Consider the following 54,589-nt stretch of genomic DNA (forward strand, 5'->3'; position numbering starts at 1 on the left):
GTCGACGTCCATTCGGTGCAAGCACTAAATGCCGTTTCCCCTCGACTTGCATGTGTTAAGCCTGTAGCTAGCGTTCATCCTGAGCCAGGATCAAACTCTCCATTGTAAAATATGTTTGGGTGATTAGTAATAGGTAAGAATGGTAATAAATATCAACTTAACCCAAGACTTCACCGAGTAATCTCTGTTTCAGAATGCTTATCCTTTAGTATCAAGTTTTAAAAGCACCTATTCCTATACAAGGAATTCAATTGAATTGATCGGTTCGTTTCTTTTACCCATCTATTTGATTCTTAACCAAACAGACGCTTCTTGTACTACTTCTCTGTTTATGTAAATCTCTTCAAAGAACGCTTTCTTTATTGCTTTAAACAACTCATAAGCACATAGCTTATTTCGTAAAAGCGAGTGCAAAGGTATATACTTTGCTAGAAACTGCCAAATGTTTTGAGAGAAAAAATCAATAAAAAGTGGTTTTTATTGCGCCTGAGAGGAAATAAAGGGCGTTACACCTTATTTATATATAGGCTTGGGGAAGTTTGTATATAGGCATAGGGAAGATGAAAAAGAAGCGTGAAGATATTGATGAGAGAGGCAAACGAATATTAGTATTCGTAGTTGGGAGTATTGGTGATGGGGTGTGAGAATACTGCTAAAGGCATATTGGAAAATGCTGAAAGAGGGTTAATAGTAGTGCTAAAAGCAACCATCAACTGCAAAGAAAATTGTTTTCTAAAGAAAAGGCGCCTACCTTTAACAACACAAAACAGCATTATTCCCCTATGCTCTCTACTGTTGGTTTCTTAATTTCAGGCTTCGGAACCTTAACAGAAGGCGCCGACCCCGCCTGTCCTTCAGGCACACTCGGAACGATAACAGGCTCCTCTGGCTCATCTGCCGACTCTTCCTTCTTCGACTCAACAGGCTTAGGAGTCTCCTTTTTAATCTCCTCTTTCACTTCTTCCTTGACCTCTTCTTTCGTCAAAACAGGCGTCTTCGGACCATTATCAATACCAATAACATCACCCGACATATCCACCTCATACTTTCGAGGCGGCGCCATCTCGCGTGTCTCCATGAGTACCCCCAATGTAATAGCCCCTACTGCCAAAACGATGGCGCAGGTGGCTACTGGAACCTTATAAGTTGGTTTTTTCTTCATTTGTTCACGTATATCTTACATCCTCGTGCACGTAATCTGTACGTTACAAAATTATTAAATAGTTCAGAGAGAAGCGTTATTCAACAAATGATTTTAGTTTTTTTAAGACAGAAGAGCAGCCTTACACAATCTTACTACCGCATATTTCCAAGACAAAATAACATTCATCAAGGCTATTCAACACTAACACATGAACATTAAAATAGCCTATTTCAAAGACATTATAACCTAGTAAATGTTCACTTGGAAACCAAAGAAACCACGCAAAGAGAAACCTGCAAAAACATCAATCGACGGTCTTTCAGGACAGAAAAAAGGACTCTATCAAATCATCGCTCCCCCACTCTCACTCGCAGATAGGTATGATTTGATACAGTCCTAAAGAACTAACAACCTTATAAACAGGCGTTTATTGTTTATATTTTGCTAGCAGTTCGCCCAACACTTCACCATGATGAACCTCCTGCCGTATATACTCTTCAATCTGTTCGGCGACGTCATCTCGCCCCAACTCACGCAACTTGTCGGCCAAAGGTTGTAGGAACTTTCCTACTCCCAACTCGCCCTTCTGCATGTTTTCCATCATCTGAAACACATCCGAAGGATACTTTGCATTCAGCGTCGCATAGTACCCTGCATGCACAGACTCCTGATCGGCTAACTCACGAAGACGCTCTGCCAACTCCTTCGGAAGCCCCTGTTCTTCAGCCATCAACGCCAACGAATAATGATTCATCACGCCCATTGCCTTGCCCATAGCGGCAGCCTCGATGAGTTTCTCCAGTCCCGTCCCTTTCGTCAGACCATATATACTCCTCTTTTCCATGCTTTATTCAAATCTTTTCTATAGCCCCGATTACAATATATAACGACACTCTTTGTCCTTCGCAGCCGCTTTATCCTGTGCTCGTTGTTCAGAGAGAGTATTGATCAGAGCGTCTAATTCAGCAGATAACAAATGAATATCATCAACACTTGTACGGTCACTTAGCACCTTTCCTAACATACAAGCAGGTATGCTTGCAGCCTGTCTTTCAAGTTCTTTTGCCTTGTCCGTGAGATAAACGTAGGTCTCTCGTGCATCCAACTTACCCTTCACTCTCGTCACCAGACCCTCGCTTGCCATGCGTTTAACAAGCGGTGTCATCGTGTTTGAATCGAGGTAGAGTCGATGCGCCAATTCCATCACCTTCTGTCCATCCTCCTCCCACAAAGCCATCAAAACGAGGTATTGTGGATAGGTAAGTCCTAACTTCTCGAGCATTGGAAAGTAAGTCTGGGTAATCAATCGACTAGCTGTATACAATCTAAAACAAAGTTGATTCTGCAATTTCAGTTGGTCGTAAGCCATACGTATAAGTCTTTTTTAAATTTGTGTTAGCCTGTATCAAACATCCTTACAAGCTGATGTATATATAATGTTATCCCTCTTAAAAGATTTTACAAAGGTACTATAATGTTCTAACTAACGCCTCCGCGTATCAAACATTTAACACTTTTTGACCACAAAAGGGCTGTTTCAGAGGTCTATTTTACTATTATTCATAAGTTATATAAGCTCATATACCTTATAATAATAGCATTGCGTGTACACGTCTCATGCACCCCAACCTTTGAAACAACCCTTTCGGTTATCGTTACAAATTATGCTTATTCAAAATAGTAAAGGAAGGTTGCGATCCCTTCGAGGGCTGGTTTGCGTTCGCCCTCAATCTCGATTTGGAACTTGATACCCGCCTTGCAAATACCACGGAGGTTCTCAATGCTATCGAGGTTGGCTACCAAACGAATGCGCGAACCTGTCAATACAGGCTTACCAAAGCGCATCTTGTCCATGCCATAATTGACCATCATCTTCAGATTATGCACCTCGATAATCTCCTGCCACATGTGTGGAAGTAGCGAAAGTGTCAAGTAACCATGTGCGATAGTACTCTTATAAGGGCTCTCCACCTTGGCACGCTCCTGGTCAACATGAATCCATTGATGATCGAGGGTGGCGTCAGCAAAAAGATTGACACGCTCTTGGTCAACTGCTAACCACTCACTTTCTCCTAGCTTCTCACCCAATCGGGCAGCTAGCTCTTCGTAGTTATTTACAATTAATTTTGCCATTGTCTTAATTTATTATGATGTTTATTTCAATTCTAAAAGATAATCTGTTTTAGTCGACGAGTGGACAAGTTCACACGTCAATGAGTTGTTTCTTCCATCGGAGAGCCTTGTCACACAATAGGAGAAAGCTCATTCAACCGAATTTCCCTGAGGTTTTCTTTCTCACCGAAAAGGTTGGGCAGGATTTCAACAAAGGCTCTTCTCTATTCGAAGAAGGCGTTTCCTTCATGCCAAGAGAGGCTCTCTTCATAACGAGGAAACGCCCTCTTGATTTGTCAACAAGCCCATTCATGTCGCTTACCATTCGGAGAGCGACTGACAATGAGCCGCTTTGTAGAGCCTATGACGCAGTGCAAATATACGAAAAAGAATCCGAACTGCAAAGTAATCAATCGATTGTCTCGAACGCACCATGATGTGAACGGAAGAATTGCAACTGCTCTTCTCTCACCTCCAAATCGGCTTTCCACAATGATTCCTCACCTTTCTGATGGCGTTCCAAACGCTTCAAACAACGGGCAATCTTGCGTTTGTTGTTACGCATCTGTAGTGCATCAGCCTGCACGGGACCAGCCTCATCAAGTGAAGCACGGCGCAGTTTCTGCATGAAACGATCGAACTGATTATATTGTAAAGCCAGTTGCATCATCTTCTCTTGATTCTGTTCTATGTCGTTAAGTCCCATTAGTTGCGCCAGATGTTCATGACTCCAATCATCCGTCTTGAGCCAGAACCACTGGAAGAAGTGGTGCTCCTCCATTTCAATCAGCTCTCTCATCAGCGCATCTTCCGCCTCATCTGCCGTCTGAAAGCGGGTGAATACCATTCGAGCAAGTGCCACAGGATCCAGTTCCAAAGCCTCATCAGTCTTCATGGCTTTCGTCACGACGATACGCCAACGCGTGTCCTTATGTTTCACAAGGGCGTTGCGCGACCCCTGCAACAGCTCTGACAGCTTACCTTGTGCAGCCTGTTCACGCACCTTCTCCATCTTTTTTCTTAGGTTGCGAACCGACAATGTACCATCCTCATACCATATATATTGAAAGCTTTGAGCCAAGTCGTCAAGGCTAACAGCAAATCTATCGTCATCGTCACTGCCCACGAAACTATAGTTATAATGGTCTAACTCGGTGGAAGGAATCGTCAGATCGCCCACAACCATCGCCCCATCTTCAGTCGTGATATTAAATCCGACAAAGGGTAATTGCAGTTCCAAACTGAACGACTCGCCCCCCTTATCAGGCGTGAGAATGCACTTCAGCATCTTACCATCTGCACAATCAGCCTTCCTCACAACGTATCCTTCATCAATTTTCGTTGCTCCCTCGACCCTTACCTCACCATGATACCAATCAATCTGAAAGGTTGTTGAGTCGGCATCCTGGCGCACCATGGTCAGAAATTCGGCTGGTTCTACACCCAAATTAATTACTTCGGCAGGGCGCACCTCCTCGTCATCATCAGCTAAGACCATCGCCTCAATGCGTCCCAAAGGGGCATCATCTTCCCACTCTTCCGCACCTTTCTCACGGAAAACAACGAAACTCTGGCGCACCTGTTGGGCTTCTTCTCCCGTGCGACAGAGGCTGAATCGTGTGGCACGACTTAGTAGCGCTGCCTTCACAAAAGGGTTATAATCATCGGGTTGGTGATTCACTTCAGTCCATGCCAGTAGACTTTCTGTTTCGTTATCCTTTGCAGTTTCCATTGTAGAATATTAATGTTTATGTTGTTGCCAAAGGGCAAAAAGTGGCGCAAAAGTACGAAAATTATCTGATAAAACGGGCACTTCAATGGCAAAAGGTGCTATAAAAAAAGAGTTGCATCAGCATTGACACAACTCTTATAGTTTGTTCTCTCACTCGTGACAAAGCCTGTGGAATTACAAAGACAGACGATTATGTCTTGTCGGCGTCACGATGAATGAGGATTTAGTAATTGCTTTCCTCAACCTGGAAGAAGCTCTGTGGGTGGTTGCAAACAGGGCAAACAGCAGGTGCTTTCTTGCCTACAACGATGTGACCACAGTTGCGGCACTGCCAAATGCAATCGCCATCACGTGAGAAGACAACCTTATCCTCGATGTTTTTCAACAACTTGCGATAACGCTCCTCGTGGTGCTTTTCAACCCGACCAACGCCACGGAACTTAACAGCCAACTCTGGGAAGCCTTCCTCCATAGCCTCTTTTGCCATCTGATCATACATGTCTGTCCACTCGTAGTTCTCGCCTGCAGCAGCATCAGCAAGGTTCTGTGTTGTTGTTGGGATATCGCCCTCATGCAAGAACTTGAACCATAGTTTAGCATGCTCCTTCTCGTTACGTGCGGTCTCTTCAAAGAACCCTGCAATCTGCTCGTAACCATCTTTCTTAGCCTTAGAAGCGTAATAGAGGTACTTAGTGTGAGCCTGACTCTCACCTGCAAAAGCATTCATAAGGTTCTGCTCTGTCTTTGTTCCCTTCAAAGCTGCTGGGTTGAACTCCTTGAACTTGTCGACCTTTGCGTGGCAAACTGGGCACTCTGCTGGTGCTTCAGCACCCTCATACATGTAACCACATACTGTGCAAATAAATTTCTTCTTCATAATGTTTTTGTATTTAAATAATGTATTTCTTCATCATGCCGCATTGATAGCTCCACTCCTTCTGATGGTCTTCTCGCTATCAAGTGTTATCCTTTTGGCATATTGTAATTATTCCAAATCACACTGCAAAGGTATGAATTATATCCGAAACAAGCAATACTTTCAAATCAATTTTTGCTTTTAACGACTCTATTTAGACGATGAAAAATTAACAAAAACGATGTTGCGTGGGGGCTTATATATAAATAAGGTGAGACAGAAGAACAGGCTTTTTCAGACAGAGGTACATAGTTTTTTAGACAGAAGGATATAGTTTTTTAGACAAAATGACATAAAGACATATTGTTTTAATGACATATTATTAAGACAGAGGAACATAGGAACAAGAGTCATGATAACGAAAGGGTAAAAAGAAAGAAACGCCCTTCTCCATTTGAGAAGGGCGTTTCGTCTTATCCAAGAGAGCCTTTCCTTGCATCAAAGAGACGCCCCCTTCATTTGCAAACAATGGTTTTCACTCCCCTCTCCATTACTTCCCTTCGGTCAGTTACCGTTGGTTCGGAGAGGGTGTGAGGCTGTAGATGGATTGGTGTGAGGCTTTTACTTTACTTCAAACAGATCTTTGAAGCCTTATTGCCTACACGTACAATGTATGTACCAGGAGCCAATGAGATGTGCATGTCAGCTGTAGCTGCCTTTGCACGATAGATAGTCTTACCATCAATAGAGTAAACAGCTACAGGGCTGTTCTCGCCTCCTACGATGTTAATACCACCTGCCACGAACTGAATCTTGACGTCTTCATTGGTCTTCACAGCGTCAATACCTGTTGGAACATACTTAACGTAATCAGTGTGAAGAACGGCACTTGGGAAGGCAAGATTGGTCATTACACAAACGAGATTGTTGATTGGATTATCCAGTTTCAATGTAGTGACACCATTCTCAAGTGTGTATGACTCATTAAGTTCTAGCTCTTCGCCTTGCAATTCACCATCAATAACTTGAACCTTACCAACGAACCAACGGAAGGTAGTTGACTTCCCACCAGCTGTTACCTCAGAGCTGAGATCAACCTTACCATCGACACATTCAACCTTAATTGGGTCCTGAAGGTTGTATGAGTACTTGTTAAAACGCTGCACTCTAGTCCCCGCTTTCAACACTCTCTCATTAGCAGGAGGCATGGTAGAGAAGCGTAGACGATTGCCAACAAGGTTGAGAATAGTTAGCTCAGGGTTCTTCTTATAAGGTACAGAAACGGCTGTCAATCTATTAGAAGCTAAGAACAACTGTTGCAACTTAGGCAACTTTGACACGTCGATAGACTCTAGTTTGTTCACACTCAAGTCTAAGTTCCACAAGATTGGGTTATCAAGTACAATACTTGTCAAGCTGTTGTTTGAAATCATCGCAAGCTCTAACTTCTTTGCAGAAGAGAGGTCGATAGAGGAAATCTTATTGTCTGCTAATGACAAGAAAGACAAGTTTGGATACTTAGACACATCAAAACTAGCGAGCTTATTACCGCTTAGGTTGAGCTGAGTAATGTACTGTGCATCAGCTGGGAGCTTAACACTTTCCAAGCCTGTATTCGATAGCGTGATAGCGTGTGTGCGTCCCAGTTTAGAGAGATCAGCGTTCTCCATCTGTACATTTGATACACTGAAGACAGAAAGCTCATCGGTTGGATTAGCAACAAGTACGCGTACTCTAGCTCCTGCCTTAGACTTAGCACGGAAGCGAGTGTAGGTGTCCTTTAGTGTATACTGGTAGACATTGTTGTCGCCACTCCACTCGAAATAAACCGAAGTACCTACTACTGGACTAGCCAAAGAGAGCTCTACACTATCGGTCTGGTTGACTGTTGTGAACTCTGCCAATACGTTTGTTGGCATTGGGATAGGTGTAGTATAGGTTGTTCGGAACACATTAACACCCTTGAAATCAGGGTATGCCTCATGGGTCATCTCACAATAGATACGACCCGTATTGGTGTTCTTAAACTTAGAAGAACCATTGTTGATGGTATAGTCAGTGCCCTCAGCAAGAACTTGGTTATTCGACTTCTTCCATTTGTACTGAGTAACTTTTCCGTTCTTGGTTATATACTGTTCAGATAGGTCGATACCAGGAGAAGCAGTAGAGATCTCCAATGGGTTCTGTGGAGCATATAGGAACTTACCCTGTCCGAGAGCAAGGTAATCAGGCATATTAGCCAATGTAAAGAAGTTACCACGGATGTCCAAAGTCTTCAATGGAGCATTAGCAGGAACGTAGAACTTCGACAGTTGGTTATAAGAAATATTCAGATTCTCAAGCAACTCACTATGGTTCAGCAGCATGGTGTTGAACTGGTTGTGTGAAGCATCAAATGAGCGGAGGTTATCGGCATTGTTTACTCCGAGCTTAACGAGGTTGTTGTAACTTACATCAAGATGACGAACAACAGTGATGTTGTTATACTCGATTGTCTCCAAATTGTTGTGACTAAGGTTGATGTCAGTCAATATACTCTTATCGAAGTAAGTAGAAGGTCCCTTCAAGCTCACCTTTCTCATGTTGTTATTTGAGAGGTCTAACTTCTCGAGCTTGTTGTTATAACCGAGGTCAACAGAGTCTATTGCGGCATGAGTCAAAGCGAGTTCACGAAGCTGAGGGAGGTTAGAGAGGTCGATCTTAGACAACTGTACACCGTCCATCTTCAATGATGTAATCTGCTTATCCTGTGGTACATAAACCGTAACAACGTTTGATCCATTAAGAGCTCCTGTAACATTAACAGCGGTAGGAAGCTCATCTACAACAGTTTTCTCTACCTTCGTGCCATTACCAAAGTCGATCTTCACCTTTACAGGAACAGCTGCCGTAGCACCCTTCACACCAATCGCCATCTTGATGGCAGAGCCTTGTGCGTTGCCAGTAACAAATGAGAAAGCCTTGTCGTCTTGCCCAAATTCAGCTGTAGTCTTTATTCTGAAGTTCTCAGTACGTAGTGAGTAATCCTTCAAAACAGAGTTATCATACTGGATGAAGACTTCATCGTCCAGTGCACGTTTCAGTGTTAACTTACCATTGTTATAGTCGTAATAATCGTCAGAGAGCTTCTCTGGCTTCGTTGGATCATCCTTTGGTACACGATAGAGCACACCATTTGTGGTTGAGCTAGGGCGATTAACACGACTAGAAAGGTCGACAACAGACCCTACACTATAGGTTGGATTCACCTCAAGATTGTTCTGTTCGTGATAATACTCGAACCAGTTACCAGGCTGAGGAAGCGTTACGAAGTCAAGATAGTTGTAACGAACATTCACGCTATAAAGCTTTGTATTCTTGGTTAAATCAAGGTTTCTTAGCTTATTGCGAGCACATGAGAAAGTGAAGAGTTCAGGGTTTCTTGAGAGATCAAGATTGGTTAAGTTGTTACCATCACAATAGAAGATAGTAAGTAGCGGACAGTTTCTTACATTGATATCATCAAACTTGACGTCTGTATTAATACTACCTGATGAGTGAGAGGCATACAACTGTTTGATCTTTGGACTACGGCTCAGATCAAGGGTCTTAATGCGTGAGTCGCTGACATTCAACACCTCCAAAAGAGGGTTCTGACTAAGATTTACAGAAGAGACAGAAGTCATATCCAAGCTCAAACGGCGTAGATTAGGACAACCTGTAGGGTCACAAGAAGTAAGACTTACCGTGTGGTAAGCATCGAAAGACACAAGATTAGGGAAGTTCTTCAATGTGAAACTTGGTGAGATATGGCCTATCTGCGTTACTTCCAACACCTGGAGGTTAGGCAAACGACCAATCATCAACGGCGTTGCAGCTGTGAAGGGGTTATCTTCCAAATAGATTACTTGTAACTTCTGGAGCTTATTAATGTTCAAAGCCTGCAATGAGTTATGCTCAAGATTGAGAATCTTTAAACCTAACTGATCGCTGAACTGGATTTGATCAATCTCTTGACCAGAGGCATTGAAATAGTCGATCTTGCTGGCATCACCATAGATCTTCACCCAGCCGTTAGCATCTACTTGCACAGAAACAGGCGATCCCTTCACAGCGACTTCGCCCTGTTCAGTGGTCGTCAAGTCGGCTTTTCCGACCTCAGCCTCTTCTCCGCCGTTACCGCCATCGACGCTAAGTGTGGTCGAATCGGTGGCTCCGAGAGATAGATAAACCATTGGTGTGGTTCCAGCACTGGTAGCCTTCGCATAGATATTAGTATGGAAGGAGATAATAGGATCGCCCTCTTGTGCATGCACAACAAGCGGACATAAAAGCATCGCCACTATCCCTATGAGGAAAGATGACAGATAGGTAAACTTTTTATTCATATCCATTGAATAGATTAATAAATGATAATTCGTTTTGAAACTCCGCCTGCTACTTGTACAAGGTACACACCCTTGCCCCATGAAGCGGCGTTAACATCAGCCTCATCGCCCACACACTGCTGTGCATGAACAAGCTGTCCAGAGACGGTATAGACGCGCAAACCAAACTGCTTAGCACCTGCGAGGAATACACGGAATGAACGATCGCCAGTCATGGTGATAACAGGTTCTGTCTTCTCAGCCACTGTCTTCACACCATCAATACCTGCTGCCATCTCACGCAACACCTCTTTCAATCCATCATAAGCATTGAACTTGCCCGCACCCCACTGTACAGGATCGCCTGTATGGAGCACTTTATCATCCTTAACAGCAGTCTTCTGGATAATACGGAACACATCCTCGTACTTCAATCTAGGATTAGCTTGAAGCCAAAGAGCAATGGAACCTGCTACAACAGGCGTTGCCATGGATGTACCTAACGTCTGCGCCCAGTAATAAGTCTTGTTCCCTTTCTTCAACTTACCCTGTAGTCCAGCATCAGTAACACCATTGGCAGGGTCGTCAACAAAGTAGCCATTATAAGAAGAAATGATAGCTGCTGCACCAGGAGCACATATATTAGGTAAGCTTCTGCCGTCAGCAATAGTGCCATAAGATGAGAATCGAGTGGCTTCTCCATCTGGATACTCATCGATACCATTCTTTACATTATAGCCATAGACCCATCCGTCGAGACAAGGCCAGTGTTTGCGAACATTGTAACTGCCCACGCTAATAACATTCTTGGCACATGCCATATCACTAATTGAGCCATTGCGCGAACCTTTATCGAACCTAGGTAGACCATAGTTATCGAAGTAAACAAACTGTGCATCACCATAGGCATCAATGCGCTGACCGGCTTTCTTGCTCTTAAACAAGAGTCCGAGCTTATAATTCCCATCCTTATTTGTGACTTGATTGTCGCTGGTCAGGAACTGAACAAGGGCATAGTAACGACCTGTTTCAGGGTCTTTCATTGATGCAAGACCGATATATCCGTCGAAAGCCTTTGCGAAGCCAGCATCTGTGGAAGCTCCACTAATAGCATAGTCACCACCTGATGAGATGGTAACGGGCTGACCATTAGTATTGTTCTTAACGGTGTATCGCTTAGCAATAGCCTTTGTTAAACCATTGTAAATGATGACTTGCATCTCGAACTCAGTGGAGTCCTGACTATAAACAGCTACCTGCCCATTACGCAAGTTATAGTAGGTTTTGCTCGTCATCTTAAACTCTCCCTCTGACATTGGGCGTATGAGAGTTTGCTTAATCTGCTCTGGTTGATCGAACTTAGCCGTATATGCCACAGGATAACTAGCCTCATTACCTGCTGCCACACAGATGATTACATCCTTACCACACTCTGCAAGGAACTTATTCATCACGCTTGTAGAGTCATGAGCACCAACGTTACTACCTAAAGAAAGGTTGATAACGCAAGGTTTAGGCTCTTTGCCAGATAGCTTCGCATAGTTGACAATGTCGTCAACACCCATTGCGATAAACATATCTTGCAAGTCGCCGCATGAAGCAACAAGCTCGGATTCGGGCGCACAGCCGTAGAATGGATTCGGACCAACCACTTGCTTGGCTGTTTGGTCAGTCACTCTCTGGGCATAAGTGATGTTTCCTCTATAGCCACCAGCCATGATTCCAGTAGTATGAGTGCCATGGAAGCTCTTTTCAGAGTCAGTTGTAAAGTCCTTCTCTATCGAATAAGTCTCATCCTTGTGCGCCATAGTGTCCATCACAGCCTGTGGATAATAATTCTGATAAAGGTAGCCTTCCTTTGTGGCTGTTGACTTCGTTATCTTACTGATGTAGCCGAAACGTGTGGTGCCATCAGACTTGAGAAAGTTGATATGGTTAGCCTCAATACTACCATCAACGATACCCGTCACAACACCTTTACCAGTGTAAGCCTGTGGGAGGTCGAGCCCTTGATGAATCTTGTCGACACCTATCTCCTTACGTACCACATCCATCTTCTGATACACACGACGTGGGAGTTCCATGCGAGAAACGCACTTCAGACTTGCAACACGCTCTACATCAGCAACAGGCAAAGAGACAATTGCGATGTTACCACGCACACGGAGCACCTTTACACCTTCTTCTTCGAGTTTTTGCAAGGCATCATTTCCCTTAAACTCAACCATTGCCATAGTTCCTTTTGGCAACGATGTTTGGGGCTCATAAGCACGTGTCCGACTATTGTAAGTAGGTATAGAGGTATTGCGCATACGTAATAACTCCATCTGACTCTGTAGGTCTAACTTGGACTGACCATGTGCAGTCCAAGCCAAACCAAGGCTTAAAATGGTTAATAAAAACTTTTTCATCAATTATTTGATTATAACTTTCTTACCATTGATAATATATATTCCACGTGGCAACTTGGTCTCATTTACACGTGTTCCATCCAAACGATAAACTTCATTCTTGCCGTTTGCTGATTGGCGAACAGCCTCAATTCCAGTTGGATCTCCCTTAATATTAATCTCTAAGCGATCGCCATCCTGCAATGTTACCTCATATGAAGTACTATTAGGATAAATACTTGCAACCTTCTGACCATTGAGTTTTACAACCATCGTATTGGCGTCTGCTCCATAGGCAGAGAAGCGGAATGGATTGTCATCAGATGTGAACATGAGAGTGTTATCACCTGTATTCATGGTGATTGTGGAGTGATCAGCTCGTTCGAAGTTGAAGCCATAAGGACTTGCAGAAAGGTCATCAATAACAATGGTTGCCTTCTTATCTCTTACAATCTTAGAGGTCTTGATCTCAACATTTGCACCATCGGTCAGATTCAACTGATAAGATCCGTCATAGCTAGCAGATTGTGGAATGCCATCAATCTTGACACTATTAATCTTACAACCAGAAACTGGTTTTAACTCAAAATACTTATTGCGCTCACCAAACTCGATGTTGTTTTCGCCTGCAACAAGGCTGACTACCTTATTTTGATAGCTTTGTCCACGATAGAGAGTGATATTCGCAGGAGTATCAACAGATACTTTGGCGTGAAGCATAGCATACTTATGTGCCTTCACATCAATAGTGGTCTCGTCTGCAACAAGGTAATCATAAGAGATTCCATAGATGGTGATTTTCTTACCATTAATCTTTAGTTCGTCTAATGCATAGTCGTTAGTATTGAAGTTCAAACTGATCTTCTTACCTGCTTTCACTGTGAAGTTGCTAGCGAGGTAATTATTAACTTCTTGTCCATCGACCATCACCTTGGATATAACTCCCTTAATTGCTTCATCGGAGAAGTTGAACTTGACAGGGCAATCAACATCTGGGTAATTAGCTTGAACACTGACAACTGTGTTAGGAGTGAGCGTCACACGATATTCACCATCATTACTTGGAATATCCTTACCATCTTGTGTCACCTTATATATAGGTGCCCCGCCATAGCTAGCAGAACCTATCATAAGTGTGTTTTCAAGTTGATCTACGAATTTAATAGAGTTATCACCATTCTGCAAAGAGAGGCTTGTTTGGGTTTCAGCCAAGCTAGCACGAACCTTTGAGGCATCATCCACTTTCAATGTAAAGGATACATCACGATACTCTTCAAAAGTACCTGACTCTACATCTACAGATATACCAGCATCAAGGTTGGCAACATAGATTGAGCAGCTCTTATGATAGCTGATAGGCTGGTCAACAGGGTCTTCTCCAAGCTTACTTCTCGTCACTCCTAAAAGGAAGCAACCTGTTTTTGCCTCAATCTGAATCGATCCATACTGTGGTACCTTCACAGTATTCTCACCATTTTGTAAGTCTAGTGGCTGACCATAATTGACACGTACTGCCACGCGACTAACGTCATCCACGTTAACTGTTATGGCTGTCTCCTTATTGTCTTCACCTTGTGCAAAGGTGTTAACAGACAGGAGTAACATGACAGCCAATAGCATAATAGAGTATAATTTCCTCATACTATTTATTTTTATTGATTATTAATTAGTTCATCTCTTGTATATTTCCTCTTATGTTATTAAGCGGCATTTAGACTGCTATTTACTGATTAGGAATAGGTAAGGATAGTAGCAAGAAGAGGCACGCCGCATCTAGCAACGTACCTCCTCTCTGCTTATTTATCTATGAATAATCCTATTAATTCCATCTCAATTCGTTCTTAATTAAAGTTGACAAGACTAATTCCCTTATTAAAGACTAGCTTGTAGGTAGGATCCAAAACAGATGTTAATGTTATCTTCGTTGGGTTCTTTGGATCATTGAGCGATACCTCATAAGCTGTTTCCAAACCATTCAGTTTGAAACGAACAAGTACATCTTCAAAACGGAATAACCGCTTAAAGGCACTATAGTTATTGTTTTGTGCTCCATTCAACTTGGCTGTTGCTGGCTCATTAGTGCCTATGAACGTAATGTGATTATCGTCATTTATCTCGTAATCATATACTACTCGACCTCCAGCTTGACCAAACACAGCACCAATAGTGAATACTTCATCACCATCATAAGTACCGATGAACAAACTTCGGAATGGGTACTTATTACTAGAAATAGCACTTGCATAAGCATTTACAGTCTTCCATACATCTACAGTCTGGGAGTTTGTTTCAGTCAAGTTGACTGTCCATTGACCAGAGATAAGCGCTTCCACTGGTGAAGGATAGTATGGCATGAGCATAACGGTATTGTCGTTTCTGTCCGCCCACTTGTCATCTTCAGAGTAAGTGAAGTTCCTTACGATCTTATCATGTACTTTCTTTGGTGTAAGTAAGTCCATTCCTTTATTGGTATAGATGAATGGGAGGTCGATAACAACACCATTTGTATCTGTTACCGCAATGACATTATAATCCGTCTTAATGGCTTTTAAAGTGTCATTTCCTAGAACAAGACGATAGCGATCAGAGGCCATCAACGTCTTCATATAGTGTGCATCGGCGATGTAATCACTCCATGTTTGATTCTCAGGCACAGGTGTCATGACTATACGAGCCTCTCCCTTCTTACCTTGAAGAACAATACTATCCTTTGAGCAAGACAACACACGGAATTCAAAGTCGCCTTCGAAACCTTTACCAGCCTGCCCTACTTGATAGCCATCGAGCTTTCCAACAGGATCAGAGAATTTGTGGAAGGCTTTATTGAAAGTGTCAAATGAGATCTGAACACCCTGAGACTGACTTACAGTATAATGTGACTCAGCTTCCGACATATCGGTTTCTTCCATCACTTTCACATTCTCCGCCGTATCGAACTTACAGAATATGTTGTATCCACCATACTGCTCAGCACCATAATAAGCCATTCTCCATCCATTAGGAGCAGAGGCCAAAATCGCCTTTGTATTACTGATTGATTCAGCTATACGATTCGCAGAAGACTTGTCAAAGACACTATCTACTTCAGGTGTACAAGCGCCTAGCAGCAGTATTGATGTCAGTGCAAATAATAAACTATATAACTTCTTCATAATCTAAATCTCTTAATTTAATGTTTCAAGATCCAAGCTACTTATCTCGCCCTCACGCCTTAATACAATCTTACGTAACTTATCAATATCAACGCCCCAAGAGTCCATTAGGTAACTGCGAATCAATGATAACTTAGCGAGAATAGCATTCTTTCCATCTTCTTTTCCACCTGCTGCGGTTACAGCCTGTGCCAATCTCTTCTGCCACATCTCGTCTGTATCGGTCACATAACATGCGAATACCTCAGCAAAGTCCTCGTTATATTCACCACTGGCATAGCCTGTAACGAATCCTTCTGCACCTGATTTCAGATTGCTGACATTGACCCAGTCAGATGAATGATACTTGCCCTGAGAGATTGTACGGAAGTCTGTTGAATAGTTCTTGAGCTGCGTTAGGATATGAGCAAACTCATGGTGCATTGTGTGGAAGTATGAGAAATTCAAATCAAAGACGCCCGATGTGTTATAAGGGTCATGCTCCTCAATATAGAGGTTATTGAAGTCAAGGTTGTTAACCTGGAACAAGTTCACACGTACACCACCCTCTGCAAAACCCAAGGTAATTGATCCTTGACCATTGTACTGAGCGGATCCAATGAGCTGAAACTCACGGAAACAATGCTCTTTCAAGAACGTTGGTCCCATTAACTCGGTATATGCGTCCAACCAAACATGCTTGATGATCTTTGCCAAAGCGATAGAACGTTTCAGCTCAGCAGGCGTCACATTATAGCTAAGATTGGAGTTCTGGTCAACGTACTTGTAATTAAATCTAATATTGTAAGGCTCGGTGTAATTTTTATACAACCACTTATCAAATTCGTTCTGATGCTCCGCTGTCTTTGTAGGGAATATTGAATTCCCCTTATCAACGTCATCGTTTGAACAAGCGACAGCCGTTAGCACGAGTACAGCTGCTATAAGCATTAACTTTATATTCTTCATATTATATTACCTCCTTCATCGTTTAGTTACGTGGATTAGCTTGTAGTCCACTATTGATAACATCGGATGGCAACTGTATAGCACCACGTAAATCTCCAGCCACGAAATAGATTGGATCTTCACCATCTATGCGGTGCGTAATCTCAATACCATAGCGTTTAATATCCTGGAAACGCAATCCCTGCTGCCAAGTCTCTATACGACGCATCTGCAAGAGGGCGTAAAGCATATTGGTCTGTGTGCCATCTTCTACGCTAAAGCCTTGTGGATGTAATGGTTTCTTAACACCCATCTGTGCATCCATCATCACCTTTGCAGGAACTGTTGAAAGCCCATTAAAGAAGCTGTTGATTGATGCCTCGGTCAGAGTAGGACGTGTTGCAGAACCCACAGTCTCCTCTGTGTGTGATACAACCCACGCATTCATATCAGCCAAAGCTGCTGTGTAATTCTTCAACAAGATCTCTGCCTCTGCACGTACCAATAGTGTTTCATCAGCCGTCAACACTGCATCCAAACTATGGACATAGCCTGTCGTCTTTGCTGCATTGGTGTACTGTATCTCGGACATAATCTTTGGGAAGAACGTAAGCTGTGTATTACCATAGAGCATACGAGACTGATACAGCGTGTTATTCTGTGAACCTCTACCCCATGGCATAGGTGCCCAGAAGAGTTCTTTCTCTACCAATAACTGTGCAAAGTTGAAGCGGAGAGCACCCGAGCTGATCAACCGTCCCAATGAAGAGTAAGCTGTTTGAAGCATGTAATTAGCCTTCTCACTCGAACTAATGTAGGCATTGTGGATATCTATCGAACCACTGAGTGTCTTATAATGTGCCCAATTACGCAAATCAGCTGATGGTGTTGAACCCAACGCCTTAGTAGCATAATCGATTGCTTTCTGCCACTGTCCATAATAGAGATTGAAGCGAGCTGCGAAGGCATAAGCCGCACGACTGTTGAAGTGATACTTAGGAGCTGTCAAGTAACTATCGTCCAGTAACGGCAGAGCTTCTTCAATGTCTGCATTGATATTCTCGTATAGTTGCTTCAAAGTTCCGCGTTCGTTAACAGATACTCCAGGCTCCTTTGGATAAGGAAGACCTAAGTATTGGTCGGCTTTCGTACCATCGTATGCCATACAGAAGATGTTTGAAAGGCGGAACATTGTCCATGCTCTGCACAGCAAGGCTTCAGCACGTACTGGTGAAGGATCGCGATCTTTCACCTTACTAAGGCTTGCTAACACCTCGTTGGCATGCCCTACTGCGAGGTAAGAATTATTCCACACGCTGCGTGGATCATCATTTTCTGTGGTCGTAACAGGCTTCCAGCGATAGACTTCACTTTGGTTCGTTTGATACAAGAAAGTCTTACCATTGTCCATGACGTTATCGCTACTCCATTCCATTAGAAAGGCTGGAGAACCCTCTGCATAGGCTGAAGCTACGAGCTTCTTTGCTTTCTCAAAGGTATTAACCTCTGCTCGATCATCAGGCAACTTATCTAGGAAGTCGTTGCAAGAGGATAGGGCAATAAGCCCTAATCCAGCAAGCAGTATATTTAAATTCTTCATGTTCTTGTCTATATATAATAATGTGTTAGATGCCAAGACGCAATGTCAAGGTGAACTGACGAGGTGTTGGAAGAGCCACACCACCTGCATTCATAAACTCTGGGTCTTGTCCGTTGAGCTTCTTATCAGTGTAGATAAGGAAGAGATTGGTTGCTTGGAGCTTCAAACTGAGCGCACTCAATGACAAGTGACGAATCAGTTGTGCAGGGAAATCATACGATAGTGAAATCTCTTTCATACGGATGAAGTCACCCTTTGCAATACGCTCGTTCGAATAGTTATAAGCGTTATAAGCACGATTGAGGTAACCATCCTGCTGCAGAGTACGTAGGTCGGCAATAGCAGGGATAGTGGTTTTCTCTTCATCACCAGCCTTTGTCCAACGGTTGCGGAACTCCTTAGGCATAGCCAACATATCGCTATAGCTTGTGCTAAAGAACGGATCCAAACGAACCTTATTACCAAAGGCATAGGTCATAAAGAAGCTCAAGTGCCATCCCTTATAACTAAAGGTATTGTTCAAAGAACCTGTAACGGTTGGGTCAGTCGGACCTTCATACTTCAAGTGAGTGAGGTCATAACTCTGGAAGTCAACGTCACTTGTAGTCAATTTACCATCTTGATTGATTACCTGTGGGATACCATCTTTATTCAAACCTTTGAAGTCGAAAGAGAAAAGAGCACGATAAGGATAACCCACCATGGTAAATCCTGTACCTGAAACCATCGACATAATACGTGAACGACTATCGAGTGATGTAACCTCAGTCTTTACGTGTGAGAAGATGAAGTCGGTGCTCCATTGGAAGTTCTTCTTCAATATGTTCTTGCTTGAAATAGATAGTTCTTCACCATGAGACTTCATAGATGCAACGTTAGCATACTCTGTGATTGAACCCTTTGTACCATTGGTTGTACGTGGACCAATGAGGTCGTAGTTGTTACGAGTGTACCAATCGAAGACTACATTCAAGCGGTTATTGAAGAAACCAAGGTCTGCACCAATGTTAAACTCATGTTTCTTCTCATAGGTCAAATCCTTATTTGCGAACTGACTGATATATAAACCTGACTCCTGATCGACTGCGAATGGACGCCAGATGTTGGTACTACGGATAATTACCTGTGAGTTGGTAATAGCTGGCTTATCACCTGTCAATGAGTAAGATGCACGAAGAGTAGCGTGAGTCAAAGAGTTCTTGAATGTCTGTTGGAACCATGGCTCCTCATGTACATTCCATACTCCTGATACGTTCCAAGTAGGTAACCAACGTGCAGAACGTGCCTTACCCAATCGGTTACTACCCTCGTAACGGGTGGTGAAGTTAGCTGCATAGCGTCCTTTCCACGAGTAGTTAGCTGTACCGAAGAATGAAACGTCACGCATATAGCTGTTGCTCAACTGGTAATAAAGGTTACCATCTTCCACTGCCTGCTTGAAGTAGTGGTAGTCGTAACTAGGAAGGTAACCCATATCATACTGCATGCCGACACCATCGTAAGCACTTTGTTTACGAACAATGTTGTTGACTTCCATACCACCATATAGGTTTACAATGTGACGATCATTAAAGACATCATTGTAACTAGCCGTTGCACGGAAGTCCCAACTGTTCATCTTATACTTTGTCTCATTGTAGAAACCACCCTGAGGAAGCACTGAGTACTTCAGAGAGTTAGGTAGGTCTGGGTCTTGATAGAGCCATGGATTGTTGTCACGAATAGTGGCATCATCCATTGCACGATAAGCCATTGCCATGTTAGAACGCTCGCGAACCTGTGAAGCCTGCGTCGTTGTAGAGAACTTATAAGCACCGAGTACGGCAAGTGTAAGTTTAGTGATAGGCTTATACTTCAACTCTGCTTGCACCTTCATATCGAGCACATCAAAATCGAGGAAGTTGTTGTTAAGCTCGTTATGGATGTTGAATGGAGCATAATTACGTACGTAATATGCCTCTGGATCCAATGCTCGTGAAGCATTCATTGCGTATGAGAACGGGTTGATATCGAAGTTTCGACTCACTGCACCAGACGTTGGATCAACCTCTTGATTGAATGATCCTGGGGCGCGTTGCTTACGATATGAGGTGTTACCAATTAGGTTCAACGACACCTTCTTATTGATATTGTAGTTCGCATTAATTGAATATGTCATACGTCTAACCTTGCTCTGCTCGGTCCATCCTGGGTCATCCATGAATGAGAAAGAGGTGTAGTATTGAGCCTTGTCAGTACCTGAAGACATAGAGACAGAGTGGTTCATTGAAATGGAGTTAGTAAACAACTCGTCAAACCAGTTAGTGTTTCTCATCTCCGCCTCACGCAGGTAAGCATTCATAGCGTCCTCTGTGTTGGCAAGACCAAACTTGCCTGTACTTGCGTTGTAGCTGTTGATGAGATTGTACATCTTACCATAGATACCACTTGTGGCAGCACGAAGTGTACGAGAGAAGGAGAACAATCCGTCTGCAGCCATCTCTTTGTAAACACCCATCTGCTCCTGTGAGTTCATTATATTAAACTGTGAGTAACTAGGACGAAGACGCATAGTATACTCGCCAGTGTAGCTTATTCGGTTACTTCCTGCTTTACCTTTTTTGGTCGTAACTACGATGACGCCACCCATTGCACGTGCACCATATATAGAGGTGGCAGAACCATCCTTCAATATCTGGAAGCTCTCGATGTCATCTGCATTGAGTCCTGCAATAGCCGAAGAAATCAATGTTGCAGCATCACCTGATGATAGATTGTCGGCATTCACCTCGGCTACATCGTCCATGATGACGCCATCTACAACCCAAAGTGGTTTAGAAGATCCATAGATAGAAGTGGCACCACGCACACGAATCTTTGGTGCCGTACCAAAGGTACCAGACACGTTTTGAACGCTGACACCTGCTGCACGACCCTCCAAAGAGCGACTCACATCAGCCACACCATCGAGTTTTGCCTTCGAAGCATCAATCTTTGTAGCTGCACCAGAGAATAATCTCTTGTCCTGTTGGGTCATACCTGTAACGACAACCTCCGTGAGTTGGTGGTTATCATTGGTCAGGGTGACCTTCATACCATCCTTAGGTGTGACGGTCTGAGTGGTCATTCCAATGTAACTAACTACGAGTTTCTTACCTGCAGGAACGTCAAGTGAGAACTTACCGTCTATATCGGTAACAGTTCCAGTCGTCGTGCCCTGTACCATGACAGAGGCTCCGATGACCCCTTGACCATCGTCCTGAGAAACTACGATACCATTGATTCTTGTCTGACCAAACGCTGTGCCGATGGACAGCAATAGCCCGAACAAAAATAAAGCGAATCTTTTTTCCATAGATCTCTTTTACTTAACTGAATTTTATATAGTGATACTTTCTTTCATTACGTCAACTCTGTACACTGACAGAAAATAGTCTTCTCGAACACTTCTTTGTGTCATCTGTCTTTGTGCAGAACACCTTATTATATATATAACAAGTAACAATTTGTTATGTAATCGTGCCTTTTAAACATTGACAGAACCTATGACCACAAATTTAGGGAATGTTTAGATTAAATGCAAGAGATTCACATAAAAAATTACAATCAGCACTTACTTTTGTTTAAAACATTAATATTTATAATCTAATAATGCGTTTTTACTGCAACTATATGCACTTTTTTTAAACGAAGAGTGTACACAATACAAGTTTCAATTCGTAACTATCTCCACCCTTAGAAGTGCGTGTGTACATAAATCGGAGGCGTTATTTTTATTCAAGAAAAAGCCTCCCCAAGCCCCTCCGAAAGGAGGGGATGTTTTCCAACAAAAGCCTTGCTTTAATTCAAAACGCAATGGTCAAAATTCAAAAATATGATTAGTTCAGTTGTTGAAAGGCATTAATAAATTCTTTGCTAGGACATTTTTAACACGGAATGCACAAATGGCACAGAGCCTAAAAGGGACACAGAGTTCCTAAAGGAACATGAGAATACACAGAAGCTAACGCCCATGTGTAATTCAACTAAACGCCTCACCCCCGTCCCCTCTCCGAATGGAGAGGGGAGTGAAAACCATTGTTTGCAAATAAAGGGGGCGTTTCGTTGGTGTGAAGAAAGGCTCTCTTCATAACGAAGAAACGCCCTTTTCACATGAAAGAGAGGCTCTTTTAGATAGAAAGGAGTACTTTGGGGGAATACATCCCCTCCTTCGGAGGGGCTTGGGGAGGCTTTCCTTCACTTGCAAACAGCAGTGTTCACTCCCCTCTCCATTCGGAGAGGGGTTGGGGGAGAGGCTGTTTCCTTAATTCCAAAACAAACTTAGGAACCCTCGAATGAGGATTCCTAAGCGATGAAAAGTTGCGGGTGCAGGACTCGAACATGCGACCTCCAGGTTATGAGCCTGGCGAGCTACCAACTGCTCCAACCCGCGATATTAACCAGAGAAACTCACTAACTATGTTAGTATCTATCCTGAATTGCTTGTGCAAAGGTACTACTTTTTATCCGAACTACCAAATAATATTGGAAAAAATATCACTTTTCTCTTATCTTTCCAGGCTTTTAAAGCTGTTTTGAATGCCGTTTCATCCCAGAAAGACAAGGGTTTCGCTGACTGCAGACAATAGTTTTCTACCTAATCTCCAGTACTATTTAGGGCCACCACTGGGAGCAAATTGTTCGCCATGAGATACCGCTCAAGCCGCTTGATATCGCTTATCACTCGTTCAGCACCTGCCTTTTCGAGACTCTCACGACTACCATTTCCATAACTAACACCGATGGTATGCACACCAGCATTGCACCCCATAAGGATGTCAAACTCGGTATCGCCCACGACAACTGTCGCCTCGGGACGAACATCGAAATGCTCCAAAGTAACTAAAACGGACTCTGCATTGGGTTTATGATGTTGCACATCATCCGAACCAACAACGTACTGGATGTAAGGACTAAGCCCTAGGTCGTCCACCAAACTAGACAATGTTCGATGGCAACGACTACTGGCAATCGACATAAGGAAACCCTTTTCATGCAATCGTTCGAGCGTTTCCTTCACCCCAGGGAAGAGCGTCACAGCCCCCTTAACATTCTTCTCGTCGAAGATACGGCGGTAGGTTTCCTCACACTTGTCAGCCTCTTCATCGGTCAAGGTCATTATACTCGTGAAGCACTCACGGAGCGGAAGTCCGATGGTACTAGCGAATTGCTCACGTGTTGGAGAGGGCAGTCCGAGTTCGTCAACAGTGGCAAGCATGGTGTCAGTAATGAGTTTCTGCGAGTCGCCAAGCGTACCATCAAAGTCGAAAATCACCAACTTTATCCTTCCTCCCTTGACGTTCTTGCGTCTCAGTCTGCGCTTCAGTCGCTTGTAGCCCTCCACTCCTAAGATGGTAATTCCACTATATTGAAACAGCTTCGCAATGCCGAAGAACACTGCCCATAACACACCCTTTACACTCGTTGAGAGGGGTAAAAGCATTTGAGCAAAGGAGATAATATAAAACGGAATACACATCAGAAGAACGATAGTACCCGTTCTGAAGGATAGTCCTTGTAGCTTCGTTTTTATAGACATAATACTGAATTGATTTCTAATTGAGGCTACAAAGGTACACATAAAATTGTGTTTCTATCATGTAAAAGGAATATTTCAATATGGAAAGAAACAGCCTCCCCAAGCCCCTCCGAAGGAGGGGATGTGTTCCCCCAAACGCTTCTTTCTATCGAAAAGAAGCCTCTCCACCAGCCCATCTACAGCCTCACCCCCAACCCCTCTCCGAATGGAGAGGGGAGTGAAGACCATTGTTTGCAAATAAAGGGGGCGTCTCTTTGATGCAAGGAGAGGCTCTTCTCGACATAAGGAAACGCCCTTCTGCAATCGAGAAGGGCGTTTCCTTTAATTCTAGAATATGATTACCTCTATTCCCACTAACCATCCTCTCACATCCTACTAATAGTATTCACGCCCCTCTCCATTCGGAGAGGGGTTGGGGGTGAGGCTGTAGTTGGGGTTGTGGGAGGCTTTTAGTTGAATTTCACATGGGCGTTAGCTTCTGTGTATTCCCATGTTCCTTTAGGAACTCTGTGTACCTTTCAGGCTCTGTGCCATTCGTGCATTCCGTGTTAAAAATGCCCTAGCAAAGAATTTATTAATGCTTTTCAACAACAGAAGTAATCACATCTTTGAATTGTGAACATTGCATTTTAAATCAAAGAAGAGCTTCGGGAAAAAGACATCCCCTCCTTCGGAGGGGCTTGGGGAGGCGTTTTCACACCGCTTTAAACAGCGTGAAATTAACGCTGCCATAGCTTCGGTGCTCCAGAAAATGGGGGTGTGACGAGAAGTCGTTATGCTTTCCATGCTCGAAAACGAAGAGTCCATCGGGCGCAAGAAGGTCCTGCGAGAAGATGAGATCAGGGATGGTTGGCAGCTCTGGGAGGGCATAAGGAGGGTCAGCAAAGATGAAATCGAACTGCTGATGACAGCTCTTTATGAATCGGAAGACGTCGCCCTTGATCAATACATGTTCATCGGCACCTATCTTCTCCATGCACTGTGCGATGAAACGAGCATGGTCTCTGTCCTTTTCCACACTAACCACTTCCTTGCAGCCACGCGATAGTAATTCCAGAGAAATGCTCCCCGTACCCGCAAAGAGATCGAGTGCCACCGTCTCATCCCAGTCCAGATAACCATTGACAACATTAAATATATTCTCTTTAGCAAAGTCCGTTGTGGGTCGTGCCTTGAATGTGCGAGGGATATCAAAGTGCCTTCCCTTATATTTTCCTGTTATGATTCTCATTCGTAATGCAGTATTGTTATCTTGTGAAGTCGTTGTTTTGATTAATCCAGATAGATGGCTTTGATATCGTAAGGAATATCCTTCCTTTCTGCCAAGGCATGATGTTGTGCGAAGTCATCCGCCTGCTCCACCACGCGAGAGAAGCGCAGATACTTAGCCAGTTCCTCGGTGAGCAGCTCCGCTTGTGGCATATCTCCAATCAACAAGAGTTCGTCTTGTTGGGTATCCAAACCCGTCAACTTCCATATATATAATAGGTAGTAGAGGGCATCTTGGGCGTTTTCTGTTTCGTAAGTATTGGCAAAACGAAATCTATTCTGCTGAAAGCTAAACACTTCCATACGCTTTTCATGGAAATAGGCATATAACTTTCGGCGTGCTCCAGCGTATGTTCTACGATAGAGATGCGTCCAGACAGGACACATCAAAGGCTGTATGCGTATGTCTTCGAAGTGATCCTCGATAACGAGCCTCAAGTCTTTATTCATTGAGAACACCGTTACCACATTCAGTTCCTTTAGTTGGTAAGCAAGCACCTCATCGTTCCCCTTGTGATGAAAGGTGTGATAATAAAGCGTATCCACATCCTGCGTTTCATACTCCTCAATGGGCATGAGCATAACAGGAGAGTCCATCTGAACAAGCACCCGTTTGTATCCACTCTGCAAGAGTTCCGATGTTCTAAATGCGTCCCGAAGGTTAGCAGCCACCGAGATACCCGTATTCATTTCATAAGGCTCGTATGCCAAGACACCATTCTCTTGTGGGTCTCCAACGGAGAAGGTCATGTTATTACGACCAATCCTTATGGTTAATCGAAGTTTCTTATCGGATATCTTGTTATCAATCTCAGTCATTCTGATGGGGACATAAACGTTTTTAAAATATCTGCAAACTTACTAAAAATCGCTGTAATATTTGCAGGAAATCGGAAGTTTAACGCAATTCGGCTTGATTATTAGGGCTATACGGTGTAAATCGCAGCAAATCCGCCACCTGCCACGAGGCAGGAAAATGCGGATTATTGAAACAGAAATGTTTTCAAATCGTTACCCGAAAGCAGGATAATTACCTCCGCTAAAGAGGAGAAAAACAGCGGTTTTCCGTGCATCCGTTGCTGTTGCTCTATTGCTCTATATTTTGCATAGCAGGGTTAGGCTCTTTCATGTTTAATTTTGCAACCAAAAAGAAAAGACAATGGCAAGAAGCACATTCAAGGTGCTGTTCTATGTGAACGGCAGCAAGGAGAAAGACGGCATCGTCCCCATCATGGGACGGGTTACAATCAACGGCACGGTGGCTCAGTTCAGCTGCAAGCGCACCATCCCAAAGGAGTTGTGGGATGTGAAAGGCAACAGGGCGAAAGGCAAGAGCAGGGAAGCCATCGCCACCAACCTCTCGCTCGACAACATCAAGGCGCAAATCATCAAGCACTATCAGCGTCTTTCCGACCGTGAGGCGTTCGTCACGGCGGAGATGGTGCGCAACGCCTATCAGGGGCTGGGCAGCGAGTACGACACCCTGATGAAAGCGTTCGACAGGGACTGCGCCTCTCTGTTCAAGCGTGTGGGTAAGGACAGGAGCATGGGAACATACAAGGTGATGCTCAGGGCGAGGAACAACACGGCGAGGTTTATCCGCCACAAGTACAACCGCAGCGACATGTCGATGCTGGAACTCACCCCCGACTTCATCAGGGACTTCGCCGTGTACCTCAGCACGGTGAAAGGAAACAGGAACGCCACGATATGGATAAACTGCATGTGGCTCAAAGGCGTGGTGATGCGTGCGCACTTCAACGGCAAGATACCGAGAAACCCGTTCGCGCAGTTTCATATCAGCCCGAACACGAAGGAGCGTGCGTTCCTCACGGAGGACGAGTTGAAGACACTGGTTTCGCACGAGTTCAAGGACAGCCATTCCGCCTTCGTGCGTGATTTGTTTGTCTTCGCCTCCTTCACCGCCCTTTCCTTCGTGGACTTGAAGGAACTCACCACCGATGAGATTGTGGAGGTGAACGGCGAGAAGTGGATACTTGCAAAAAGGCACAAGACACAGGTGCCGTACCAAGTGAAACTGCTCGATATACCCTTGCAAATCATCGACAGATACCGACCGTTCCAGAAGGACAACTCCATATTCGGGGACATCAACTACTGGACGGTCTGCAAGAAGCTCAAAAAAGTCATCAGCGAGTGCGGGATAACAAAGGACATCTCCTTCCATTGCGCAAGGCACGGCTTTGCGACATTGGCTCTGAGCAAGGGCATGCCGATTGAGAGCGTGAGCCGTGTACTCGGACACACGAACATCGTAACCACACAACTCTATGCGAAGATAACCACCGAGAAACTCGACACCGACCTCTCCATGCTCGGCAGCAAGCTCAACGCCTCATTTGGCAATATTAAGATGGCATGACAATGAAAGGGAAAGACATAAGCAGCAATGCCCGTCGAATAATCACGATAGACGAGCACGGGAACATCGTCATACCCAACGGCGAAATATGGATGGGCGAGTTTGAGATTGCCGACCTGTTTGGCGTGTTCGGACATACCATCCACACGCTGGTCAAGAAGATATACAGGGATGGACTGCTGCACCCCTGCACGGCAGAGAGGAACATCAGGGTGGCGGAGGGTCGCTGGCTTGATGCGTACAGCCTTGAAATGGTCATAGCCCTTGCGTTCCGTATCAGGTCGCAAAGGGCAAAAAGGCTTTGGGAGCATGTCATCGCAATGCTGAACGAACGGCACGAAAGGTTTGTCATGCTCCTTCCTGCACGGGCAGGCAGTCCCTGCTGAAACGCCTTGACAGAGGTTTATAGAGGTTTATCCCCTTGTGTCGATGGGGGAAATAAACCTTTTTCTTTTTGGGTGGTTGAAGGGCAGGGATAACAGTTAGGGACGAGTCGTATAGGACTGCCGAGAAAAGAAAAACATACCGAACACAACTTCTTTTATTTTGATGAATTGATGAATATTGATATAATATGATTGAATATCAAGCGATTGCAAGTTCATCAACATATCATCAGACGCTTGCGAACGATGAAAGAAAAAGGCATTTTCCCTTTTTCAGCAACCCTCGACAAATCCTGCAAAATTATCCTCCTGTTCCCCTCAATTATTGCTCCGCACCTCCCTGCTTTCCCCTGTTTTTATTCCATTCCGTTTTTCTTTCACCGTTCCGCGCCATTCTTCACAAGTAGTTTTCCGAACGATGTCCGTAACTTTGCACGATGCTATATATCAACCATTTAAGCAAGAAAGAAATGGATAAGAAAAACAATGACGGGCTGCTGGAAGATATGCCCGAAAAAAGAAAAAAGGACGGGGCTTTCGTCCGTGTGGGCACAACGCTCTACAAACTTGCAGACATGCCTCTTGTCGGAGGCGGTTTTGTAAGGAAGCGCATCGTGTGGAACAACGAGACGCTCCGTCAGGACTACGGCAGGGACTATCTGGCGACCGTCCCGAAGTATGACGGTTTTTGCACCGTCCCCGACCATGTGAACTATCAGCCCGTAGTAGGCAGTTTCCTCAACCTCTACGAGCCGACGGGGCATCATCCGAAGCAAGGTGTGTTTCCCCATATCGAGGCATTGGCAAGGCACATCTTCGGGGAGCAGTACGAACTTGGCATGGACTACCTGCAACTACTCTACCTGCAGCCCATAGAGAAACTGCCCATCCTGCTGCTCGTATCAGAGGAGCGCAACACGGGCAAGAGCACGTTCCTCAACTTCCTCAAAGCCCTCTTCGGGGGCAATGTAACCTTCAACACCAACGAGGACTTCCGAAGTCAGTTCAACTCGGACTGGGCAGGGAAACTGCTCATCCTCGTGGACGAGGTGCTTCTCGACCGCAGGGAGGACAGCGAGCGGCTCAAGAACCTCAGCACCACCCTTTCCTACAAGGTGGAGGCGAAGGGCAAGGACAGGGATGAGATTTCATTCTTCGCCAAGTTCGTACTATGCTCCAACAACGAACGTCTACCCGTCATAATCGACACAGGAGAGACACGCTATTGGGTGAGGAAGGTGGGGAGGATAGAAAAGGACGACACGGACTTCCTGCAAAGGGTAAAGGAGGAAATACCCGCCTTCCTCTATTTTCTCCAGCACCGCACGCTCTCCACGAAGAAAGAGAGCCGCATGTGGTTCAGTCCCGAACTCATCCACACGCAAGCCCTGAGCAGGATTATACGGAGCAACCGTAACAGGACGGAGGTGGAGATGGCGGAAACCTGCCTTGAAGTCATGGACTGCATGAAAGCGTCCGCTTTCTCTTTCTGCATCAACGACATGCTCCTTCTGCTGAACTGCGCAGGCTGCAGGACGGACAGGACGCAGGTAAGGCGTATCGTGCAGGATATATGGAAACTCACTCCTGCCGAAAACACGCTCACCTATACGACCTGCCAGCCGAGCTATGACAACATGCGCCCATATACGGAGATTAGGCGCACGGGGCGTTTTTACACCATCGGCAGGAAGCAGTTGGAGGAAATGCAGGGATAGAGGAATCGGAAATGATGAAACTCCACTTTGACAAGCGGCTTGATGAGGGCATGATGAAAGCATATTATGTTGATTTCCAGATTATTGGAACGACATTCATCAATTCATCAGAATTTTCATCACTCCGACTTCGGTGGGAAACGGCAGTGGCATTACAGGCTGAAACGGAACAGGCAAGACACGCTGATATAAGCAACAGAAAAAGGCAGTCACGGCAAGCCGTGCATTCTGTATTTCCAAGCATGCAGGGTATTCAGATATTCGGGTGCAGTCCAAGTATGCCTTCGGAGAAACAAGTCCAATCGGCAGCACCGATGGAGAAACCGTGGGGACTTCAGGTTATAAGGGAAAGAAGTGGCAGGGGCAAATGCCCACGTGGTAAGCACGGTACGGATATTTTCAAAAGAGAAAATACCGTAGCTTATTAGGGGATTTTCCTCACGCTTCACTCCGTGTCCGCTGAAAATCTCCCAATAAGCCAACGGGGTTGCACCCCTCTGGACACCCCTGCCGAGCCTGTCGGCATAAAGAAACGAGCAAGCCGAAAGGAAGTCTTTCCTCCTTTCAACGATTGTCCACCGACCGTATCTAAGGACATCAAGGCAACGAAAACAAGATAATGACAACATTAAAAAAAGACAAAAGGATATGGGATATTGCGTATTGCATTTGGAAAAGGCAAAGGGAGCCGACAGCGGAATGTCGGCTCACATCGAGCGCACCATCGTGCCGAAGAACATAGACCCTACGAGAACGCACCTCAACCGTGAGTTAATCAGGTTTCCCGACGGTGTGTGCAACCGCACGGCTGCCATACGCCACCGCCTTGACACGGCAGGGCTGAAACGCAAGATAGGGAAGAACCAAGTACAGGCAATCCGCATCGTGCTGAGCGGAACGCACGAGGATATGGAACGAATGGAAAACGAAAGGAGGCTCGGAGAGTGGTGCGATGACAGCGTGGCGTGGCTGAGAGAGACCTACGGGGCGGACAACCTCGTGTCGGCAGTCCTGCACATGGACGAGGAAACACCGCACATCCATGCCACCGTAGTGCCGATAGTGCAGGGTGAGCGCAGGAAGCAGAAAAAGGAAGAGAAGGCAAAGCGCAGGTACAGGACGAAAGCGACAGCCCCACGCCTCTGCGCAGACGAGGTGATGAGCCGTGCCAACCTCATCAGGTATCAGGACACCTACGCCGAACACATGGCGAAGTACGAGCTGAAAAGGGGTGTCAGGGGCTCGACAGCCAAGCACCTCTCCACGCATGAGTATTACCGCAATCTCATCACGCAGGGCGAGGACATACAGGAGAACATCGCCAACCTGCTGGCAAGGGAGGCGGAAGCACGGTGCATCATCGAGGAGGCGGAGCAAGCCAAAATGGAACTCGCACGCATCAAGGCGGAGAAAAAAACGGTGGAACTGAAAAACTCAGCTACCAAGACCGCCACAGCAGCACTCAACGGCATCAACTTCCTGTTGGGCGGTAATAAAGTGAGCAGGCTTGAAAGCGAGAACAGGCAGTTGCATGGTGAGGTGGCGGAACTGAAAGAGAGCATCGGACAGATGCGCACGGATATGCAGAAAATGAAGGAAAGCCACGTCGCCGAGCGGTTGCGGGCATCGGAGCAGCATCAGCGTGAAATCGGCAATCTCAGGCGCATCATCGACAAGGCAAAGGAATGGTTTCCCATGCTTGCCGAGTTTTTCCGTATTGAAAGGCTTTGCCGTTCGGTCGGATTGTCAGAGAGACACACGGACGAACTCCTGCAAGGCAAAGTACTCGTTGTTACGGGGAAACTGCATTCTGATGAGTACAGGCGTTCGTTCGCCGTTGAGAAGGCACGCTTGCAGGTGGGCAGGGAGGAAAGGGATGGCAAGACCGTACTCGACCTGCTCGTGGACAGAGTGCCGATTGCCCGTTGGTTTAAGGAGCAGTGGGAGAAATTCAGACATTTGTCCGTCCATTCCTCCCAAGAGAACAGGAGCAAGGGAGTGAGGCTGTAACCGTGCCTCCGCATGCTCCACTTCCTTTCCTGCATCTCACTCCATGACTTTCTCAGGCAAGGTTGCTTCCTTATAAGTCATTTCCGCCATGATATGCTCTTCCATGTCGTGTTCGTCAAGAAAGACGGGACAGATGAATTTCTCTTCATTCGGAAGAAGTCCGAGCCTGCCTAATCTCCCGAGTTTTTCCAAAGCCTCTTTCTTGTTTTTCCCTGTCAAGGTGAAATCACGGACAATTCCCTGTTTCTTGCTTTGCAGGCGCAAGTTCGTCGGAACGCCGTCTTTCATGACAATCTCATATACGCCCGAGAGAACGGCAGGACTGACATACCGATAGAGAGTGGGCTTGTAACGGCACAGATAAAAAGAATGCGCTGCGTTCTGGACAAGGAAAAGTCCCGAAACTCCGCTTCCTATTGACCATACAGGGTCTGAGCCTTCGTGAATTTCCAGTAACAGATAAGGCGGGAGGACTTTAACGGTCAGTTGCTGTCTTTCCTTTGTGAGGTTGTCGGTCAGTGAGACCTGAAATTCTCCCACTTGCAGGGCTTGGATTGAAAGAACACCTACATGCCCTGCCTGTTCGGGAGTTCTCGCATAGGCAATTCTAGCATAGTCCTTAAACGCATTGGAATTGCTTATCTGCAAGTCTCCACTGCCACTCATGATGAACACACGGAGCGTAGAGCCTTGCATGATTTCCCTATAAGGTTTATCCAATTGAAAAGAAGATTTCCTGTCCTCGTCTTGGGGATTGGAACAGGACGCGCATGCCAGCAGGAATGCCAAGAACAATAAAACAAAACAAGTTTTACGGTGTGCCATATTTACATCTTTTTTAGTCGTACCTCGCAAATATACGAATTTTCCCGCCATTCCGCAAACGAAAGAGCGGAAACTTTGGGTTGCACTCGTCCATATCGCATTGCCATATAATCATTTATAGGTATTTTTCATGGTAACGAATGAAACATGCGGTCTTATTCCATGATTATTGCTACCTTTGTCGTTGAAACCATAACACCCCTAAAATAAGATGCAGTCAAGACAACTTAACCGAAGACAGTATTTCAACGAACTCGCAACCACAAGCGAGAAGTATTTCATTCCTTACATCAAGCGGTACAGGCAGGTAGGGAAAGGCACGAAAGTGTTGGAGATAGGCTGCGGGGACGGTGGAAACCTCCTGCCTTTCTCACGCATGGGCTGCGATGTAGTGGGCGTGGATATGGCAGAGGGACGGATAAGGGACGCAAGGAAGTTTTTCCAAGAGAACGGAGCAAAAGGGCGTTTCATCGCCTCCGATGTGTTCCTGTTGAAGGAACTCAGGCATCAGTTCGACCTGATTGTCTGCCATGATGTGATAGAGCATATCGACGACAAGGAGGAATTTATGCACAAGTGTAAACAGTTGTTAAAAACCCGGGGGGTAATTTTCATGTCCTTTCCTGCTTGGCAGATGCCTTTCGGTGGGCATCAGCAGATATGCCGAAGCCGCTTCCTCTCGCACCTGCCTTTCTTTCACCTGCTTCCGACGAGATTGTATGAGCGGATATTGAGGGCTCGGAAGGAAGACGAGGGATGCGTCAGAGAACTGTTGAACATCAAGAAGACCAAATGCCCGATAGAGTTGTTTGAGAGGACGATGAGAAAGGAAGGCTTTGAAGCCATTGACAGGACTTTCTATTTCATCAATCCGCATTACGAGGTGAAATTCCACCTGCGTCCCCGAAGGCTGTACGCCGTGATAGGGGCAATTCCATATATCCGCAATTTCTTCACAACATCGTGTTTCTACTTCTTGAAATCGGCAGGGGAATAATTTTTTCCTTGCCTTGAAAAAATAAAGCAAAGAGTAGAATTGTTCGGGAATAATCATTATCTTTGTCGGAGATAAAGAGTTCTTTGCAAGCAAAACAAAGCAGTACACAGCAAATGGAACGGTTGCCAAATCGTTACCCCAAAATCAGCCAATCGCACAAGGTGCCCTTGTATAAAGGATTGTCGCTATTCTATCCAAAGTTACACAATTTATTTTGATTATGGTCGTTTTCTTCTTGATAAATGTCATCTATTTGCCTTCCAAAGGCTCCTTTCTGGGCTAGATAAGTGATAAGCTGGTTAAAAAGATATACCTTTGCAGCCACTTTTCTGCACTCTGTCAGATGATTATTCAGCGTTAAATGCTGTCATTGATATTACATCTTTTCTAAATGGCAATACAGTTTTTTGTTATCTTCGGATGCCTTGCATTGGGAGAGCTTATCGTATGGGCGACAGGAGTTAAGCTGCCGTCCAGTATCATAGGTATGTTGTTTCTCACCTTATTCCTTAAGTTGGGATGGGTAAAACTTAGTTGGGTTGAACACTTATCGGAGCTTCTTATCGCCAATCTGGGCTTCTTCTTCGTTCCACCTGGGGTGGCATTGATTCTTTATTTGGACCTGATTGAGAAGGAGTGGTTCCCTATTGTGACGGCAACTATCGTCAGTACGGTGCTCGTTCTAGTGGTTACTGGACACATGCACCAGCTTGTTATTAAACTAGAACGTCGAATGATAGCACTCGACTTACTACATCATCGTGCCCATAAGAGGCAGGCGGAAAAGATGAAGGAGATACTCAAAGAATATGCAGAATACACCGAGGAGGAACAGATTCTCACGACTGAAGCCTTGCAAGGAAAGGATATTATGGATGAAAAGGAGGCTAAGTTATGATTTCAATAGACCAAACCATCAATCAGACGGTGAACCTCATTCAGGACGGACGGGACATCTTCTCTAATCAATATGTTATCCTGACGCTCACCTGCGGGACGTTCTTTTTGATCAAACGACTACAAAAGAAGACAGGCTGGATGCTGTTAAATCCCATCCTTATTGCTATCATTCTTATCATTATATACTTAAAGGTAACGGGTGTTCCCTTTCAAGTGTATAAGCAAGACGCACAGCTCATTGACTTCTGGTTGAAGCCTGCGGTCGTAGCCTTAGGGGTTCCTCTTTATTTACAGTTAGACGCTATCAAACGTCTTTGGTTGCCCATTGTTCTGTCGCAGCTAGTGGGCTGTTTGGTTGGAATTGTGAGTGTTGTCACAGTTGCCAAACTATGTGGTGCGTCGGATGTTGTCGTGTTGTCAATGGCAAGTAAGTCGGTCACAACCCCTATAGCAATGGAGGTTACGCAGAGCTTGGGAGGTATTCCTTCACTCACAGCTGCCGTTGTTGTCATCACAGGTATTATAGGAGCTTTGGTTGGATTCAAGGCTTTGGCGATAGGACATGTGCGTAGTCCGATAGCTCAGGGACTATCTATGGGCGCTGCTTCTCACGCTGTTGGCGCATCCACGGCGATGGCTTATAGCAGTAAATATGGCGCATTTGCCAGTCTTGGAATTACATTAAATGGTATCTTCACTGCGCTCTTCACCCCTTCTATCTTGCATTTCATCGGGGTTTCGTAAGGGCTGAACGAAATAAAAGAAAGTCTCACTAAGATTTCTATATACGATAGATTTCTTAGTGAGACTTTCTTTTTTTCATGCTTCAAAGGCGTTATCTCGCCTTAATTCTTTACCTCAACAATCTTCGTTGGGGCTTGTTCTTTATTCCGTCTGTTGACCACTGTCACCACAGACTGCGCCAGACTCAAGAACGCCTGACCGGTCACGGTGTCCACTTGAGAGGCTGCTGGTGTACCTTTATCGCCGTTTTCACAAATACTCTGAACGATTGGTATCTGTGCAAGTAACGGACAGTTGAGTTCTTTCGCTAGGTTCTTACAGCCGTCCTTACCAAAGATATAATACTTATTCTGCGGTAGTTCGGCTGGAGTAAACCATGCCATGTTCTCTACCAAGCCTAAGATTGGAATGTTAACCTTGTCGTTTCGGTACATATCAATGCCTTTTCTCGCATCGGCAAGGGCTACACTTTGAGGAGTGGAAACAATCACTGCACCTGTAATTGATAGTGTTTGCATCAGTGTCAAGTGTATATCACTGGTCCCAGGAGGCGTGTCGAGGATGAAATAATCAAGCTCTCCCCAATCGGCATCAGCGATGAGTTGTTTCAAAGCTGACGTCGCCATGCCCCCTCGCCACAGCGTTGCTGTATCGGGATTAACGAAGAATCCGATGGAAAGAAGCCGCACGCCATACTTCTCAACAGGCTCTATTAGCTGTCTACCATCCTTCTCAACGCCATACGGACGGACGTCTTCTACACCGAACATCTTAGGCATACTCGGTCCGAAGATGTCGGTATCGAGCAATCCAACCTTATACCCCAAGCGAGCTAAAGCGATAGCTAGATTGGCAGAAATGGTGCTCTTCCCCACTCCACCTTTACCCGAACTAACGGCAATGATATTCTTCACTTGTGGCAACAACTTGCCCACCTCTGGGCGAGGTGCACTCTTGAACTCGGTCTCGATGGTCACTTCTACGTCCTTCCCCACCGAGTAGTGAATCTGCGCCTCGGCTGCTTTAAGGGTCGACTTGAGGAACGGATCGGTCTCACGAGGGAATATCAACGTGAGCTTCACCTTGTTTCCATTAATACTCGGAGTATCTGCCAGCATCTCACTCTCTATGAGATTCTTCTTCGTCCCGGGGTAGATTACCTTCTCCAGGGCGTCTGTTATCAATTTTGGATATAGTGTCATAATCAATTAAATGTCTATTTCAAGATTCACATTCAGGCTTCGGGAGGCATCCCACTCCTCCATTGCTTGCTTCCAATCGGTCATCTCGCCCGACTCTATCGCACGTCGTTCTGCCTCCACCTTATCGCGTTCCTTATCACGAGCACGCTTCGCCTTCATATCCGCAATAGTAGCATCATCGAGTATTTGGATGGCTCCACGATCGATAGCCTCATAGAGTTCGGCTTCACCGAAAGCCTTACCAGGCACATTGAAGTCGGATATGTTAAACTCAAATAGCGTTCTGAGGTCATGCCGAACGAGCTTTTGTTTGGCTCTGTTACCCGCATTCTTCAATCGAAGTAGCTTCGCTATCTGTTTTATTTCGCTGTCTGCAAACTTATTTCTACCCATAGTTTTTATTTGTAAGAAAGCTCCGCTCACCAGCCCCTGTTCCTCCTTTCATCTCCCTGTGAAGCCTAGGAGGGTGAAAGAGGGAGATAGTGTGGGATGTAATTGATTATGCGAAGTTACTAAAAAGATTGTGAAATCACAAGTTTTCTATCATCTTTCAACGTATTACTGACGCCCCACAACAACCCCCATTGTCCATGCCGCTTGCAGATTGAAACCGCCTGTTATGGCATCAACATCCAACACTTCACCTGCAAAGAATAGTCCTGGACAATGCTTACTCTCGAGGGTCTGTGCATGAACAGACGACAGACTCACACCGCCACAGGTGACAAATTCGTCACGGAAGGTGCCCTTTCCAGCAATAACATATTGGTCGTTAGTCAGCGTCTCGATGATTCTATTCATCGTCTTACGCCCTATCTCTGCCCAAGGTTTGCATGTCTCAAGCCCTAACTTACTGATGACATAAGTCCACAAACGCTGCGGAAGACTGAAAGGGTGCAATGTCCCAATCTGTTTCCGTGGGTTCTGTGCCTGCAAACGGAGCAATTCCTCTTCCACTTCCTGCCGTTTCCTCTCGCCCGTCCAACTGATGGCTAGGGGCGAATGGTAGTCTTTCTCTGCCAGAAAACGGGCTGCGTAAGACGATAACTTCAGTGTGGCAGGACCGCTAACACCCCAGTGTGTGACCAACAATGCGCCCACGGAGCGCATTTTAGAGCCTGGTATCGACATCACAACAGGGTCGACAACGGTTCCCATGAGGTTGCAGAACGCCTTATCTCGTATGTTGAACGTGAAGAGAGAGGGCACGGGTGGCTCAATGGTATGCCCTAGTTCGGCAAGATAAGCTAGTCCACGTGCCTGCGGCGAACCGCCTGTTGTGATGATAACACGCTGGAATATGCGGTGAGAACCCTGTTGGAACGCTAACTGCCAACGCCCGTCCTCCATCTGCGTAAGTCCTGTCAGACGGGAACGGCAGCAGATGGTTACACCCAACCGAGTGGCTTGTCGTGTTAAACAATCCATCACTACGTGCGAATCCTGCGCCTTCGGAAAGACGCACTCATCATCCTGCGTCACCAAAGGAACGCCCCGTTGCTCGAACCATCGATAAGTGTCTTCATGATTAAAGGTGCTCATCAAGCGTTTCATCAGCTTGTGTCCACGTGGATAAGCCTGCTTTAAATCAGTGATGCGAGCGAAACTGTTGGTCACATTACAGCGTCCGCCGCCTGTCACCTCCACCTTTGCTAGCACCTTCAATGCCCGTTCGAAGATGGTCACCCGAGCCTCTGGATGTGTTTCCTTTGCCGTTATCGCTGCCATGAAACCAGCTGCTCCTCCACCGATAACAGCTATATCTAAATCTGTTTTAAGCATACTTATTCAATTCTAAATATAATGTTCAAAGAATCTAACGCCCCCACCCTCTCTTCGAAGCGGGGCTTTCCTCGTATGGAAGAGAAGCCTCCCCAAGCCCCTCCGAAGGAGGGGATGTATTCCCCCAAAACACTTCTTTCTGTCTAAAAGAGCCTCTTCTTCACGTGAAAAGGGCGTTTCCTTGCCTCGAAGAGAGCCTTTCCTTGTTTTGAAGAAACGCCCCCTTTGTATTAAGAGTGCCTTTTCCTAGCTAGCTCCCGTTAGGCTCTCCCCTCCCTTCGGAGGGGTTGGGGGAGGCTTTTCCATTCGGAGAGGGGTTGGGGGTGAGGCTGTAGTTGGTCGTCTGTTAGGCTTCTTCCTTATTCTCAATGAGCCATATAAAAGGCTGCACCTAAGGCTCCTTTATACTCCTCAACATCAATTCTATCTCCCTCCTGATAGGTCTCATACTCCTTTTTCGATACTGTTATCTCACCATCCTCTTGCATAGTTCCGCAGGAGGCAAAGCGCACTTTATATGCATGACTGCGTCCGCTCGTCTCAAACTTATCCTTCACATAACTGATGTGATGATCTGGTTCGGAGTAATCAAACGCTACGTTATAGGTTATGATGGTGCCAATCGCATAAAAGATAGCGAAGAAGAGGACAAAAATAAACTGCTCGGTTGGATTGTCCACACGTGATTTTGTGAAACTGAAGTTGTACCAGAGGAACGGAATAGAGACCACAACAATGCACAGAAGCATATAGGGTATGAGCGGATAAATGTCTATTATGTTCTCACGCAACGCTAAACACAACAGCACCAAAGACACTAAATAGGTACTACTAAACAATGTTGGGCGGTCGGTACTATCACGATATACATCGAAAAGTGCCGTTCCTTTCGACTTGATAAACACAATGCTCGCCAGCCAGGGCATTGCTGCTGCCGCCAAAAAGACGTATCGGTAATAGGGCATTGGTACGAAGATGAGGGCGACGGTGACGATGTTTGCAAGGATATTCACCGCTCGTGCCCATAGACGATTGCGTTCGTTCTGATTGAGCCGTTCGACTGCATTGGCTCCTAAAGAGCTATTCTGCCTTATCGCCTGGCGGTCTTTTCTCTTCTCACGGAGGAAGTAATTATGGAAATAACGCCCTGCCCAGCGTTCCACGTCATGGTAATCTCGATAGTAAACACCGAAGGTTATCTTCTTTCCTGCACCCTGATAGGGTACGAATTCGATACCATTCCCGTAAGAAGGTAGCACACTTTCAATACTATTGAAGAACAGAACTCGAGTGCCAAAGAGGGTTTCCTTGACGATTCTATCTTCATAGATATACACCTTATCACGCCTTGTATAGAGGATGGCAAATACTGGCAAAAGGAGGAGGATGAGCCCCATAAGTGTGGAGATATAATCGTGCAATGAGGCAGAACCATGTAAAATAGTGGTCAAAACGCCTGTTTGTACGGCATCATAGATGATTGCAATGCCGAAAGCAAAGAGTGCGATAGCAAAGAAATAGAGTATGATTTGTCCTGTAAGTGCCATCTTGTAGGGTCTTGCTACCCTACTATCTCCCCTCTTCCCGTCCGTTGCCGAGGCTGGAATCTGTATGTCTTTTCTATGTTCCATTATCAATGTTTTAATATAAAGAATAGCCTCACCCCCAACCAACTACAGCCTCTCCCCCTCTCCAACTACAGCCTCACCCCCAACCCCTCTCCGAATGGAGAGGGGAGTGAAGACTGTTGTTTGCAGATGAAGGGGGCGTTCCGTTGATGTGAAGAAAGCCTCTCCTTGATGCGAAGAAACGCCCCCTTCGTTTTAAAAAGAGCCCCCCTTTGTTTGTTGTCCTGCTATTTCAGCTTACGAGGCAGTACCTCGTAATACTTCGACCAGCCTTCCCCAGCCAACGTCCAAGCAATACTCCCCTCCTTTCGGAGGGGTCGGAGGAGACTTCCTCAACCATCCTCTCGTATGCAAACAGCAGTATTCACTCCCCTCTCCATTCGGAGAGGGGGCGGGGGTGAGGCTGTAGTTGGGCTAGTGGTGAGCCTGTATGGCTTGCGAGTGAGGCTTTCCTTACAGCAGACTCTCCCCAAAGATAGCGTTCTTGATGTCCTTCTCATGCTCGAAGACAAAGCGTGCCACGATTGCACTAAGGATGGCTGTCGAGGGGAGTTTGATACTCGTTGCCGACTTTAATCGGTCTAGTACGCTCTTCAAATTAGAGTCTATATATACCGTTGCAAGGCGTGAGTCACGCATTTTATAGTCTCGTGCCAGGTCGAGGAAGAGCTGCCAACTATCCTCACCGCTATCCTTTGCCATTGAATACTCACGTGCCAACTGCCTGCCCTCGGCCTTTGGTAACTTCTTTGCAGCTGGTGCCGTGCGGTCTTTCTCATCATTCACTGCATCGATTGCAGACACCTGACCAAACCGAGACTGCTGTGTTTCTGGTTCTGTCTCAGCCGTCTGTGTTACCTGATCAGTGGACTGCTCCACTACTGTCGGACGCTCGTTTTCCACCTGCTCTACTGCCTGCTGCACTTCTTCCTGTGGCTCTTCTTCCGTCTTATCAACGACTTCAACCTCCTCATTATCAGTCTGTTTGTCGTCAGCATTAGCATTAGCTACACTTGTATTTACTCTCTGAACGCTATGAGCCAAGTCTGCCATTGCACCCGGCATCACAACCATTGTTCTCTTCTTCTTTGCCATGTTTAATTCAAAATAGTATTTTTAAAAGTCAAAACTAAACTCCAACTAGCCTTACCCCCGCCCCCTCTCCGAATGGAGAGGGGAGTGATTAGATAGTGTGGAAACTGTTGCCTATTAGGTTTCAACCCTTCCTCTTTGGTTCCATCTAATCTCCTTTTCTTCCGAGAAAGGCTAATTAGACAATGTAACTTATCGTCATCATCAAATATCCTAACTCCCGCCTTCTGTACTATCTACTCCCCTCTCCATTCGGAGAGGGGGTGGGGGTGAGGCTATTTCATTCTCTTAATCATAAACTCAAACGCTTCTTTCACTGCACTCCGTTGCGTGGCTAGGAGCTCAAAAGTGTTCGTTCGCTTCAGAGTTGCACGACTATTTACGGCTGGAGTAACCTTTCCGAACTTGCCAAACACTTCATCAGTTTTCTCCCACATATCCTGCTCCTCCGCCGTACCAATACGTGGGTCAATGCGGTTAGGAACGAAGAAGAGCTGTGCATGCATTTGTGGGTTATGCTCGCGTAAAACGTTGATTACCTGTACAAAAGTACCTGTTGAGTCGAGTGTCTTATCCTCATATTCATAAGGACAAACGATGTAATCGGCTTCAACAAACAATGGTGCCAATCCGTCCTCACTGATGTTACCAGGGGAATCGAACAACACGAAACCGTCAACCTGCGATGCCGAATCCATCAACTCCTGCATGGTCTCGACGTCAGTAACATCGAAATCCTGCACGTTGTAAGGCTCATCTTCACCCTCATAGAGCTGTGCGTCTTTCTGACGTTGCATGAGGATGGTCTTCTGCAAGTCGGTATCGATGATGCAAACATCCTTGCCTTTTGAGGCGAGATAATTAGCAAACAGGATGCAGAGGGTGCTCTTCCCTACCCCACCCTTTTGGTTTGCAAATACTACTTTCTTATTCTTCATTATTGTTGTTGATATTTGTTTCTATTCTTATTAATTATATTGTCGTATTATTGTCACCTATCAGCATTTTCTTCCAAACCACTCCGATACCTATCACATCAGCGATAATAAAGATGGGAAGGGCATAGGAATAAACTTCTGAAATCCATCCTTTTACTCCCATATCAAGCCCCAGAAGGAAGATTAGAAACGAACCGATAACGACCAAGATAAGGGCTAACAACATCCATATCTGTTTGATTATCAGATGGTAAAGTTTGCCTCCTGTAAGCATTATTAGGCGTACAATGAGGAACAAATAGGCGGTTACTGCCACCCAACGGGATAGACTCACGATGGTTTTCCAGCTTATATAGAAGGCTTCGCCACTATAGTCTGCCTCGGAGAAAAGCTCTAAGGGCTTCACATCTGTTAGATAGATTGCACCGAAAACTACTAGTATCCATGATGTGTAACTAACGATTGTCCAACCACTTACAGCACGTCCCAAGCGGTGCGCCACACGTGCAAATACGGCGATCATAGCCATGAAGGAATAGCTCGCCAAAAGCTCTGCTATCATGGAGAAATGGTCGACAAGCGTGTTTTGTTCATCTGTGAAGATGTTGTCATTAACGATCTCTAACTGACTACCTAATGCCATTACGTCACCCAATACACCTAGGATGAAGAGCGAAAGAAAGGCACTCATCAGATTCTCTTCGAGCCTCGTTGCAGGCAAACAAGATATGATCTTTTCTTTTTTCATTCGTCTATTTCGTCTATAAATAGTTCTTCTTCGTCCTTTAATAACCACTGACCTTTAATGTAGTTATCCGTGCTAGGAGCATGTAGATGGGCTGCATCTAAGATATTCCTCCATAACACTCCGATATAGAGAACGACGGATAGATAGCACAGACATAATATAATTTCTAACATCAAAGGAACGTTATTGTTGGCTGCTCCCGGTAGACAGAATTGTATCAAGATGAGGAACACACAGAAGGCTGCTAACTGCTTAACAAACAATATCTTGAGGTGACCTTTACTCAAAAGGAGTGACCGACTGATTATGTAAACATAGCAGAGAAAACTCAAAGTAACGCATGTAAAATAAACTCCATGGCATGTATTCATAATGTCAGCATCGAACTCATTGCTCACAGAAGAGCTGAATGTAAGCGCAACGATGATATTGGAACAAAGCATGATCATCAAAAAGGTAGCAAACAGCCAAGCCCCTATTGCTATGCTCATCCAGCCTACATGCGACCGACCAATGCGATGGATAACAAGTCCAAAGAGGGTCATCAAGCCCGCAAACCCACAATTAAATGGGATGTTCGTGAGGGTCTCTAAATCCATTTGACTTAGCCCAGAACCATACCAGAAGAGCGTGTTCGGACCAAGAACATACACCATTGAATAGGCTATCATACCGATAATAAAGAGCGTAAGGAAGATATTTGAAGCTCTTTGCTCCCATTTCTTCACAGGTAGAAAAGTTATATCTTTGGCATCCATAACCATGTTTTATTATCTTTCAGACGGCTTACAAGAGCCTAATTGCATATTATTTACTTATTTTACTATCATTTTGTAAAGTTTACGCTACCCTTTTCTCCTTCATTTCTGGCGTTTTTTAAACCACCTTACCATCTACTCGCAAATACGAGAAATACAGCAGTTATAAATGTTGAAGAATCTTACTTTCGATTCAGGTAACGCCCTCCCCCACCTTATTTATATATATATTATACATAAAACTGTGCTGAGAAGCACACTTGTTTACGCTTGATTCGCATCTTCCTCATCGAGGTCCTCTTCTGTAATATCCGCTGACATCGAACCACGAAGGGCAATCGATGGAATCAAACCGAGCACGAAGACAATCAGTGTAAGGATGGTTCCGTAAGTGTCAATGGCTGTCATTGATAGTCCTCCAACCTCATTGTACATATAATAAAATACTCCGCCAGTTAGGAAAATGAGGATTGGACAAAGAATGATAGACATACCATACAAACGAATGGAGCCTCGGAACTTACGCACCAAACCGATTCCTAAGAATAGATTCAATAGTCCAATAACAACATTGTTGTAGCCTCGGAAGGTCTGAATCAATGCCTCCTCGCGTGGTGTCTCCATCATAATGTCGTGAGCAGGTAACAATGCTCTGTAACAAACAGCGGCTGTTCCCAGCACCGACAAAACCATAATCACAATCATAGCCAACTGCAAAAAGAAATGCTTACTATTATTCAGGCACCTGCGAAAAACCTCCCACATCACCAACTGAGTGGCGCATACAAGAATCGACTCTGCTATCTGAATCGCCGAAGAACTTTGAACAGTTTCAAAGGTCTCAGTCAATGATGTCATCCCATCAGTGGGTGCTCCTGTCCAGTGATCAATGCTATTCACCAAACTAAACGCTAGAAACAAACCAAGGCTCCAGTTGAGAGTTTCACTCTGAACAGATGATATTTTAAACTTCTTCATACGTTTTTATATATTTATGTTTTAGCCTTTCTAAATAAATAAACATCGCTTCGTTCATTTATATTAATGTGTATGCAAATATACACCTAAATACTGAAAGAAACAAATACATTCAAATGTTTTTGTTTGAAAAAGTAATGAGATAAATCATTAAAAACACATTTAAACAAACAAACAAACACTTATATACGTGTTTATTTGTTTATATATTTAGTTATTAAAAACGCTTATCTATATATCAAATAAGTATCTAAATAGATATTAGAAGTATTATTTTAACAAGAAGAAGATATTACACTTTTATATATTTAGATATATTTTCGGACGAAAGTGAGCCTAGAGAAATATATTATATATTTATTGATTCATATAGAAGAACGTTCTAATAAGAATAAAAGGAGGTTATACATTTATATAAACATGATACTAGAAAAAATCAAAGTAGGTATCTATTTTAGTATAAACATATATTTATACAAAGATACAAAAGTACGTTTTAACCTTTAAGAAGAGCCGAAAAAAAAAGGCAAGATATACACAAATAATTATTTATATATTAGTATATAATATTGTTTTTCAGTACTTTATAAGTATTAAAAGAGAATTTAAAAAGAAATAACAAATATATATCTTGATAATTGGAAATAGGTAAGAAATATAAAAGGAGTATAGCAGGAAACATTAAAATGAGGTAAAATTCAAACATAGGGTACTATTTGCAGATGAAAAGAAAAGTATATATTTATATAATAAAGACGTACTAATAACGAATTGAGAAGTATTTATAAAGATAAAGTAGAGCGTTTATAGAAAGACAAACAAGTAGTTTATACTTTTATACTTTTATATATTTAATAATAGAAGATAGACACAATCAGTATTATAAAAGTGTTTATATAAATACATACAACTGATAACAAATAAGCAAATAAGTATTTTTTTATTTATATATTAGTAGTATTTAAGAAGCAAGTAAACATATATTTAATTTATAATAGTATTATATTTATATATATATAAGCAGTTAATTAAAAGTGTAATAACATATTCAAAGAAAGAAGTAAACCCTTAGATACATATAAAAGGAGTGCGTTTTTAATATGTATATATAAATATGTTTTAAAACAGACAAGCAAAAGAATAAATACATATTAGTATTAATAAGGTAAAACAAAGAGCTTTGTAAGGAGGAAGTAAGTAGGGGAGAAGAAAGCGAAATGGTGTGCAGGAAGAGGAAAAGAAACAATGATAAATACATGAAAAGAGGGTAAAAAAAGAAGCTAAAGAGATTCCAATAAGTACATAAAAGCACTTTCAACGAAACAAAGAATGCCCAACTATAAAACCAAGAAGACACACCTGTAAAATAAAGAAAGCCAGCCTATAAAACAAAGGAAATTCAACTAAAAACAAAGAAGAACTCAGCTATAAAACAAAGAAACGCCTTCTTCAATGTAAGGAAAGGCTCTCTTTAACATGAAGGGAGGCTTTCTTTAAATAAAGAAAAGCACTTCCTGCATTGGTAATGAAACTTAGAAGGGCAATTAAAGGGTATAAAAGCCACAGAAATAACATCTCTTCTTATTCACAAGAAACGACTAACTATCTAGGAAAGAGTAAGATACTAATTTGAGAAATAGCTCTGATTAGCAAAATAAAACGAGTCCATTTAAATAAGAGAAAGGCTCTAAAAACTAAAGATTAAACGGCAAAAAAATAAAGAAAAAACATTCCTCTAAATAAGAAGAAATAACCCCCAAAAACTGAGATAACATCTATCTGGAGGGAAAAAGACGACAAAATAGTAAGGTTATAATGGGTATATTAAAAGGTAAGAAACGACAAATAGGGAGAGAAAACTTACTTACTTAAAACTAAGAAGTGCGACAAATAAGTAAGTTAAAACGCCTAGAACGATCAGAAAGAAGCATTTGAAAGACGACAAAAAAGGAAGTTCTTTGAGGAAAAAGGGCTTTGCGACAAATTAGGAAGATATTTCTTTGAGTGTAGAAGAGCATATAAAGAGTTGTAAATCAGTATGTTTACAAAGGCAATTAAAGCCAAACGGCGACAAAAAAGTGAATTGTTTGGGTTTCATTTAAACGTTTCGTACAATTTAAAAGAGCTAAAGTACTGTTATACAGAATAGTTAGTAAGGATGGAGAAAGGCATTCTTAAAGTAAATAAGTTCCTAATATGTCGCTTAAAACAAGGCTCAACTTGTATAAAAAATAAGCTCTTTTGGTAGTAAAAAGGGAATAATTCGACAAACAGGGAACAAAAAACTTAAATGAAACTAAGTATTAATTATAGAAAAGGAGACGTATTGGGAAGGTTGAAAAAACGACAGATAGGGAAGAAGAAAACGAATAACAAGACAAGAGAAAAGCGGCAGGAAAAATAGGAGAATATCGGTTAAGAAAATAAGAGGAAGATGCTCAATAGAGGATAAAAGGAATCTGACAAAAAATAAAGTTATCGAGAGAGAAGAGAGTAGGGGAGGGGTGATTAAAATGAAGTAGAGCATAAGATAAAATAAAGCTATCCGATTAAGAACAAAACACTTAGCGTTGAGTTAGTTAGGAATAAACCTATTAGAAGGATTAAAGACCATCGACAATAAGATTAGAAGTAAACCGACAGAAAAACGACAAAGAAACCATCAAGACTAAAAAAAGAAAGCGAAAGAAGCGGCGGAAAAAACGAACAGCAAGCACAAAGCAAGCACCCTTCAAGCAAAGTTGCGACAAATAGGGAGGGTCGCCCAAAAGCCCTTAGTAAAAGTCATCTCCACACAGGCAAATATCTTTTTAACCCTTAACTTAAAAACTTCTCATCGAGTTAGATATCGTTAGTTAATCAATTATAAGATATTAGTAAAGGTGCTTTAAGATACTGAGATACAATGAGTTGCAGGGTTAACTACCGACAAATTAGTAAGTTAGCGACGACAGATTAGTAAGATGGAGGCGACAGATTGGGAAGGAGCTTGCGACAGATTAGTAGGTAGATGATGGATGTGTTCGACGAATGAGGAGCATTGGTTCGACGTTTAGGGAGACTCTTGTCGATATTTGCGAATAGTTATGACAAAATAAGGAGAATCTTAGTTTTAATAAAGGAGATGATTGTCTTTTATGTAGGATGTTGTCTTTAAAAGGGTAGGGGAGTTCGTGATGTGATGTAGAAGATAATCATTTGTAAACAACTTATTGCTTGATAGTTACAAAAGAAAGCGTTTTTAAGATCGACAATAAGGGAATATTTTATGTGAAGAGAGGTATGCTGAGATACGACAAAAGGGTAGGTTTTTGAAAAACCTTTACTTGCTTTGGGGATAGGGGAGGGTGATGAGTGAGGCAGATGGGGCTGATTGGGTGAATAGAGAGGCATTGGAAAGTCGCCAAACCAGTTGGTTATCCATCATTTTAAAGGCTGGATTTTGAATTATGAGAATAATTGCTTACTTTTGCCTAATGATATACAATGCTCATGCTAGTGCTTAGCAATGTGGCAGACAAAGGTTCGCTCTACAACAACCAATGCTTAGCCAGACGACAGCTGCTACTTAGTAATGCGATTGTCCATGTCGAGTGCAACAACCACCGACGATAGGCAAGACGATTGCGAAGGATAGCTTGCACTCTTGCGAGCGGTGGACTAGAGCGGAGTTATCGCTAGAGATAAGAATAGATATGGAACCATTGGCAGAAAGGATGCGTCCTCGGACGCTGGATGAATACATTGGGCAGGAGCATCTTGTGGGTCAGGGAGCTGTCTTGCGACGTATGATCGACAGCGGTCATATCAGTTCGTTCATCCTCTGGGGACCACCAGGCGTTGGCAAAACCACGCTCGCTCAGATCATTGCCCATCAATTAGAAACACCCTTCTACACGCTCTCGGCGGTGACAAGTGGTGTAAAAGATGTACGCGAGGTAATCGATCGGGCGAAGAGCGGGAGGTTCTTCAATTCGGTTTCCCCGATACTCTTCATCGACGAAATTCATCGATTCTCTAAGTCGCAGCAAGACTCCTTGTTGGGTGCTGTGGAGAGAGGAGTTGTGACGTTGATAGGCGCAACGACGGAGAATCCCTCATTCGAAGTCATCCGCCCACTGCTGTCGCGTTGCCAGTTATATGTGCTGAAATCGTTGGAGAAAGACGACCTACTCCGCCTCGTGCAACGTGCAATTACGGAAGACACGGAGCTGAAGAAACTCTCGATAAAGCTCTCCGAGACGACCGCCCTACTGCGTTATAGCGGTGGCGATGCACGTAAATTGCTCAATATTATCGACCTCCTCGTGAGTGCTCGGGCGTCAGATGAGATTGTTATCACCGACGAACTCGTGGAGAAAGAGTTGCAGGAAAACCCCTTGGCATACGATAAGGACGGTGAGATGCACTATGACCTTGTGTCTGCATTCATCAAGTCGATCCGTGGAGGAAACGCCGATGCCGCCCTCTATTGGATGGCTCGGATGATTGAAGGAGGCGAAGATCCACGCTTTATCGTACGCCGAGTAGTGATCAGCGCAGCCGAGGATATCGGACTTGCGAACCCCAATGCTCTGTTATTGGCAAACGCTGCCTTTGATGCAGTCGACCGCATAGGATGGCCAGAGGGGCGCATACCTTTGGCGGAAGCAGTGGTCTATCTCGCTCGTTCCAAGAAGGACAATTCGGCTTATAAGGGTATCAATGCCGCCCTTGAGGAGGTGCGCCGTTCGGGTAATCTGCCTGTTCCCTTGCACCTTCGGAATGCACCGACAAAGTTGATGAAAGACCTTGGTTATGGTGATGGATATAAGTATCCTCACGATTATGAGGGGCATTTTGTCGAGCAACAATATATGCCAGATGAGTTGGAGGGGAGGGAGTTTATACCCCAATAATAGCCTCACCCAAGCCTCCCCCGACCCCTCCGAAAGGAGGGGAGTGTTGCTTGGGTGTTGGCTGGGGAAGGCTGGTCGAAGTATTACGAGGTACTGCCTCGTAAGCTGGAACAGCAGGACAGCAAACAAAGAGGTGCTCTTTTTAAAACGAAGGGGGCGTTTCTTTGAAGCGAAGAGAGGCTCTCTTTATAATAAGGAAACGCCTTCGTTGATGGGAATGAAAGCCTCACAGCCTCTCCGAACCAGCGGTCACTGACCAAAGGGAAGTAATGGAGAGGGGAGTAGATAGTGCTATTTCCCACAGAACAAACAACTTGTCTACTTGTCAACTATCAACTCGTCAACTTATAAAAACAAATAATAACAACAAAAAGGAGCTCTTCCTCTTATCCTAACTCGCCCCCGTTAGGCTACATCCCCTCCTTCGGAGGGGCCTGGGGAGGCTTTAATTTTGAATTATGAACTTTGAATTTTGAATTAGAAAAAATGCTCTCGTCAACTTATAAAAACAAATAATAACAACAAAAAGAGGCTCTTCCTCTTATCCTAACTCGCCCCCGTTAGGCTACATCCCCTCCTTCGGAGGGGCTTGGGGAGGCCTTAATTAAACAATAAGAAAGTATGAAACTAGTTATTCTCGACTGCCATGCAGTCAACCCTGGTGACCTCTCGTGGGAACCAATAAAGCAACTCGCTGATTGTACGATATACGAAAGAACACGACAGGAAGATGTCGTTGAGCGTGCAAAAGACGCTGACGGAATACTCATCAATAAGGTGAATATCACTGAAGAAGTGCTCCAACAACTGCCTAAACTGAAGTATATTGGAGAGCTGGCAACAGGTTATAATAATATTGACATCGCTGCGGCACGTGCAAGAGGAGTTGTGGTTTGCAATATCCCAGCCTATAGTACCGATAGTGTGGCACAACATGTTTTCGCCTTACTGTTGAATGCTGCAACACGAGTAGACCATTACGCCGAGGCTGTCAGACGTGGTGATTGGTGCAAGCAACAGGACTTCTGCTATTGGGATACGCCTCTGATCGAGCTCGCGGGGAAGACTCTTGGTATTGTCGGACTCGGTCATATCGGTCAGAAAGTGGCGCAGATTGCCCACGCCATGGGTATGGATATATCGGCATACACCAGTAAGAACAGTAGCGATCTACCCGAGTGTATCCGCAAGACAACCCTTGAAGGACTCTTTAGTACGTCTGACGTCATCACCCTCCATTGCCCTCTTACGGCAGAGAATACGCACATGATCAATGCAGAAAGTCTACAGAAAATGCGCCCCGGAACCATCCTTATTAATACAGGACGTGGTGGACTCATTGACGAACAGGCTGTTGCTGATGCCCTCGAAAGTGGTCATCTCAAAGCCTATTGTGCGGATGTTATGACCGACGAACCGCCTCGCACGGACAATCCCCTTCTACAACAACCCAACGCATATATCACTCCGCACGTGGCATGGGCTACTCGTGAGGCACGCGAAAGACTTATGGCTATTGCCGTGGAGAATATCAAGAAATTCATAGAAGGCACTCCGCAAAACTGCGTATGACCTACACTGACCCCCATCTCGTCCGTACCCTCCAGGTTATCTTGGAGTTTCTAGGCACCTTCGCATTCGCTATCTCTGGTATACGGCACGCTGCCCAAAAGCACTTCGATTGGTTCGGAGGCTACGTATGCGGCTTTGCTGTAGCCATCGGAGGCGGTACGATACGTGATGCCATGCTTGGTGTGCGCCCGTTCTGGATGTCAAATATCATGTATGTGTTGGTTACTGGACTTGCACTCTTCCTCGTTATCCTATCGAGGAAATGGATAAAGAGGCTCGATAACGCATGGTTTGTCTTCGATACACTGGGCTTAGCTCTGTTCACCATAGCCGGTATTCAGAAGACTATCGCACTAGGACATAGCTTCTGGGTAGCCGTTATCATGGGGTGTATCACGGGTGTGGCAGGTGGCGTCATACGTGATGTTCTGTTGAATAACATCCCCGTCATCTTTCATAAAGAGATTTACGCCGTGGCAAGTGTGGCAGGAGGTCTAACCTATTGGACGCTCTTCTCGCTCGGACTGGGGCTTCCCCTGACGGTGATAGTCACCTTTCTTATGATTTGTGTAATACGCTTTGTTGCAGTAGGTTACCATATTTCGCTACCGACACTACACGATGAAGACGAAAAGAAAACGTAAAAAAGTTGATGAAAAGTTTGGTGGGTTGGAAGAAAAGTCATACCTTTGCACTCGCAATTAAGCAATAGCACTATTGCTCTTAACGTTTGCAACCATTTTAATGGTTCCGTAGCTCAACTGAATAGAGCACTTGACTACGGATCAAGAGGTTACAGGTTTGAATCCTGTCGGAATCACAAAGAGGACATCTTAACGATGTCCTCTTTTTTTTGTGTGCGTGTGCAAAGACAGAGGAGAAGCCTCACCCCCGTCCACAACCAGCCTCACCCCCGTCCCAACTACAGCCTCACCCCCAACCCCTCTCCGAGTGGAGAGGGGAGTGAACACTGTTAGTAGGATGGAAGAGGGTGGTAAGGGGAGATAGAGGTAATTGTATTTTGAAATTAAGGAAACGCCCTTCTCAATTTGAAGAGGGCGTTTCTTTGTAATGAAAAGGGCGTCTCTTCGATGTGAAGAAACGCCCCCTTTGTATTAAGAATGCCTTTTCCTAACCGGCTCCCGTTAGGCACTCCTCCCCTTGGGGGAGGCTGGGTGGGGTTGTTCCATTCGGAGAGGGGCTGGGGGTGAGGCTTCTTTTCACCTAACTCCCATTAGGTGTTCCTCCCCTTGGGGGAGCCTAGGTGGGGTTGATGAAACAATTTCGTCGAATTTAAATGGGCTTTCGTCGAGTTAATAAACATTTAATATTTTATTAATTTAAGATATCTTTTTTTACGATTGAACATCCTTTGCACAACATCAAACTAACTTTGTCAGCAAATCACATAGCCCACTTCTCACCCCAGCAAGTGGGCTGGTGATATCAAAGGACATGCGCCCCACTTCCCTTCTCCTACCACTCAACAGGTGGTAACAAGCGTGGGCAAGGCATGATGTCACACATTATTAATTCTTAAAGTAGTACAACTATGGAACATGAAAAGAAGAAAAAAACAATGATGAAACCAATGAAGAAGTGGACAGAAGAGGATATGCAACGCCTGAAGTCCACGATTATTAATGATTTTTACGACCTAATCAATCGTAGTGAGAAGGAGGGTTTGTATTGGAAAGGTGCCACCTGCGACCTGATAGATATGGCACACATGGTGTGGGAGAGTGGAGCTTTATTGCGCCCTGATGGTCGACCGATGGACTTTATCTCTATCGTTCGTAACATCTGTCGGGTGCTGCACGTGAGGGTTCCGAGTAACCCCTCTTCAACGGTGATGGCGGTACGGATGCGTAAAAACATACGTGTCGGGCCGCTCTTGGAACGCTACTTGTATGTGATGACTACCATCAATATACAGGATCCCGTGCGGTTAGAAATAGGTAGAAGGAAGCCTCGGACGAAGCTTTAAAAAAGCCTTATCAAAGTCCAACTACAGCCTCACCCCCTCTCCGAACCAACGGTCACTGACCGAAGGGAAGTAATGGAGAGGGGCGTGAAAACTATTGTTTGCAAATGAAGGGGGCGTTTCCTTGATGCAAAGAGAGGCTCTCTTCAATGCAAGGTAACGCCCTTCTTGATTGCAGAGGGGCGTTTCCTTTAATTCTAGAATCTGATTACCTCTATTCCCGCTAACCATCCTCTCTCATCCTACTAGCAGTCTTCACTCCCCTCTCCATTCGGAGAGGGGGCGGGGGAGAGGCTGTAGTTGAGTTGGTGTTAGGCTTGTCGTTGGGCTGTTCGATTCGGTTAGTTTGGTTCATCGGAACGCTAAACTAGCGTATTAATTACACTTTTATAGTAAAGAAAAATGTAATCTCTAATATGGACAAATAGGGCAATAACAACGCCTAGAAAAGGCTTTTTATAGACGAGAATATTATAATTATTACAAGTAAGAAAGTGTTTAATATTTTCATAAAGTATAGCTTGCAAAATATTACAGCTACTTTCCTCACTTGCAGTACACGATTTCCACTATCTCGACTAATTGTCAGTAGGATACGACAAAAGTCTTTCGTTTTATAATAAAGGTTAAAAGTAATAGTCTAAACGCATTTTTCTTGCGGTCGAGCATTGCGTTTTGAAAATAAAGCACTACCTTTGCATCAAGTTTTTTTAGTGGTTAATTTAGTTTTAGTATTTAAACCTTGGGTGATGTGAATCAGTCAAGGCTTTTTTGTATCATAGCCTTTCTTCGATATTGAAGAGGGTTAATAAGAAGAGATAAGTGTAAAGATAATTTGCAAGCGATATACTTGTTTTATATCAAGTACATTGTTGAATAAATAATAAAAAACTATGCAAATGAAATATGTAAACGACCGTGTTCGTCGTCAGGATCGCCTGATGGATGAGGAGCGAGCACTTGAGTTATTAAGAGATGGTGAGTATGGAGTATTGAGCATGGTGGCAGATAACGCTGGTTATGGTATCCCTGTCAACTTCGTTTGGGATGGTGATCACAGCGTGTATATCCATTGTGCGCCATCTGGGAGGAAGTTAGATGCCATTGAAAAGAACCCTAATGTGTCGCTATGTATCATTGGTAACGTCCACTTGTTACCGCGTAACTTCACCACAGAATATGAGAGTGCTATCTTCTTCGGAGAGGCTCGTATCCACCTTTCTGAGGAAGAGAAGATGCACGCCCTGCACCTTCTAATCGATAAGTTATCGGCTGATTTCAAGGAGATTGGCGATAAATACGCTCACAAGAGTTTCCATCGTGTGGAGATCATACGCATTGACTTCACTGAATTCAGTGGGAAGAGAAAGAAGGTGCATACGGCTGATTAGGGGGGAGAAGATAGCCTCACAACAGCCTAGCTACAGCCCAACCACAACCCATCTACAGCCTCACCCCCGTCCCCTCTCCGAATGGAACAACCCCACCTAACCTCCCCCAAGGGGAGGAATACCTAACGGGAGCAGGTGAGAAGAAGCCTCACCCCCTCTCTGAACCAACGGTCACTGACCGAAGGGAAGTAATGGAGAGGGGAGTGAAGACTATTAGTTGCAGATAAAGGGGGCGTCTTGTCAAATTGAAGAAAGCCTCTCTTCATAACGAAGAGAGGCTTTCTTTATGGTAAGGAAAGGCTTTCTTCATAGCAAGAGAACGCCCTCTTCAAATCTTATCAGTCGCCACGAACAGACTAATCTAATCTTCCCTGAAAATGAGAAACGCCTGGCGAAAACCTTTGTTTGCCTGTCCCTCTGCCTTAAACATCTGTCATTAAAATAATATGTCACTATGCTTTCTATGTCAAAAACCTCCAATATTTCTTATTTTAACTATTTATTTAACAATTACACTTTGTGTTGCCAAACAGATATTGTCAGGTTGATACATACAACCAGTTCTGACCA

At 44.4% G+C, this 54,589-nt stretch carries 40 protein-coding genes and 2 tRNA genes; 14 read left to right on the forward strand and 28 right to left on the reverse strand.

Translation table 11 applies throughout. The features are described from left to right. Nucleotides 1-772 precede the first annotated feature (772 nt). The 17 genes from F0475_RS11085 to F0475_RS11165 all read right to left on the reverse strand — a co-directional run bounded on the left by F0475_RS11085 (nucleotide 773) and on the right by F0475_RS11165 (nucleotide 25,904). On the reverse strand, nucleotides 773-1,162 hold the full coding sequence (locus tag F0475_RS11085; RefSeq protein WP_155716678.1) for a hypothetical protein: 390 nt from the start codon (nucleotides 1,160-1,162) through the stop codon (nucleotides 773-775). Between the two features lie 409 nt (nucleotides 1,163-1,571). Beyond that, nucleotides 1,572-1,988 carry a ferritin-like domain-containing protein gene (locus F0475_RS11090; protein ID WP_155716679.1) on the reverse strand — a complete coding sequence of 139 codons (417 nt, stop codon included), beginning with the start codon at nucleotides 1,986-1,988 and terminating at the stop codon, nucleotides 1,572-1,574. Nucleotides 1,989-2,018: 30 nt separating this feature from the next. Further along, nucleotides 2,019-2,513 (reverse strand): MarR family winged helix-turn-helix transcriptional regulator, encoded by a 495-nt coding sequence (locus F0475_RS11095; protein WP_155716680.1) that lies wholly within the window; start codon nucleotides 2,511-2,513, stop codon nucleotides 2,019-2,021. Nucleotides 2,514-2,812: 299 nt separating this feature from the next. After that, nucleotides 2,813-3,277, reverse strand: a complete 465-nt coding sequence (locus tag F0475_RS11100) for a MaoC family dehydratase (protein ID WP_155716681.1) — start codon at nucleotides 3,275-3,277, stop codon at nucleotides 2,813-2,815. A gap of 388 nt (nucleotides 3,278-3,665) precedes the next feature. After that, on the reverse strand, nucleotides 3,666-4,988 hold the full coding sequence (locus tag F0475_RS11105) for a hypothetical protein (protein ID WP_155716682.1): 1,323 nt from the start codon (nucleotides 4,986-4,988) through the stop codon (nucleotides 3,666-3,668). A 223-nt stretch (nucleotides 4,989-5,211) separates the two neighbouring features. Beyond that, nucleotides 5,212-5,865: a rubrerythrin gene (rbr, locus tag F0475_RS11110; RefSeq protein WP_155716683.1), complete on the reverse strand. Its 654-nt coding sequence runs from the start codon at nucleotides 5,863-5,865 to the stop codon at nucleotides 5,212-5,214. A gap of 605 nt (nucleotides 5,866-6,470) precedes the next feature. Further along, on the reverse strand, nucleotides 6,471-10,217 hold the full coding sequence (locus F0475_RS11115) for a leucine-rich repeat domain-containing protein (protein WP_199879810.1): 3,747 nt from the start codon (nucleotides 10,215-10,217) through the stop codon (nucleotides 6,471-6,473). 8 nt (nucleotides 10,218-10,225) lie between these two features. Next, on the reverse strand, nucleotides 10,226-12,601 hold the full coding sequence (locus tag F0475_RS11120; RefSeq protein ID WP_155716685.1) for a S8 family peptidase: 2,376 nt from the start codon (nucleotides 12,599-12,601) through the stop codon (nucleotides 10,226-10,228). 3 nt (nucleotides 12,602-12,604) lie between these two features. Beyond that, on the reverse strand, nucleotides 12,605-14,221 hold the full coding sequence (locus tag F0475_RS11125; protein ID WP_155716686.1) for a hypothetical protein: 1,617 nt from the start codon (nucleotides 14,219-14,221) through the stop codon (nucleotides 12,605-12,607). A 200-nt stretch (nucleotides 14,222-14,421) separates the two neighbouring features. Further along, on the reverse strand, nucleotides 14,422-15,732 hold the full coding sequence (locus F0475_RS11130) for a DUF4302 domain-containing protein (RefSeq protein ID WP_155716687.1): 1,311 nt from the start codon (nucleotides 15,730-15,732) through the stop codon (nucleotides 14,422-14,424). A 12-nt stretch (nucleotides 15,733-15,744) separates the two neighbouring features. Beyond that, the gene (locus tag F0475_RS11135; RefSeq protein WP_155716688.1) at nucleotides 15,745-16,680 is read right to left on the reverse strand and encodes a zinc-binding metallopeptidase; all 936 of its coding nucleotides are present in this window, start codon (nucleotides 16,678-16,680) and stop codon (nucleotides 15,745-15,747) included. A gap of 22 nt (nucleotides 16,681-16,702) precedes the next feature. Next, nucleotides 16,703-18,259 (reverse strand): RagB/SusD family nutrient uptake outer membrane protein, encoded by a 1,557-nt coding sequence (locus F0475_RS11140; protein ID WP_155716689.1) that lies wholly within the window; start codon nucleotides 18,257-18,259, stop codon nucleotides 16,703-16,705. 25 nt (nucleotides 18,260-18,284) lie between these two features. Continuing rightward, nucleotides 18,285-21,593 (reverse strand): SusC/RagA family TonB-linked outer membrane protein, encoded by a 3,309-nt coding sequence (locus F0475_RS11145; protein ID WP_155716690.1) that lies wholly within the window; start codon nucleotides 21,591-21,593, stop codon nucleotides 18,285-18,287. Nucleotides 21,594-22,597: 1,004 nt separating this feature from the next. Beyond that, nucleotides 22,598-22,670, reverse strand: a tRNA-Met gene (locus F0475_RS11150). 204 nt (nucleotides 22,671-22,874) lie between these two features. Then, the gene (locus F0475_RS11155) at nucleotides 22,875-23,816 is read right to left on the reverse strand and encodes an HAD family hydrolase (protein WP_155716691.1); all 942 of its coding nucleotides are present in this window, start codon (nucleotides 23,814-23,816) and stop codon (nucleotides 22,875-22,877) included. Between the two features lie 694 nt (nucleotides 23,817-24,510). Further along, a complete protein-coding gene (locus tag F0475_RS11160) occupies nucleotides 24,511-25,047 on the reverse strand; it encodes an RsmD family RNA methyltransferase (RefSeq protein WP_155716692.1) in 537 nt (178 codons plus the stop codon). 41 nt (nucleotides 25,048-25,088) lie between these two features. After that, nucleotides 25,089-25,904 carry a DUF3822 family protein gene (locus tag F0475_RS11165; protein ID WP_155716693.1) on the reverse strand — a complete coding sequence of 272 codons (816 nt, stop codon included), beginning with the start codon at nucleotides 25,902-25,904 and terminating at the stop codon, nucleotides 25,089-25,091. A gap of 340 nt (nucleotides 25,905-26,244) precedes the next feature. Between F0475_RS11165 and F0475_RS11170 the strand changes: the two genes are divergently transcribed. From F0475_RS11170 to mobV, 5 genes are all read left to right on the forward strand, one after another. Beyond that, on the forward strand, nucleotides 26,245-27,468 hold the full coding sequence (locus F0475_RS11170; protein WP_004341056.1) for a site-specific integrase: 1,224 nt from the start codon (nucleotides 26,245-26,247) through the stop codon (nucleotides 27,466-27,468). Beyond that, a complete protein-coding gene (locus F0475_RS11175; RefSeq protein WP_004341058.1) occupies nucleotides 27,465-27,854 on the forward strand; it encodes a hypothetical protein in 390 nt (129 codons plus the stop codon). Before F0475_RS11170 ends, F0475_RS11175 begins: the two co-directional genes overlap by 4 nt. A gap of 470 nt (nucleotides 27,855-28,324) precedes the next feature. Continuing rightward, nucleotides 28,325-29,572, forward strand: coding sequence for a primase-helicase family protein (locus F0475_RS11180; RefSeq protein WP_004363971.1), 1,248 nt, complete (start codon nucleotides 28,325-28,327; stop codon nucleotides 29,570-29,572). A gap of 11 nt (nucleotides 29,573-29,583) precedes the next feature. Beyond that, nucleotides 29,584-30,000: a hypothetical protein gene (locus tag F0475_RS11185; protein WP_004363970.1), complete on the forward strand. Its 417-nt coding sequence runs from the start codon at nucleotides 29,584-29,586 to the stop codon at nucleotides 29,998-30,000. Nucleotides 30,001-30,220: 220 nt separating this feature from the next. Beyond that, the gene (mobV, locus tag F0475_RS11190) at nucleotides 30,221-31,582 is read left to right on the forward strand and encodes a MobV family relaxase (RefSeq protein WP_155716694.1); all 1,362 of its coding nucleotides are present in this window, start codon (nucleotides 30,221-30,223) and stop codon (nucleotides 31,580-31,582) included. Between the two features lie 36 nt (nucleotides 31,583-31,618). Here mobV and F0475_RS11195 read toward each other — a convergent pair whose 3' ends face one another. Continuing rightward, nucleotides 31,619-32,278 (reverse strand): hypothetical protein, encoded by a 660-nt coding sequence (locus tag F0475_RS11195; protein WP_234423004.1) that lies wholly within the window; start codon nucleotides 32,276-32,278, stop codon nucleotides 31,619-31,621. Between the two features lie 340 nt (nucleotides 32,279-32,618). On the opposite strand from F0475_RS11195, the gene F0475_RS11200 reads away from it, so the two are divergent. The 3 genes from F0475_RS11200 (at nucleotide 32,619) to F0475_RS11215 (ending at nucleotide 35,048) form a co-directional block, all read left to right on the forward strand. Further along, entirely contained in the window at nucleotides 32,619-33,404 is a 786-nt protein-coding gene (locus F0475_RS11200; protein ID WP_064972251.1) for a class I SAM-dependent methyltransferase, read from the forward strand. A 391-nt stretch (nucleotides 33,405-33,795) separates the two neighbouring features. After that, nucleotides 33,796-34,302, forward strand: a complete 507-nt coding sequence (locus F0475_RS11210; RefSeq protein WP_155716697.1) for a CidA/LrgA family protein — start codon at nucleotides 33,796-33,798, stop codon at nucleotides 34,300-34,302. Then, nucleotides 34,299-35,048: an LrgB family protein gene (locus tag F0475_RS11215; protein WP_009435308.1), complete on the forward strand. Its 750-nt coding sequence runs from the start codon at nucleotides 34,299-34,301 to the stop codon at nucleotides 35,046-35,048. Before F0475_RS11210 ends, F0475_RS11215 begins: the two co-directional genes overlap by 4 nt. A gap of 101 nt (nucleotides 35,049-35,149) precedes the next feature. Here the strand turns inward: F0475_RS11215 and F0475_RS11220 are convergent, their stop codons facing one another. The 9 genes from F0475_RS11220 to F0475_RS11260 form a co-directional block, all read right to left on the reverse strand. After that, nucleotides 35,150-36,250, reverse strand: a complete 1,101-nt coding sequence (locus tag F0475_RS11220; protein WP_155716698.1) for an Mrp/NBP35 family ATP-binding protein — start codon at nucleotides 36,248-36,250, stop codon at nucleotides 35,150-35,152. A gap of 6 nt (nucleotides 36,251-36,256) precedes the next feature. Further along, nucleotides 36,257-36,643 carry a hypothetical protein gene (locus F0475_RS11225; RefSeq protein ID WP_155716699.1) on the reverse strand — a complete coding sequence of 129 codons (387 nt, stop codon included), beginning with the start codon at nucleotides 36,641-36,643 and terminating at the stop codon, nucleotides 36,257-36,259. A gap of 165 nt (nucleotides 36,644-36,808) precedes the next feature. Continuing rightward, nucleotides 36,809-38,032 (reverse strand): BaiN/RdsA family NAD(P)/FAD-dependent oxidoreductase, encoded by a 1,224-nt coding sequence (locus tag F0475_RS11230; RefSeq protein WP_155716700.1) that lies wholly within the window; start codon nucleotides 38,030-38,032, stop codon nucleotides 36,809-36,811. 365 nt (nucleotides 38,033-38,397) lie between these two features. Continuing rightward, a complete protein-coding gene (locus F0475_RS11235) occupies nucleotides 38,398-39,663 on the reverse strand; it encodes a hypothetical protein (protein ID WP_155716701.1) in 1,266 nt (421 codons plus the stop codon). 450 nt (nucleotides 39,664-40,113) lie between these two features. Beyond that, on the reverse strand, nucleotides 40,114-40,755 hold the full coding sequence (locus tag F0475_RS11240) for a hypothetical protein (RefSeq protein ID WP_155716702.1): 642 nt from the start codon (nucleotides 40,753-40,755) through the stop codon (nucleotides 40,114-40,116). A gap of 272 nt (nucleotides 40,756-41,027) precedes the next feature. Beyond that, entirely contained in the window at nucleotides 41,028-41,690 is a 663-nt protein-coding gene (locus F0475_RS11245) for a ParA family protein (protein ID WP_155716703.1), read from the reverse strand. A 34-nt stretch (nucleotides 41,691-41,724) separates the two neighbouring features. Then, entirely contained in the window at nucleotides 41,725-42,438 is a 714-nt protein-coding gene (locus F0475_RS11250; RefSeq protein ID WP_155716704.1) for a hypothetical protein, read from the reverse strand. Beyond that, the gene (locus F0475_RS11255) at nucleotides 42,435-43,196 is read right to left on the reverse strand and encodes a hypothetical protein (RefSeq protein WP_155716705.1); all 762 of its coding nucleotides are present in this window, start codon (nucleotides 43,194-43,196) and stop codon (nucleotides 42,435-42,437) included. The genes F0475_RS11250 and F0475_RS11255 overlap by 4 nt, the downstream gene beginning before the upstream one ends. A gap of 264 nt (nucleotides 43,197-43,460) precedes the next feature. Next, complete coding sequence (locus F0475_RS11260) at nucleotides 43,461-44,174, reverse strand: hypothetical protein (RefSeq protein ID WP_155716706.1); 714 nt, start codon at nucleotides 44,172-44,174, stop codon at nucleotides 43,461-43,463. A gap of 3,695 nt (nucleotides 44,175-47,869) precedes the next feature. Here F0475_RS11260 and F0475_RS11265 point away from each other — a divergent pair. The 5 genes from F0475_RS11265 (at nucleotide 47,870) to F0475_RS11285 (ending at nucleotide 52,631) form a co-directional block, all read left to right on the forward strand. Continuing rightward, the gene (locus F0475_RS11265) at nucleotides 47,870-49,072 is read left to right on the forward strand and encodes a replication-associated recombination protein A (RefSeq protein WP_155716710.1); all 1,203 of its coding nucleotides are present in this window, start codon (nucleotides 47,870-47,872) and stop codon (nucleotides 49,070-49,072) included. Between the two features lie 621 nt (nucleotides 49,073-49,693). Further along, the gene (locus F0475_RS11270) at nucleotides 49,694-50,644 is read left to right on the forward strand and encodes a D-2-hydroxyacid dehydrogenase (protein WP_155716707.1); all 951 of its coding nucleotides are present in this window, start codon (nucleotides 49,694-49,696) and stop codon (nucleotides 50,642-50,644) included. After that, a complete protein-coding gene (locus F0475_RS11275) occupies nucleotides 50,641-51,288 on the forward strand; it encodes a trimeric intracellular cation channel family protein (RefSeq protein WP_009435323.1) in 648 nt (215 codons plus the stop codon). Before F0475_RS11270 ends, F0475_RS11275 begins: the two co-directional genes overlap by 4 nt. Nucleotides 51,289-51,390: 102 nt before the next feature. Continuing rightward, a tRNA-Arg gene (locus F0475_RS11280) sits at nucleotides 51,391-51,464 on the forward strand. Between the two features lie 732 nt (nucleotides 51,465-52,196). Beyond that, a complete protein-coding gene (locus F0475_RS11285) occupies nucleotides 52,197-52,631 on the forward strand; it encodes a hypothetical protein (RefSeq protein ID WP_155716708.1) in 435 nt (144 codons plus the stop codon). A gap of 21 nt (nucleotides 52,632-52,652) precedes the next feature. On the opposite strand, the gene F0475_RS11765 is transcribed toward F0475_RS11285, so the two are convergent. Further along, complete coding sequence (locus F0475_RS11765; protein WP_199879811.1) at nucleotides 52,653-52,859, reverse strand: hypothetical protein; 207 nt, start codon at nucleotides 52,857-52,859, stop codon at nucleotides 52,653-52,655. 668 nt (nucleotides 52,860-53,527) lie between these two features. On the opposite strand from F0475_RS11765, the gene F0475_RS11290 reads away from it, so the two are divergent. Next, nucleotides 53,528-54,019, forward strand: a complete 492-nt coding sequence (locus F0475_RS11290; RefSeq protein ID WP_199879812.1) for a pyridoxamine 5'-phosphate oxidase family protein — start codon at nucleotides 53,528-53,530, stop codon at nucleotides 54,017-54,019. Nucleotides 54,020-54,589: the final 570 nt, after the last annotated feature.

Source organism: Prevotella vespertina (assembly GCF_009728485.1).
Classification (GTDB): Bacteria; Bacteroidota; Bacteroidia; order Bacteroidales; family Bacteroidaceae; genus Prevotella; species Prevotella vespertina.

What these genes read in the sequence shown, in the direction of transcription:
- F0475_RS11085 (WP_155716678.1), bottom strand. Translation starts at nt 1,162, where the DNA reads ATGAAGAAAAAACCAACTTATAAGGTTCCAGTAGCCACCTGCGCCATC.
- F0475_RS11090 (WP_155716679.1), bottom strand. Translation starts at nt 1,988, where the DNA reads ATGGAAAAGAGGAGTATATATGGTCTGACGAAAGGGACGGGACTGGAG.
- F0475_RS11095 (WP_155716680.1), bottom strand. Translation starts at nt 2,513, where the DNA reads ATGGCTTACGACCAACTGAAATTGCAGAATCAACTTTGTTTTAGATTG.
- F0475_RS11100 (WP_155716681.1), bottom strand. Translation starts at nt 3,277, where the DNA reads ATGGCAAAATTAATTGTAAATAACTACGAAGAGCTAGCTGCCCGATTG.
- F0475_RS11105 (WP_155716682.1), bottom strand. Translation starts at nt 4,988, where the DNA reads ATGGAAACTGCAAAGGATAACGAAACAGAAAGTCTACTGGCATGGACT.
- rbr (WP_155716683.1), bottom strand. Translation starts at nt 5,865, where the DNA reads ATGAAGAAGAAATTTATTTGCACAGTATGTGGTTACATGTATGAGGGT.
- F0475_RS11115 (WP_199879810.1), bottom strand. Translation starts at nt 10,217, where the DNA reads ATGGATATGAATAAAAAGTTTACCTATCTGTCATCTTTCCTCATAGGG.
- F0475_RS11120 (WP_155716685.1), bottom strand. Translation starts at nt 12,601, where the DNA reads ATGAAAAAGTTTTTATTAACCATTTTAAGCCTTGGTTTGGCTTGGACT.
- F0475_RS11125 (WP_155716686.1), bottom strand. Translation starts at nt 14,221, where the DNA reads ATGAGGAAATTATACTCTATTATGCTATTGGCTGTCATGTTACTCCTG.
- F0475_RS11130 (WP_155716687.1), bottom strand. Translation starts at nt 15,732, where the DNA reads ATGAAGAAGTTATATAGTTTATTATTTGCACTGACATCAATACTGCTG.
- F0475_RS11135 (WP_155716688.1), bottom strand. Translation starts at nt 16,680, where the DNA reads ATGAAGAATATAAAGTTAATGCTTATAGCAGCTGTACTCGTGCTAACG.
- F0475_RS11140 (WP_155716689.1), bottom strand. Translation starts at nt 18,259, where the DNA reads ATGAAGAATTTAAATATACTGCTTGCTGGATTAGGGCTTATTGCCCTA.
- F0475_RS11145 (WP_155716690.1), bottom strand. Translation starts at nt 21,593, where the DNA reads ATGGAAAAAAGATTCGCTTTATTTTTGTTCGGGCTATTGCTGTCCATC.
- F0475_RS11155 (WP_155716691.1), bottom strand. Translation starts at nt 23,816, where the DNA reads ATGTCTATAAAAACGAAGCTACAAGGACTATCCTTCAGAACGGGTACT.
- F0475_RS11160 (WP_155716692.1), bottom strand. Translation starts at nt 25,047, where the DNA reads ATGAGAATCATAACAGGAAAATATAAGGGAAGGCACTTTGATATCCCT.
- F0475_RS11165 (WP_155716693.1), bottom strand. Translation starts at nt 25,904, where the DNA reads ATGACTGAGATTGATAACAAGATATCCGATAAGAAACTTCGATTAACC.
- F0475_RS11170 (WP_004341056.1), top strand. Translation starts at nt 26,245, where the DNA reads ATGGCAAGAAGCACATTCAAGGTGCTGTTCTATGTGAACGGCAGCAAG.
- F0475_RS11175 (WP_004341058.1), top strand. Translation starts at nt 27,465, where the DNA reads ATGACAATGAAAGGGAAAGACATAAGCAGCAATGCCCGTCGAATAATC.
- F0475_RS11180 (WP_004363971.1), top strand. Translation starts at nt 28,325, where the DNA reads ATGGATAAGAAAAACAATGACGGGCTGCTGGAAGATATGCCCGAAAAA.
- F0475_RS11185 (WP_004363970.1), top strand. Translation starts at nt 29,584, where the DNA reads ATGATGAAACTCCACTTTGACAAGCGGCTTGATGAGGGCATGATGAAA.
- mobV (WP_155716694.1), top strand. Translation starts at nt 30,221, where the DNA reads ATGGGATATTGCGTATTGCATTTGGAAAAGGCAAAGGGAGCCGACAGC.
- F0475_RS11195 (WP_234423004.1), bottom strand. Translation starts at nt 32,278, where the DNA reads ATGCAAGGCTCTACGCTCCGTGTGTTCATCATGAGTGGCAGTGGAGAC.
- F0475_RS11200 (WP_064972251.1), top strand. Translation starts at nt 32,619, where the DNA reads ATGCAGTCAAGACAACTTAACCGAAGACAGTATTTCAACGAACTCGCA.
- F0475_RS11210 (WP_155716697.1), top strand. Translation starts at nt 33,796, where the DNA reads ATGGCAATACAGTTTTTTGTTATCTTCGGATGCCTTGCATTGGGAGAG.
- F0475_RS11215 (WP_009435308.1), top strand. Translation starts at nt 34,299, where the DNA reads ATGATTTCAATAGACCAAACCATCAATCAGACGGTGAACCTCATTCAG.
- F0475_RS11220 (WP_155716698.1), bottom strand. Translation starts at nt 36,250, where the DNA reads ATGACACTATATCCAAAATTGATAACAGACGCCCTGGAGAAGGTAATC.
- F0475_RS11225 (WP_155716699.1), bottom strand. Translation starts at nt 36,643, where the DNA reads ATGGGTAGAAATAAGTTTGCAGACAGCGAAATAAAACAGATAGCGAAG.
- F0475_RS11230 (WP_155716700.1), bottom strand. Translation starts at nt 38,032, where the DNA reads ATGCTTAAAACAGATTTAGATATAGCTGTTATCGGTGGAGGAGCAGCT.
- F0475_RS11235 (WP_155716701.1), bottom strand. Translation starts at nt 39,663, where the DNA reads ATGGAACATAGAAAAGACATACAGATTCCAGCCTCGGCAACGGACGGG.
- F0475_RS11240 (WP_155716702.1), bottom strand. Translation starts at nt 40,755, where the DNA reads ATGGCAAAGAAGAAGAGAACAATGGTTGTGATGCCGGGTGCAATGGCA.
- F0475_RS11245 (WP_155716703.1), bottom strand. Translation starts at nt 41,690, where the DNA reads ATGAAGAATAAGAAAGTAGTATTTGCAAACCAAAAGGGTGGGGTAGGG.
- F0475_RS11250 (WP_155716704.1), bottom strand. Translation starts at nt 42,438, where the DNA reads ATGAAAAAAGAAAAGATCATATCTTGTTTGCCTGCAACGAGGCTCGAA.
- F0475_RS11255 (WP_155716705.1), bottom strand. Translation starts at nt 43,196, where the DNA reads ATGGATGCCAAAGATATAACTTTTCTACCTGTGAAGAAATGGGAGCAA.
- F0475_RS11260 (WP_155716706.1), bottom strand. Translation starts at nt 44,174, where the DNA reads ATGAAGAAGTTTAAAATATCATCTGTTCAGAGTGAAACTCTCAACTGG.
- F0475_RS11265 (WP_155716710.1), top strand. Translation starts at nt 47,870, where the DNA reads ATGGAACCATTGGCAGAAAGGATGCGTCCTCGGACGCTGGATGAATAC.
- F0475_RS11270 (WP_155716707.1), top strand. Translation starts at nt 49,694, where the DNA reads ATGAAACTAGTTATTCTCGACTGCCATGCAGTCAACCCTGGTGACCTC.
- F0475_RS11275 (WP_009435323.1), top strand. Translation starts at nt 50,641, where the DNA reads ATGACCTACACTGACCCCCATCTCGTCCGTACCCTCCAGGTTATCTTG.
- F0475_RS11285 (WP_155716708.1), top strand. Translation starts at nt 52,197, where the DNA reads ATGGAACATGAAAAGAAGAAAAAAACAATGATGAAACCAATGAAGAAG.
- F0475_RS11765 (WP_199879811.1), bottom strand. Translation starts at nt 52,859, where the DNA reads ATGGTTAGCGGGAATAGAGGTAATCAGATTCTAGAATTAAAGGAAACG.
- F0475_RS11290 (WP_199879812.1), top strand. Translation starts at nt 53,528, where the DNA reads ATGAAATATGTAAACGACCGTGTTCGTCGTCAGGATCGCCTGATGGAT.